Raw genomic sequence first — 57,671 nt, forward strand, 5'->3', positions numbered from 1 at the left:
GTCCACCGCACGCGCCGCCGACCTGACCGCCGTGCTCGGCCGCCACCGCCGCCTGATGGCGGGCGTCGCCGAGGGCGCCGGACTCGGCCCGCTCCTCGACCTGGTCGGCCGCGACCTGGGGATGCGGTGCTGGGTGCTGGCACCGCCCGGCCGGTTGATCGCCGGTCCCGCTGAGCTGCCCGGCGCCCTCTCCCCCGCCGACCTGGTCCGCGGCCTCCTCACCGCGCCTCGCCTGCCGGCCGTGCTGCACGGGCCGGGCCTTTCGCTGTTCGCCGTCCCCCCGGACGCCGCCTCCGCGGCCTCGCCGGGAACCGCCTCGCCCGGCGGAGCCTCCCCGGGGACCGCTTCTTCGGATGCCGCCGCCTTCCCGGAGACCGCCTCGCCGGGCGCCGCCTCACGGGTCGCCGACTGGCTGATCGTCTGCGAGGGCGACTGGACCGAATGGCCCGCCGAGCGCCGCGCCCTGGCCGCCGAGCTGACCACGATCGTGGCCATCGAGCGGGCCCGCTCCGACGAGCGCTCGACCGCCGCGAGCCACCTGGCCCGTGAGCTGGTCCGTCTCGTCCTGGCCGACGCCCCCACCGCCGAGATCAGCCCCCGGCTGCAGCTCACCGGGCTGGACACCGCCGACGCCCTCATCCCGGTCGCCGCCGGCACCGCGGACACGCTGCGACCCGGCGACCTGCACCGCCTGTTCCGCGAGATCCTTCCCGCCGGATCGGCCGTGGGCCTGCTCGGCGACGAGATCGTCGCCCTCGTGCCGGTCGCCGGGCCCGGCCACGACCTCGCCGCGGAGATCCGGCGGGCGCTCTCGGTCCTGGCCCCCGGTCTCTCCGGCGGGGGCGTCTCGGTGGGCGTCGGAGAGCCGGTCGCCGCGGAGGGGCTGCGCGGCGCCGTCGCCGAGGCCCGCCACGCCCGCAGGCTGGCCGACGACGGCACCGGCCCGGTCCGCGTCGTCGGTCCCGACGCGCTGGCCACGCACGCGCTGCTGCTGGCGAACCTCCCCGACGACGCGCGCGTCACCTTCCGTGAGCGCCTGCTCGGACCGCTCCGCGCGTACGACGAGGCCCACCACGCCGGCCTGATCCGCACGCTGGAGACGTTCCTGCAGGTGTCGGGCTCCTGGACCCGGTGCGCCGACCGGCTGCACCTGCACGTCAACTCGGTCCGCTACCGCATCCGGCGCGTCGAGGAGCTCACCGGACGCGACCTCACCCGCCTGGAGGACCGCGTCGACTTCTTCCTCGCCCTCCGCCTGCGCTGACGCGGCCTACCCCGCCGGCTTCGCGACCGTACGGGCGAGGGCGACGGCGGCCTGACCGAGGCTGATGCCGCCGTCGTTCGGCGGCACGCGATGGTGGACCAGCACGGTGAGGCCCTCGGCCTCCAGGCCGGCGACCGCGCGCTCCAACACCAGGAGGTTCTGGAAGACCCCGCCGGACAGCGCGGCGGTGGTCAGGCCGGTCGCCTCGCGCAGCCGTACGGCTCCGGCGACGACCAGGTCGCCGACCGCGTTGTGGAACCGCGCGGCGATCACCGGCGTGGGCGTGCCGGCGAGCAGGTCCTCCACGACGGCCTGGAGGAGCTCGGCTCCGGGCACGACGAACGACGGTCCGCCGTCCTCCGCGTCCTCCAGCCGCACCGGGTAGGCCGAACGCTCACGTGGGTCGGCGCGCTGTTCCAGTTCGACCGCGGCCTGGCCCTCGTAGGTGATCCGGTCGCGGACGCCGAGCACGGCGGCGACCGCGTCGAAGAGCCGGCCCATGCTGGAGGTCGGCGGCGCGCCCAGGCCCGCCCGGCCGACCGCGACGACCCGGTCCCAGGCGGCGGCGTTGCGCCGGGCGACGTCCAGGTGGTCCGGCACGCCGTACGCGGCCGCCATCCGCCACGGCTCCCGGATCGCCGTGGCGCCGCCCGGCAGCGGCACCGGCCGCAGGTGTCCCACCCGCCGGAAGCCCGTCAGGTCGGCGAGGAGGAACTCCCCGCCCCACAGTGTGCCGTCCGTCCCGAGACCGGTGCCGTCGAAGGCGACCCCGATCACCGGTCCCGTGTGCTCGTTGTCGGCCAGGCAGGCGGCGACGTGCGCGTGGTGGTGCTGGACGCCGACCAGGGGCAGCTCCCGCTCCTCGGCCCGTTCCAGGGCGTACTTGGTGGAGAGGTACTCCGGGTGCGGGTCGTGCGCGAGGACGGCGGGCGCGATGCCGAAGAGGCGCTCGAAGTGCTCGACGCCCTCGCGGAACGCGCGGAACGTCTCGTAGTTCTCCAGGTCGCCGATGTGGTGCGAGACGAAGGCGCGCCCGCCCTCGGCGAGGCAGAAGGTGTTCTTCAGCTCCGCCCCGCAGGCCAGCACCGCCGGACCGCCCGCGGGCACCCGCAGCGGCCGCGGCACGTACCCGCGGGACCGGCGCACCGGCAGCCTCCGGCCGCGGAAGACCCGGACGACCGAGTCGTCGGTGCGCACGTGGATCGGCCGGTCATGGGTGAGGAAGGCGTCGGCGATGTCCCGCAGGCGGGCGGAAGCGTCCCCGTCCCGGTGGGCGATCGGCTCGTCGGAGAGGTTCCCGCTGGTCAGCACCAGCGGTTCGGACACGAGGAGGTGGTGCAGCGGCGTGTACGGCAACATGACCCCGATCGACCGGTCGCCGGGGGCGACGGCTTCGGCGAGCGGCGCGCCGGCCTTCCTCCGGAGCAGCACGATCGGCCGGGCGGCGCTCGTCAGCAACGCCTCCTCGGCGGGCTCGAGATCGGCGAGGAGGCGCACCGACGGCAGGTCGGGCGCCATCACCGCGAACGGCTTGTCCTCCCGGTGCTTGCGGGCGCGCAGGGCCGCGACCGCGGCCTCGTCGGCGGCCGTCGCGGCGAGGTGGTAGCCGCCCAGGCCCTTCACCGCGAGGGTCCCGCCGCGCCGGAGCAGCCGCCGGGCCTCCCCGATCGGGTCGCCGGGCCGCTCGCGGCCGTCGCGGTCCCGCAGGACGAGCCGCGGTCCGCAGGCGGGGCAGCACACCGGCTGGGCGTGGAACCGGCGATCGGCGGGGTCGTGGTACTCGGCGGCGCAGTCGGCGCACATGGCGAAGGGGGCCATCGTGGTGTTCGGCCGGTCGTACGGCACGTCGGTCACGATCGTGAACCGCGGGCCACAGGCGGTGCAGTTGACGAACGCGTAGCCGTGCCGCCGGTCCGCGGGGTCCCGCAGCTCGCGCAGGCAGTCGGAACAGGTCGCGGAGTCGGACGACACCAGCGCGGTGCGCCGTCCGCCCGTGCCGCTTCCCACGATGGCGAAACCGCCACCGCCCTCGGCCGGGAGCGGACGGGTCGTGATCCGCTCGATGACGGCCAGCGGCGGCGGGGCGCGCAGCTCGCGCAGGAACCGCTGGACGGCGGCGTCATCGCCCTCGACCTCGATGAACACGCCGCTCGCGTCGTTGCGGACGAGCCCGGCCAGGCCGAGGGTCATCGCCAGGCCGTGCACGAACGGCCGGAACCCGACCCCCTGCACGATCCCCTCGACCCTGATACCGGTCCGAATCCGCACTCCGCGGTTCTCCCCCGGATAGGGCCTGCCGACCCCTCGCGAGTTCTCCCGCGCACCGTTCCGTCGGCGCGGCGGCCGTCGCCGACAAGCATTATCTCCCGGTAATGCACCGACCGTTTCACACATTTGAAACGATCCGTATATTGGCCGACGATCACGGGCGCCGCCCGCGACGGCGGAACGGGCGCGCCTCAGTCCTGACCCGGCGTCGGCTCCTTCACCTTCGTCGCCCAGGCGATGAAACGGGAGATCTGCGGCAGCGACGGCTCGTCCTGCCGCCGGTCCGGCAGGCGGCCGTCGCCGGTGATCGGCGTCAGCCGGGCGACGCGGTTGAACTCGGCCCGCAGCCGCAGCCAGCGGCGGCTGCGCGGCTCGGCGCGCTCGGCGAGCCGTTCCTCCAGCGCGTTCTCCAGCGCGAACTCGACCGCCTGGTTGACGCGGGAGTGGTCGCTGACGCCGTGCCGGAACTGCGCCTCGGGATCGAACGGGCCCGGCATCTTCCGGCGGGCGGCCTCGGGCCGGAGGACGGCCTCCCGCAGCCTGTCGGGGTCGGCCATGTCGGCCCGGTGGTAGAAGAAGTCCGCACGCGCCTCGCGCATGCGGCGGCGCACGGCGTCGTCGAAGAAGTGGCCGGTCACCGCGATGACGGTGAGCCGGCTCGGGCCGTGCCGCCGGATGTGCTCGACGACCGCGACGCCGGGGAACTGGTCGTGTTCCCGGCGGTGGTCGGCCGCGTCGACCAGCACGACGTCGGCGTCGTGCCACAGGTCGGTGACGGTCATCGCCTGGTCGTGGTCGAGGTCGGCGACCAGCCGGACCTGGTCGGACGCGGAGAGCACCGCCGCCATGCCGAGACGGTTCACCACGTCGTCGTCGACGATTATCACGCCCTTGCGCGCCGCGCCTGCCTGCGCCATTCCCGCCCCTCACCCGCCGGGAGAACCCCCGCCATCAATGATGGGGTAAATCGCGGGAAATGACTACTTGATAGCTAATCTGTAATCAGATCCGCACGCCGGTCCGGCCCGCTCTTCCCAGGTGGTCCGGCCCGCTCTTCCCGTGGTGGTTCGAGCCGCCGGACGATCAGTCGGTGCCAAGAGCCGCCAGCAGCGCGCCCACCTCGTCCAGGCGGCGTTCGATCTCCGCGGCGATGTCGGCGGGGAGCGACTCACGGACCCCGCCGTACCGGTCCCGCAGCTGCTGGACGGCCTCGGTGGTCAACCGCACGACGAGGCGCCGTCCCCGGCTGAAGCCCTCCTTCACCGCGCCGTTGTGCACGCGTTCCATCTCCGCGCGCAGGTCGGAGGAGTCCGCGGCCATGAGCCGCCGCAGCCCCATCACCATGAAGATCGGGTTGGCCAGCCAGGGCACGGCCATCAGGACCGCGATGAGGGTGAAGTCCCTCGGCATCGCCAGCATGCCGGCGGCGACCGCCGCGACGGCGCCGACCGGCACCAGCCCGCGCTGCCATCGCGGCAGGTCGGCCACGTGCGCGACGAACAGCGGGCCGAACCACTGCAGGAAGAACAGGAACGGCAGCCGCCCGCTGTCCGGGCGCATGAACGCCGACGTCAGCACCGCGTCCGCCGCGCCGATGGCCAGGCCGGCGACCACGAGCCGCCGCGCCATCCTCATCGGGTCCTGGCCCGGCCGGGCCAGGCACAGCCAGCAGCCCACCGTGAGGACCAGCGCGAGCGGCACCGTCGTCCACAGCGGCGCCGCCTCCCACTGCGGCAGCGACTGGACGAGCGTGAGGATGGCACCCGCGCCGAGGGCGAAGGGCGCGATCTGCAGCGGTCGCGGCCGTGGCGCGCGGTCGGCCGGGATCACCAGCCGTGCCGCGCCCACCATGACGGTCTGCTCCGCGCCCACCGGCCCCTGGCGTGGCACGTCCACCCGCACCGTGCCGCGGGGCGCGAGCCCCTCGAGCATCTCCTGCAGGCGCTGCGCCTGGCCCGGCGACAGCAGCAGCGTGCCGGCGCGCGACGCCACCTCCAGCTCGACGTCGGCCGACAGGTCGGGGCTGCGGCTGTTGTACAGCCGCTGCCACCGGGTGAGCGCGACCCCCAGATACGTGGCCTGCCGCGAGCACGCCTCCGCCAGCTCGGCCTTCCAGCCGGAGAACGGGGACGGCCGGGGCGCCGCCTCGTACGCGGCGATCAGCGGGTTCGTGCGGATCAGCAGGTCGACCACCGAGTCCGCGCCCATCGCGACGCTGTTCTGGCCCGAGAGCTCCGCCTGGCCGACCGCCGCCTCGATGGCGTCACGGGCCGATCGCGCCTCGCCCCGCCAGCGTGCTCGCAGGACGAGCGCCATCAGGACGCCCGCGGCCGCCCAGACGGCCGGCCACAGGTAGACGAGCGGCGCCGGCGGATACCCGGCGAGGCGGAGAGTGATCATCGTCGCCGTGCCGACGACCGCGGGCGCCAGCGCGAACCACCGGCCGTACCAGAGCCCCACCTCGAAGGCGAGCGGCGTGGCGACGACCGCGGCGACGTCGGCCGCGCCGTGCAGCGCGATCGACCACAGCGCCACGTCGACGGTGTCGAGGAGCAGCCGGAACGCCAGCCGCCGCGGGCGGGACCGGCCGGAGTAGGAGCCCAGTCGCAGGTCGAGCGCGGCGCAGCAGACCGCGGCCAGGACCAGCGGCTTCGGATACCCGTTGTGGATCACCGTCAGCGTCTCGATCAGCCGCGTCACCAGCCGGACGCTGCGGAACACCTGACGGGGGAAGTGCGAGGAGGACCGGGGCACCAGCCGGTCCAGATCGAGGTCGCGCGGCAGGTCCCAGTCAGCCACCGGCATACCCGCCGACGCGCCGCGGCCGTACGTCATGGGTGGGACGCGAGCTCATCATCATCCCTTCTCGCAGCCACGACCGTCAGCCCGGATCGTACGGTCCGCCCGTCCGGTCGGCCACAGGTCTACGCCGGCGGGGCGCGCGTTCCGGACCAGCGGAACGCACTCGGCGCGCGCCTAGCCTTCGGATGACGTCTGGTGCCCGGACCGGTGAGGCGGCTTCCCATGAACACCCGGCAGCAATCGCATCCGGACGGCCCGGTGGAGGCGGTCGACCAGTGGGCCTTCGCGGAGGTCGTCGAGGACGGCCCCCGCGGTCGCGGCTCCGCGCCGCGGGTCGGCCCCGCGCTCGCCGCGGCGGCGGTCGCCGTCGTCGTCGTGGTGGGCGCGGCGGTCGTCCCCGCGCTCAAGAAGGGGCCGTTGGGCCCGCCGGCCGTCGGAGGCACGGGCGGGGTCCGGACCGGCGCGAACGTCTCCGCCCCGGCGGCGCCCGGCGGCGGGCAGGCGCAACCCCCGGCAGCCGGGACGCAGGGCGGCGCCACGCCGGGCCGGGTTCCGCTCACCGGCCAGGGCGCGCCGTCCGCCTCGCTCACCTTCGCGAACCATGTCATCGTCGGGCCCGGCGCGTCGTGCTGCTGGACGCCCGGCGGAACGTGGTCGGCCGGCGGGCGCGGCGGCTATCCCGCCTACGGCGGCCCGGTGCGCACGTCGGCCGACCCGTCGGCGTGGTTCGAGTGGAACCTCGGCAACCCGGCCGGCGGCAGCCGCTGGGACCAGGTGAAGATCCGGGTGTGGATCCCGCAGACCCAGGCCGGCGCCTGGGTGCGGATCACGGTCACCTCCACGGCCGGCGGCGCGTCGAACGTCACGAGCTTCGACGTCGCCGAGCAGGAGTACCAGGGCTGGTACGAGCTGCCCGCCACGTTCACGCTCGGCACCCCGGACCGGCGCACCGGCTCGGCGTGGGTGCGGATGACCTACCTGCGCCCGTACACCGACCCGGCGGCGGACTCGGCCTGCGCCGACGGCTCCTGCGACCGGATGGCCGCCGCGCAGGCCGAGTTCCTCTGGAGCTGACCGCTACGCCGACCACTGCTTGGCGAGCGCGCCATCGGTCATCAGGTAGTTGTCGTGGATGTTCCCGAGGGCCACGTACAGGTTGCGCAACACCTCGTAGACGGCGTCGGCGGAGTTGTCCCAGTTGTTCTGCGCGTCGTTGTAGGAGATCGACGCGTTGCTGTTCCAGTCGGCCTTCAGCTTCTGCAGGAACTGCTGCAGGTTGTCGTGCTCGGTGACCAGTGCGTTGTGCACGTTGCGGATGTAGTCCGCCGCGTCGGAGATGAGGGGCAGATTGGCGTCGATGGAACCGATCGCCGGTACGTTCGCCATGAGGGGCCTCCGTTATCCGTTCATCGCCTGGCCGGCCTGCGTGATGCCGAGCAGGTTGTCCTCTTCCATCTCGTTGTAGGCCTTCTGGGAACTGCCGAGGTTGTCGGCGATCGTGTACAGGGCGTCCCGTACCGCCGAGGCGCGGGTGTCCCAGTCGACCATCTGCTGGTCGCAGTAGGCCGAGGCGGCCGGGCTCTTCCAGCCGCCCTTGAGGTTGTCGATGTGAGTGCGCAGGTGCATGAGCTGCTGGTGAATGGAGTCGGCCGCGTCGCGTACGAACTGCGAGGCGCTGACCATCGTGTCGAGGTCGGTCTGCAGCAGGGACGAGCCTCCCGCGTTGCCCTGCGGCGTGGTTCGCAGAGTCATGTCAGTCCTCCGGGTCGAGGTCGGGACGTGTCGGAGCGTATGAGGGCGGTGCGCGCGTTCGGGCGGCCCGGATCGCGCGGTGCCGGGGCGGGCGGTCAGTTCAGGACGCCTCCGACGAGGCCCGAGATCCCGCCGAGCACGCCCATGGCGGCGAGCGCGAGCGGAGCGGTGGCCCCGTCGATGAGCGTCCACCACATGGCGGTCCTGCGCCTGCCGCCGGTGCGCCGGCGGGGTACCGCGCCGAGCGACGCGAGACCGGTTCCGGCGGCGGTCGCCGCGATCACGGCGGCGCCGCCCCAGCCGTACGAGGCCAGGATCCGCGCGAGTCCCGCCATCGCGGCGAGCCCGGCGAGGCCCGAACCCACCGTGACGGGCAGCGCCTCCCGGGCGTACCGGAACGTCGTCGCCCGCACCGCGAGCGACGCCGCGGTCACGGCGGTGAGCGCGACGGCGAACAGGTCTCCGCTCGCGGCCATCACCACGGCGGCCACGGCCACCGCGCCCGTGCAGCCGTACGTGCCGGAGACCAGCAGCGCCCGGGAACGGCGCGCCAGCGCCTCGACGTCGCCCGGTGCGAGCGCGGCCCGGCGGCTCAGCCGCGCGCTGAGCAACGCGGGCCCGACCCGCAGCGCGATGGTGACCGCCACCGCGGCGGCGGCCGCCGCCTGAGAAGGGCGTGCCCCGGTGGAGACGGCGGCGGAGGCGGCCGTGAGCACCCCCGCGAACAGCGCCATGCCGGGTACGGCCTCCGGCGCCAGCGGGCCGGCGGCGAGCACGGAGGCGAGCAGCACCAGTGCTCCACCGACCGGGCCGGCATGCGGGATTCCGCCGGTGAGGCCGTAGCCCGCGACCGGCGCCATCGCCCATGCTCCGCACACCAGCCCGAGCCGGGGAGCCCGGCGCTCCCCATCCCCGCGGAGCAGGTAGGCGACGGTGAGCAGGGCCGCCACGGTGGCGAGCAGCGCCGGCCCGGCCGTCGTGCGGACCTTCGGCAGTACGGCGGCGACGGCCGCGCCGATCCCGAGAAGACCGGCGGTGAACGTCGCCACCACGGGCCCGGCGAGGACCGAGGCGGGTCGTTCGGTCCCGTCGGCCGCCGCGGTCGTCACCGGATCGTCGAACGCCACGACCCGCGGCGAGTCCCACGCGCTGACGTCCACCAGGTGGAGGACCTCGCCGTCGAGCACGGCCTCCTCGGCGAGCGTCGCCGTCAGCGGGAACGGTGTCCGCCCGACCCGGGCGAGGGACCACGCCGCGGGCCGGGCGTCCTCGCTCTCGATCCCGCACAGCTCCGCGACCGCGGGGGTCAGCTCCAGCAGGGGAACGGTGTTCGGCAGCGTCAGGTCGACGCGCTGGCCGCTCACGCGGACGGTGATGGCCGACAGATCTCTGCGCACCGGTGGCGGCTCCCTCGGTCCGGCGCCCGCGTCACCGGGCGTGTCGCCGTCCATTCCCGCACGGCCGGCCGCGCGTTCCCGACCTGCGTTTCGCGCGGGCCGGCCGGACAGAGTCGGCCTGTGCGCGTCCTCTTTCACCGGCCCGCCCGCATGGCGGCCCCCGGCCTGCCGGCCGATCCCCTGACGGTGGTCCCGCCTCCGGTGGACCAGGGGCAGTCGCCCGCCGGCTCGTGGTTCCAGATGCTGCTGCCGATGATGAGCGGCTTCAGCGGCCTGATGTTCATGCTCTACAACCCGCGTCCGCTCTACATCGTCGTCGGCGCGACGATGGCGGTCGGCTCCGTCGGGATGAGCGTCGCCATGTTCGTGCAGCAGCGTTCGATGCTGACCCGAAAGGCGAAGCTCGAACGCGAGCAGTACGGGGTCTACCTTCGCGCGCTCGCCCGCCGGGCGACCGCGCTGGCCGCCGCCCAGGACGCCGCCGCGCGCTTCGTCCACCCCGACCCGGCCGGGTTGTGGGCCGTCTGCGCGGGCCGGGTGAGAGTCTGGGAGCGCCGGCCCGATCACGACGACTTCTGCACCGTGCGCGTCGGCACCGGAACCGTCCCGTTGTGCGCGCCGCTGACGATGCAGACCGAGGACGGCCCGTTCGCCCGGCGCGTGCCCGACCTGCAGAGGGCGGTGGAATCACTCGTCGCCCGGCACGGCCGGGTGCGCCACCAGCCGCTCCTGCTCGATCTGCGGGCCGCCCCCGTCGTCAGCCTCGTCGGCTCCGCGGAGCGCACCCGCGCGATGGCCGCCCTCATGGTGACCGAGCTGGCGACCTTCTGCGCGCCGGACGACCTGGCCGTCGCCGTGTGTCATCCCCCCGACGCCGCAGGCGCCTGGGAGTTCGTCAAGTGGCTCCCGCACGCCCGCCAGGGCGACGCGGTCCTGCTGTTCCCCGATGGCACGAATCTCGCCGAACGGCTGACCGAGGACCTGGAACGGCGCAGGGAACAGTCGCGGCGGCGCACCGGCGTGCTCCTCGACGACCCCGCCAGGGCCGAGCCGCCCCGCAGGCTCGTCGTGGTCGTCGACGGGTACACCGCGTCGGCCCCGGTCGCCCGCCTGAAGACGATCACCGAGCTCGCCGAACGCGCCGGCGAGCTGGCGGTGAGCGTCGTCTTCTGCACCCCGGCCCGGCGTGACGAACCACCCCGGGTGCACGCCCGCGTCGTCGCCGGTGACGACGGGACCATCACCGTCGACGACGCGCTGGAGGGCGTCGCCGACCAGGCGGATCCGGCGATGTGGTCCGCGATCGCACGCCGCCTGTCCCCCCTCCGTCTCGGCGACCCGGGGGGCCGCGCGGTCCTGGCCGAGACCTGCCGGCTGGTGGAGCTGCTCGGTTCCCCCGCCGCACGGGCGCTGGACGTCGCCGCGATGTGGTCGTCGCTTGCTCCACCGTACGACGTGCTGCGCGTGCCGGTCGGCGTCGACGCCGAGGGGCGGCCGGAGGTCCTCGACCTCAAGGAGTCGGCGTTGTCCGGGATGGGACCCCACGGGCTCATCGTCGGTGCGACCGGGTCGGGCAAGAGCGAGCTGTTGCGCACCCTCGTCACCGCGTTGTCCCTCACGCATCCCCCGGACGTGCTCGGCTTCGTGCTGGTCGACTTCAAGGGCGGCGCGGCCTTCGCCGGGCTCGCCGGCCTGCCGCACGTCGCCGGCATGATCACCAACCTCGCCGACGACCTGACCATGGTCGACCGGATGTACCTCGCCCTCTTCGGCGAGCAGCAGCGCCGGCAGAGGCTCCTGCGCGACGCCGGAGACGTCGACAACGTACGGGAGTACCAGCGGCGCCGCGCGGCCGGCCTGCTCGGCCCGGACGCGCCGCCCCTCCCCTACCTGCTGATCGTGGTCGACGAGTTCGGCGAGCTCCTGGCGGGCCGTCCCGACTTCATCAACCTGTTCGTCGCCATCGGACGGCTCGGCCGCAGCCTCGGCATGCATCTCCTGCTGTCCAGCCAGCGGCTGGAGGAGGGACGGCTGCGGGGCCTGGAGAGCCACCTGTCGTACCGGATCTGCCTGCGGACCTTCAGCTCGGTCGAGAGCACGATGGCGATCGGCACGCCCGACGCCTACCACCTGCCGCCGGTGCCCGGCTCGGCGTACCTGAAGGTCGACACGACCATCTACGAGCGGTTCCGCGCGGCACTCGTCTCCGCACCCGACGTGTCGCCCGCCGACCGCGCCGACGACACGCCGCGGCCTGCGCTGTTCACCACGTCGGCGCCGGTTCCGGAACCGGCCGCGCACGAGGACACCGACGCGGTCGACGACGCCTCGCTGCCGACGGAGATGGCGACCGCGGTGAGCCGTATCCGCGCCGTCGGCGCGTCGCCCGTCCACCAGGTATGGCTGCCGCCGCTGGAGCCGAAGATCCCGCTGTCCCGGCTGCTGCCGCCGCTGTGCCAGGACCCGCGCCGCGGACTCCAGGCCGGGGACCGGCCGGGCGCCGGCCGGATGACCGTACCGCTCGGCGTCCTCGACCTCCCCGAGGCACAGGCCCAGCGGCCGTTCGGCGTCGACTTCACCCGCTGGGCCGGTCACCTGGTCGTCGTCGGCGCCCCGCAGACCGGCAAGAGCACGCTGCTGCGCACTCTTCTGCTGTCCGCGCTCGTCACCCACACGCCGGGCGAACTGCACGTCTACGCCATCGACTACGGCGGCGGATCCCTGTTCGCGCTCGCCGGGGCGCCCCACGTCGGAGCGGTCTCCGGACGGCTCGAACCGGAGAAGGTCCGCCGTACGGTGGGCCAGATCTGGAAGCTGGTCGACGAGCGTGAGGAACGCTTCCGCGAACTGGGCGTGGACTCCCCCGAGACGATGCGCGCCCGCCGGGGCGAGCTCCCGGCCGAGGACTGCGCCGACGTCATGCTGGTCATCGACGGCTGGGGCGCGCTGCGGGGCGAGTTCGAGGACCTGGACGAGCAACTGCTCGACATCGCCGCGCGTGGTCTCCGCGTCGGTGTCCACCTCGTCCTGACCGCGAACCGGTGGATGGAGGTCCGCCCGCAGCTCAGGGACAACATCGGCGGCCGCATGGAACTGCGCCTCAACGACCCCGCCGACTCGGAGATCGGCCGCAAGGCCGCCGCGACCCTTCCCCCGGGAGTCCCCGGCCGGGCGCTCAGTCCCGCCGGGGACCACGTGCAGGTGGCCCTGCCGGAGCTGGGCTCCTCGGTGGAGGAGGTCGTCAGCGCGATCTCCGCCGCCTGGCCGGGAGCGCCCGCGCCGCGCATCCGGCTGCTGCCCGCCCAGGTCGGCCCGGGTCAGCTGCCCGCGCCGGGCGAGGACCGGGAGCCCGGGGTGCCCATCGGCGTGGACGAGCTGGAGCTGGCCCCGGTGCACCTCGACCTCGGCGGCGCGGACCCGCACTTCCTCGTGCTCGGCGACGCCGAGTCGGGCAAGACGACGTTCCTGCGGTCCTGGCTGTCCGGTCTCCAGGCGCGCCGGACCGCCGAGCAGGCGATGTTCCTCGTCGTCGACTACCGGCGGACCCTCCTCGGCGCCGTACGACCCGAGCAGACGTGGGCCTACTGCGGTGCCGCGCCCGCCGCCGTGGCCGCCGTGAAGGAACTCGCCGAGGGCATCGTCGAGCGCCTGCCACCCGCCACGCTGACCGCGGCGGAGCTGGCGCGGCGCTCCTGGTGGTCGGGGCCGGAGTTCTACGTCGTCATCGACGACTACGACCTGGTCGCCTCTCCGTCGGGCAACCCGCTGCTGCCGCTGGTCGACCTGCTCGCCCAGGGCCGTGACCTCGGCCTGCACGTCATCCTCGCGCGACGCGTCGGCGGCATGGCGCGCGGCGGCTTCGAACCGCTGCTCGGCCGCCTCCGCGAACTCCGCCAGCCGGGCCTGATCATGTCCGGCGACCCGTCCGAGGGCGCGCTGATCGGCACGTACCGGGCGGCCCAGCAGCCCGCCGGCCGCGGCCTGCTCGTCCGCCGCAAGCGGCGTCCCGTCCTCGTGCAGACGGTGCGCGTCCCGGCCGAGGAGCCGGCCGAGTGAGCCGCCGCGCTCGTTCGCCTCGACCGTCGTGCGGGCCGGCCGTCCCGGTGCGCGTTCGCCCGGTGCGGAACGCGCGGGCCCGCTTCGGAGAATCGACACGTCCTGGTGAGGAGGTGTTGTCGTGACCGACCGAGCGGAGAGTTCGGCTGAGCCGCGGACACCGGACGCGGACGACGAGGGACGGCCGCGCACCGGCGCCGACGACCCTGAGGGCACGGCCGACCGGGCCGGGGCCGGTTCCGCGGCGGGTACGGCCGCCGTCGCGGCGGGCGCGGCGGTAGGCGCCATCGCGGCGCTCTCCGCGGAGGACGGGCGCACCGGCGGTGGGGGACCGCCGGCGCCCGGCCGTTCCGGTGCGGCCTCCGGGGAAGGGGGCGCCGGAGGCCGCACCGGGAGCACCGGCGGCGGGCGGGTGCTCGGCGTCGGGGCCACCACGGGGCTGGGAGCGATCGCGGCGGCGGGCCTGGCGTCGAGCGGCCGCACCGATGCGCGTCACTCCGCCGGCGGTCACGCGGAATCAGGCCATCCCGCCGCGGGCGGCGTCCATCCCGGCAGAGTCGACGGCACGGCGCCCACGCCACCGGGAGACCAGGGGTACACCCCGGCGTCCTCCACGGACGCGCCGACGGGCACGGCGTCGGCGGCGGACGCCCAGGCGGGCACGGCACCGGTGGCCGGCGACCCGACGGCGACGGACACCGCGCCGCACGTGAGCCGTTCCGGGACCACGGCGGGCGCGCAACCCACCGGCTCCCCCGGCACCGCGAGCCCGCACGGCTCACCGGTGGTCCCCACGACCGGCCACCCCGCCCGGAATCTCGGCTCGTCCTCGTCCCGCGAACCGGTGACGAGTGATCCCGGCGGACGCGCATCGGCGGGCTCCCCGGCCGGAGTCCCCGATCCGGCGGACGGGCCCCTGGCCGAAGTGACGCGGCCGGCGGACGGCTCCGGGCCGGCCCCGCTCCAGCGGACGCCCGCGACCGGGACGCAGGGATCGGACGAGGCCGGCCGGTCGCAGACGGTCCTGTACGACTCTTCGGGCACCCCGATCGCGATGCGGAATTCCGCCGGGCAGGTCGTTCCCCTGGGATCGCAGCCCGCAGTCGGTGGGAACACACCGGCGACCACGGGAACCGAGCGCACCGGGACAGGAGACGACGGCGTCCAGCAGACCCAGAGTGATCAGGGCGGCGCACCGCCGTACGTGCCGAAGACCGATCCCGAGATCGCCCAGTACATGCGCGGTCTCACGCCGGATCAACGGGCGGCGGAGATCCAGAGAGTATTGGACGACCAGAAGATCCATCTTTCGGGCGCCAAGCTGCCCGGCCTGCCGGATGGCTTCTGGGACAAGGACAGCTATACCTATACCGACGAGAACGGCACCACGAAGACGCTCGATGTTCTTTCCGCTGCCGCGACGCTCACGATGCTCGAAGACTCCTTCTCCCATTTCAAGACCGACATATCGGCGCTGAGCGATACGGCTGCGAAACTGTCCGCGAAGGGCGACGACATCGACGACCCGGCGATCGCCCTGGCACTGGCGTTCAATGCGGTGGACGGAATGTGGAAGACGCTGTTCGACGATGTGGGCAATGCATCGGACGAAAGTATCACCAAAGTACAGAACAACTTCTACGGCTTGAAGACCCTGCTCTTCGGCGGGAACGTCACGAATCCGGCGAACAAGAAGACCGTCATGACCAATGGCAACATCCCGACCGTCGCGAACGCGATACGCGACCAGGCCTCGTCGCTGAATCTGGCCGCGTCACAGTACGTCGAGACCGAGGAGGAGAACCTCTCCCAGTTCGGGATGCACGCGGACGACCCTCGCCCCGCATGGGAGAAGGCCCGTTATGTCAATGGGCAGGATCTGGCGAAGACCGGGAACTTCCCCCCGGGCTTCTTCGATCCGCACAACCCGTCCAGTCCGTACTATCAGCGGTGACCGGCCGTGATCATCACCGGACCGCCCGACCTGAGCTGGATATTCCGTAACATCGCGAATGACGCGCACAACCACGTGCAACCGCTGCGCACCGCCGCGGCCGCATGCAGAACGTACGCCGCCAAGATCGAGAACGTCCCCGGCGACTGTGACACGATCCTCGCCACCGGGCTCGCGAACTGGGACGGACCGGCCAAGGACGCGTTCCTGCTGAGTTGGGCGGTCAACTTCACGGGCACGGCCAACGACGGGTACTCACCCGGCTCCTTCAGCCAGCTCAGCAATGAGGCGATGGCGCACGGTACGCCATTGCAGCCGATCCTGCCCGCGCTGCACTCGCAGATCCTCGACACGGCCGACCAACTCGAAGACCTCGCGTCGAAGATCGAACAATACGTGATCGCATGTAAGACCGCGGAGGTCATCGACCTGGGTCTCGCCGTTCTGTCCGTCGTCCTCTTCATCTTGACCATTGAGATCGGCGGCGAGGGCGGGCTGGTCGCCGGCCTGTTCTCCTACCTCGGCGTGGACGCGGCGGCCACGTATCTCGCCGGGCAGCTCGTGGCGTGGGGACTCGGCTGGGCGGTGAGCATCGCCGTCCCGATCGTGACCAACATCGTCATGCCCGCCCTGGAGATGGCCTTCATCAGCGGCATGATCGACCTGGTGTCCCAAGAGGTCAAGAACACGCTCGTCTGGGATCCTTATCGGCAGTCGATCGGTGAACCGCCCGCAGAGGTGAACTGGGTCGAGGTCGCCGACGCCGCGCTGATCGGCGCGGTGTCCGGCGCGGTGATGGGGGGCGTCGGAGGCCTCGCCGGCGCGTTCCTGAAACCGGTCATGCAGAACGCGAGCCCGATCCTCCGGCAAGTGATCACCCGCAGCATGGGCGCGCTGCTCGGCGGGATCGGCGATGTTCCGGTCCAGCTGGTACACATCCTCGGCCCGGAGCATCGGGGCTGGGACTGGGGGGAGTTCGGGTCGAGCGTCGGCGTCGGCGCCTTGCTGGGAGGGCGAATCGGTGATCTTTTCACTCAACGCCCGACCCTGATCATCGATAGTCCCGACGGCGGCACGCTGTTCATGGCTCCGGACAAGGGGCTGACGATAGATCCCGACGGTCCCGGCATATCCGTCATCGACCCGGCGGCGGGCGGGCCGGTATCGGCCGACCGGTGGGCGTTCAACGTCATCGACCCTGAGACCGGCCGGATCATCGGCCACGCGTCGCCGGGCGCCACCGGCCTGGACGACCCGTCCCTTCACGTCGTCTACAACGACGGCACCGTGAATGACTACGCGCTCAACGGGTCGACCGTGCATGTCCTCACGTCCGAGAAGGTCGGTGTGGTCGATGGCCCGGCGACGTCGGCGAAGACCCCCGACAGCGTTCCGCTCAAGACCGCGTACGACAAGCACATCGCCTATTCGGTCGAGGACGGGAAGGCGCGTCCTCTGTTCCAGACCGAGGCTCTCGGCGACAGGAAGGTCGCCATCAGCGCCTTCGACGGTCAGGGCGACCCTCATGTCATCGAGGTGCACGAGAAGCTCACCGACGAGATGAAGGTACAGGTCGTCGACGACACCGGCGGCCGTGACGTCGTCACCACCGTCGAACTCCCCAAGGACTCGTGGGTCGTCTACGACCAGGACGGCGGTGTGATCGCGGCGACCCGTCCCATGGGAAAGGTCTCCTTCGACTCGTCGCCGTCCGGCCTTGGCGGCATGCGTTCGTCTCGGGCCGACAGGAGTTCCACCGAGTTGTACATGGCGGGCTCGGACCGGCGGCTCAGACGCCTGGGATTCATCAGGAGGAACCCGGCCGGCGGGCAGTTCGAGTTCTACGGCGACAAGTGGCAGCCCGGCGACTCCGAGGGGCTCTTCACCTTCACCGGCAATGGATTCGAGGGCATGACCCTCCGGCAGTATCCGGACGGCCTCGGGACCACGACGATCGCCGTCGGCGAGACGCAGCGCTTCTCGTACGGCCGCACGGGGAAGGTGGAGCCGACCTTCCCCGCCCCGGCGCGCGGGGAGACGGTGGAGACCCCACCGCAGCCGGGCCGAACCGTCGACGCGGACCAGCCCGTCTCCCCCGCCGGCCGGCGGCCCATGCCGGCGTTGCCGGAGGAGACGGGGAACGGCTCGACCGACCAGGACGTCGTCCCCGCCGAATCGAGGCCTCCCGGGCAGACGGAAGCCGTCACCGAGACGCAACCGGTGACTCCTACGGCCGACGTTCCCCAGGACCCGGTGAAATCCGCCGTACCGGTACCGCAGGAGCCGGGAAAGATCACGGGCACGGTGTCCGAGATACCGAGACGGACCGTCGAGTCGATACCGGGCGAGCCCGTGAAGAAGGTCCAGCCGTCCACGGCGCAGACGAACGCGGCCGATGGCACCGTCTCGGTCGAGACGCCGGACGCCGCGGTGAAGGTGCCCGTTCCGCGGCGACAGGCGGCCTCCGTGTCCTCGGACGACCCGCTGACGGCGCTGCACGAGCAGGCCCGGAGCATGCTGGACGGGCTCGGCGGCCGAACCGTGCCGGAGACGTACGACCTGCGCTCGGCGCTGGAGAAGTTGCGGGATCTGATCACACCGCTGCCCGACGAGCACCCGCGTAAGCAGGGCCTTCTCGACGCCCTCGCTGACATGCTCGACGAGAGGTTGGGGATTCCGGCCGGGAAGAACACCGACCCGCTCATCCGAAACCAGCTCTTCCGACCACTGCTCGAACAGCTGGCCGGACTCGACGCGGGTCCCCACGAAGCGCGGCTGCCCGCCCCGGACGGATTCCGCTTCGACGCGTCGGCCTCCTCCGGTGGCCAGGCGGGTGGCGACGGGCTCGTTCCGAAGCAGGAGGAATCCGCCGCCGCGGCCCTGCCGAGCATGGAGAAGTCGGGCGAGGCGGCGAACGTCCGGGTCGAGACGATGGTGCCGGGCCTCTGGGAGGAGATCGACCCCGGCCGTACGACGGTCGGACCGTGGAAGTTCAAGGACTACGGGCCCTATCACAACGGCGACACGGTCTCGATGGCCACCAAGGTGACCAACGGCGAGGTGCCCGGCACGGGGACGTTGATCCGCATCCTCAACACCACGACGGGCGAACTCTCCTACAAGAGCGAAGTGCTCAAGTTCCCCGACGGTGCGCACTGGGTGCGGCACGAGCGGGAGATGGTGCCCGGCCGGGGCACGCCGCTGGAGACGTACATCACCATGCGGCAGATGAAGCGGCTGGCGGAGGCCGCGGGTGACCCGGAGCTGTTCGCCCGGCCTCATGAGGTGGTCGTGCAGGACATCGCGAACGTCAGGACCATCCTGCGGCTGGCACGGCTCGAGCGCGAGTGGCAGACGGAGCACCCCGGCCTCCCCTTCGACCGGAACCGGGCGATCGAGGCCACGCACTCGGTGCGGTACGCGAAGAACTCGATCACGCAGAGCGGGGGGAAGGTCACCGCCGTCTGGATCACCGGTGGCAACGCGATGACGGCGGAGTCCCTGATCAGAACCCAGGGATACACGACGGTCGCCGAGCAGACGAAACTGCTGCAGGCGTACGGCGTCGCACCGGGCGACCAGGTCCTGGCGGATTTCGCGATCCACCTTCAGGTCGAACCGGCCGCCGAAGATGCGCCGCCCACGGAATCCGGCCCGGCCGGCGGCCCCGTCTTCGGCGAAGCGGGATCGGACCCGCTGATCCCGGTGCCCGCCGCGCACCAGGCGACCCCACCGGGTTCGACGGCCACCCCGGAGATCGTACGGCCGCGTCATCCGGACAAGAGCCGATTCGTCTACCCGTACGACGGCCTGGTCCACCCGGCCGTCACGAACGAGGACGTGCCGGCCAGATCGAGTGTCAAGGCACCCGCGGGCGACCACGTGCCAACGCTGCTCGCCGAGATCTTCGTCGCAGGGGACGACCTGGGGATCGTCGAGGACGAGGTGCGCAACCTGCTTTCCTGGATCCGGGCCTACACCGTCGCGTTCGGCAAAGAGGTGCTCACCTCGCTGAGGGCCGAGCCCGGCGGGACGCGGATCCTGGTGTCCCACAGCACCGTCGGTGAGAACCCCGCCAACCTCGACGTCGCCGGGCTGGTCAAGGGATACGAGGAGCCCATCCCGATCCTGCACACGCACACACGGCGGAGCCATGCGGCGCCCAGCACGACCGACCACCACTCCGTGACCGGCCTCCTGCCGTACGGGTTCGTCGCCGGGCCGGTCACACCGGGTTCGGAGGAATGGGCCTTCGTCCAGTTCGGCCCGGCCCCTACGAAGGCCGCGTATCGGCAGAGGCCCCTCACCGAATTCTCCTTCGGTAAGCGGTTGAGAAGCGTCCTGGCCGAGCAGCTACGGCGGGCCGCCGCACAGGCCGACCAGCGGATGACCGCGTTGCCCGGCGGTCCCGTGGCCACCGGCGCGGCGCGCGCTCACGCCATCGTCGATGCCGTCGATTACCTCAGTGAGGTGACGACCGGCGGCGCGGCCTTCGCGATGACGAGCCCGCAAGGTTCGGCGTTCGCGGATCTGCTCTTCCAGCTCCTGGACACCCCTGGTGGACCGACCGCGGAACAGGCGGCGCGGCTGGAGAGAGCGGCCTTCCGCTACGCGCGCGGCGAGGCGTTCGCGCCCGACATCGACGCCCTGTCGGCCTTCCGCGCCACGCTGCTCAGCGAGTACGAGGACCTGTGGCCGACGCTGTCCGACCACGAACGGTCCGGCCTGCCCACACCCGCCGACCTCCCCGGCCACGCCGACGAACCGCCGGCCGGCCGCCGGCCATCCGGCCGGAACGGCCCCGCGTTCGGTGAGCCGCACCTGGCACCGCGGCGGCAGCCGATCCCCCAGCGCCTCATCGAATACGACGGGACGCCGGACGGAGCGGGCCGCGAAGCCGAGCTGGACCGGATCGCGGCGGCGCTGACGGTGTGGCAGGAGCAGGGTCCGGGCCGCCTGTCCGCGCAGGACCGCGACGCGATCCTGGGCTACATCGACGGTCTGCTCGCCGACGCGGAGGGGATCGCCGAGGTCGACGGCGCGCTGCGGCCGTTGGCGCAGCGGTTCGAGCATCTCGCGAACTCCCTCCTGGACCTGTTGCACGACACCGGCGCCCTCGGTTCCGTCGAGGTGTCGAAGCCCGGCGTGGATACGAAGGCGTACGACTGGATCCTGACCGCGCGCGATTGGGTGCGTGCCGAGGCCGGCAACTACCGCACGCGCGTGGTGGCGAGGGTTCCGCTCCGGTCTCGCGGTCTTCCCGTGCTGAACGAGAGTGAAAGGGCCCGGCTGGACCGGTTCCTGCGGCGGGCGACGCTCCACTACAAGATGGAGTTCGGTTATCAGCTCGCGATCGACATGGACGCCGGACCAGGCGAGCCGATCTGGTACGTCGTGGTCGTCCGCGGGGGGAGCCACCGTGTCCGGGCGAGTTCGGTGTTCGTCCACGGCCATCCTCAGTTCGACGGCTCGGAGTCGCCATGGATCCGGCGTCCCTCGGGCGAGGACGGCGACATCGGGGCCCTGCGGGATTCGCCGTACCAGGCCGCGCAGATCGTGCCGGGTGACGCGACCCACGACCGGATCGTCTACTTCCGCTCGGGCAGGTACCAGATCCTGCGCGGCGAATCCATTCAAGTCCCGAAGCTCGTCGATTCCGTGCGAAGTGCGGTCAAGACGCTGACGCTGTCGAAGGACGTCGGTGTCTGGCTGGAACTCATCGACGAACTGCGCGATCCCCAGCGCCCCGCGTCCTGGTCACCGGACCCCTTCACCGTCCGCCGCCTGATGAGACATCTGGACCAGGTCGAGGAAGACCTGCCGAGCGAGGAGGCGAAGGCCGCGCTGGACCGGCTGGTGAGAGGAGAAGGAACCCCGGGCGACCGCCCCCGGATCAACGAACTGGTCCGCCACCTCCAGCGACTCGCCCGCCAGACTCAGGGCGAGGCCCGGAGGGCGCGCCTGGAACTCAGCACCCACTTCCCCTCCTACGACCCGAGGAATCCGGCCGCTCGGCGCAGCACCGAGCCGTACTGGGCCGGCGACGAAGTGTCCGCCCCCCACCGGACGGCGCCGGAGCAGGAGTCCGTCCAGACGGAGCCGGACCCGCCGGTCAAGCGGGCGCCCGAACGGTCCTCGGCCGAGGTCGTGCCGGCCGAGGTCGCCGAGGTCATCCGCAAGGAGGCCGCCAAGCTCGTCGGGCAGGCCCGGCAGCGGATCGCCGAGGCCTCGGCGAACGGAGCGATCACTCAGGACCGGGCCGCGGAAGTGGCGGACCTGATCGGCCAGGTCGAGCGCCTCGTCCTGAGCAGCCCGGGAGCGGTCCGGGCGGAGGCGGTCAGGTCACACGCCGACGCCGTCGGCATGCTGCGCGAGCACTTGGCCGCGCTGCCCTCTCCGGGCGCACGGCTGCGTACCGCCTCCATCGGGTCGGTCCGTACCCGGGCATGGTCCGCCGAGGAGGGCGCACAGGCCGGCGGGCGGCTCCGCACGCGGGCCTACAGGACCAGCGCACCTGAGGACCGCCCTCTCGGGAACGACGTGTGGTCCGCCCCGCAGGAGGAGGGCGTTGATCTGCGGCCACAGCGTCCGGTCGACGCGCTGGCCGTCGACTTCACGGATCCGCGCAACGAACGGCCCGCCACGATCCGCGACGTGCGGGTGCTGGGCGGACGTGACTTCGTCACCGGCGCGTCCTTCCGCCGAGGAGCCGAGGTGAGTGCCCTGCCGCTCACTCCCGCGGAGTGGAAATGGGTGCTCACCGTCATGCGAGACCGCCTCTACGACAACCAGGGGCTGGAGCACGGCGTCCTGTACCACCCGGCGACTGACACGGAACCGGCGCGGATCGCCATCGCTTCGGGCGGCCCGGCGGGCATCACTCCGCCACCGGGCTGGCTGGTCCTCATGCACAGCCACCCCTATGGCCAGGCGGCCGGAAACGGCCCCTCCATCTCCGACTTCCTCGCCCTGCAGCACACGCCGTACTCCCATACCTACCTGCTGGAGCATGCTTCGCGAGATCTCGGCCGGCCCGCTCGGATCCACGTCATCCGCCGCGACGGAACCTCCGAAGTGATCGACCAGCGGCAGATCGCGATTCCGGAGACGGACCCGGAGTACGCGGAGGCGCTGTTCGACGCCGAGCATCTCGGCGACGCTCACACCGCCGTCGACACCGCGCTCGACGGCCTGGAGACACGGCCGCCCGGCACGCCCCTGTCCGGCGAGCTGTCGAAGCTCCTCCGCAATGCCCTCGCCTACAGCACCGACGTCGGACCACACGGCCTCGACTCCGGCATCCTCCGGCGAGTCCGCCTCGGCGGCGGTCCCGACGAGGCGGACCTCCCGGCGATACACGAACACCTCGACGCCGCCCTGGAGGCCATCCTCCGCGCCGTCGGCGGGAACAGGGTCCGGCTCCGCCTCCTCGACCCCGCGCGCCGCTCCGACACCCTCAACGCCCGCGCCTACCTGCGCTGGCTCTCCCGCCGAGAACGACCGCCCCGGCTCCTCAACGACGCGGTGAGCATCGACGGACGCACCGGCAGGACCACCTATCACGATCAGTTCAAAGCGATCATCCGGCGTGCCGTCAAGGCCGCCGTCGATGACCTGCCCGCAGACGCGACCACCGCGAAACTGCGGGACGACCTTCTCAACTGGCGCGAGCACGACCTCCTGCTCGACGCCATGCGGCGTGCCGTCCCGGCCGCCGAAGAAGATCTCATCCAGAGGCTCCTGGACGCGCTCGACGCTCACGACCGCATGCGCGACGCCGCCAGGACGGCTGCCGGACGGCCGGAGGCCGGGAAAGGCGATCGATGACCGATCTGTACGGCCGTGAGGCCGCCGATAACGTCGGAAAGCGCACGCTTCGCGTCGAGCGCGGCGCGTGGGACGGGTTCGCATCGATCGGTGAGGCCCTGGACGCGGCCGTGGACGACGACCTGCTGACGATCGCCCAGGGCACGTACGTGGAGAACCTCACCGTCACCAAGAACGTGACGATCGAGGGTGAGGGCCCGGTCGTCGTGCAGTCGCACCGTGGTGTCACGCTGGTGATGTCGGCCGCGGCCGCCACGGTGCGGGGGCTGACCGTCCGGGGCGGCGACGCCGCCGAGCCGGCGCTGCGCGTCGACGCCGGTGACAGCCTGATCGACTCGTGCGAGGTCCATGCCGAGCACGCGGGCGGGATCGCCGTCGTCGGCGGGGATCCGCTGATCCGCGACTGCCGGGTGACATCGGCGGGCTTCGGCGTCAGCGTGCGTGACGGCGCGCGCGGGCGGGTCGAGCGGTGTGAGATCAGCGGGCGGCGCGGCGGGATCCTCGTCACGAGCGCGGCCGATCCGATCGTGACAGGATGCGCGATCGTCCGCCCCGACGGCAACGGGATCTACGTGACGAGCGGCGGGCACGGCGGCTTCGACGACTGCACGGTGAGCGCGGCCGGGCAGCCGGCGGTGGCCGTCGACCGCGGCGCCGACCCGGTCATGCGGCGCATCAAGATCTCCGGCGGCGACAGCTACGGCTTCTGGATCGATGAGGACGCGACCGGGCTGCTGGAGAACTGCGAGGTACGCGGCACCCGAGGGCACGGCGTCCACGTCACGGGCCGCGCGGATCCGATGGTCCGCTCCCTCACGGTCGAGGGCGTTCAGGGCGCCGGCATCCAGGTGAGCGCCGGCAAGGGCACGTTCGAGGACTGCCTCGTACGGACCGGTGGCGCCGACGGCGTGGCCGTCGACGGAGGCGGCAGCCCGGCGCTGCGCCGCGTCATCGTCAGCGACGTCGCCGGTCACGGCATCGCGGTCGAGGAGGCGAGCGGTTCGTTCGACGAGTGCGTGGTGTCCCGGAACGGGATCGGCCACGCCGGGATCCGCGTCGGCCGGGGCGCCGCGCCGTACTTCCGGCGCTGCACGGTCTCCCACGTTCCCGGCGAGGGCGTCCGCGCGGACCCGGAGGCCGCGGCGGCCCTGGAGGACTGCCTGATCAACGAGACGAAGGGCACGCCGATCGGCGTCCTCGGCGGCACCGACGGTGACGGCCGCTACACCCTGACGCTCGGGGTCGCGGAGCGCACCGCCGCGGCCGGCACCGTCGCGCCGGCCGGCCTCGACGCGACCTCGGCCACCGTTCCGGCCACCGAGGGTGACAGGCGGCGGGACCGGTCCGGGCCGGTCACCGCCGACGATCTCGACGACCTGCTCGCGGAACTCGACGAGCTCATCGGTCTCGCCCGGGCGAAGCAGGAGGTCGGAGACCTCGTCACGTTGACGCTCGTCGCCAAGCAGCGGGAGCGGGCCGGCCTGCCGCCGCCGCCGCTCAGCCGGCACCTGGTGTTCGCCGGCAGTCCCGGCACCGGCAAGACCACCGTGGCACGCATGTACGGGAGGATCCTCGCCGCGCTCGGCGTGCTGGCCAAGGGACATCTCGTCGAGGTCAGCCGTGTCGACCTGGTCGGGGAGTACGTCGGGCACACCGCGCCCAAAACGCAGGCGGCGTTCGACAAGGCGCGCGGGGGTGTGCTGTTCATCGATGAGGCGTACCTGCTCTCCTCCGGCTCCGACGACTTCGGGCGAGAGGCGATCGGAACACTGGTCAAGCTGATGGAGGACCACCGCGACGAGGTCATCGTCATCGTCGCCGGCTACCCGGACGAGATGGACCGGTTCCTGGCCGTCAACCCCGGTCTGGCGTCGCGGTTCACCCGCACCATCACCTTCGAGGACTACTCCTCCGAAGAACTCGTCACGATCGTCGGCGAACAGGCCGGGAAGCTGCACTACGAGCTGTCCGAGGACACCGAACAGGTCCTGCTCGACCACTTCGCGGCCATGCCGCGCGACCGCCACTTCGGCAACGGCCGTACGGCACGGGTCGTGCTGGAGGAGATGATCCAGCGGCAGGCGCGGCGACTGTCGGCGGTGGCCGAACCGACGCGGGACCAGCTCGTCCGCCTCATACCGGAGGACCTCGGCTCCTGACGACGGCCGTCCGCGGGGGTGTGCGAAACGGGTGATCGGAACGCGCACCCGCCGAGACGAGAATTCGGCGCAGACGTTACCGCTCCGCATCATCGATCCTTGCGAGGAGACGGATGGCTGCGCTCGGCCATGACAAGATGCCGATCCCGCTCCGGCGCCTGTTCGGCGCGGTGACCGGAGGCCCGGCGCCGGGCCGCGCGGTCGCCGGCGGCCTGGTGATCACGCTGCTGCTGGCGGCGCTCGCGTTCGCCGCCGGCAAGGGCGTCGTCGCGGCCTCGTACCGTACGCGGGCCGGCAACGCGTGGCTGGGGACGACGCCACGCGGGTCGGTGACGCTGGTCGACGGCACGAGCGGGCGCCCGTCCGCGGAGATCGTGCTGCCCGGCACGGCGGGGCACCGGCTGCAGATAAGCCAGGACGGCGACCACATCCTCGTGTACGACCCGGGCACCGGCGTCCTGACCAAGATCGACTCCGGCCGGCTCACCGCGGGCCCGGCCCGCGCCACCGTGCCCGGTGTCCGGCTCGTGGCCGGGCCGAAGGCGGCCTACCTCGTCGACTACGACGCGGGCACGGCGCAGCGCATCGACCTGTCGACGCTGCAGAACGTCGGCCCGTCGATCCGCGTCCCGGGGCGCCTCGGCACCGCGGGGGTGGACGCCCAGGGGACGCTGTGGCTGCCGCGCTCCGACGACGGCACGGTCGTTCCCGTCACCCAGGCGGGCCCGGGCACCCCCGTCGACGTGGGCGGCCGCGGTTCCACCCTCGCGGTGTCGATCGTCAGCGGCCGGCCGGTCGTGGTCGACGCGACGAAGGGCCGGGTCAGCGTGGTCACCGGCACGGGCGTCGCCTGGGCGGCGACGCTGCCCGGAGCGGGCGGCGACGCGTCGCTGCTCGCCCCGGCGACACAGGCCAAGAGCCGGCTTCCGCTGGTCGACGCCGCCGCCGGCAGGCTCTTCGTCGTCGACGTCGACGCGCACGGCGTCCGGTCCGTGCCGCTGGACACCGGCGGGAACCCGCACCTCGACGCGCCGGTCGTGCACGGCGACGCCGTCTACGTCCCGGACGAGCACAGCGGCTCGGTCCTGGTCTACTCGATGCGGCACGACCGGTGGGAGCCGTCCTTCCCCATCGGCGGCACTCCCGGGCAGATCGACACGGTCACGCAGGACGACGCGATCTACTTCAACGACACCCAGGGGTCGCACGCGGTCGTCGTCGGCGGGGACGGCACTCCCCGGCCGGTCGACAAGTACTCCCCCGGCCGGCCCGGAGCGTCCAGGGCCCCGTCGGCGCCGACGCTGCCCGGCGACGTCCCGAAGAGCGGTGTCCCGACACGGCCGGCGACCGCGCCCGGCGCGCCGCCGTCCGCACCGCCGACCGGCCCGAGCAGGATCCCCGGCTCGGGCGGGACTCCCGGCCCCGGCAGGCCTCACCACGGTCGTCCGGGCGTCCCCCCGGCACCCGGCTCGCCGGACGCGACGCCGTCCGAATCGGCGACGCCCCCGCCGGTGACCCCGCCGGTGACGCCGCCCACCGGGCCGGTGACGCCGACCGCGCCCCAGGAGACACCCACCAGCCCCCAGGAGACACCGACCACCCCGGAAGAGACACCGACCACCCCGCAGGAGACACCGACCACCCCACCGGCGGTGCCCAGGCCGGGCACGCCGCGCGACGTGGCCGCCGCCGCGCAGCCGGGCGGCTCGATCCGGGTGTCGTGGAGCCCGCCGGCCGACGCGCCGAAGGACGTCTCCTACACGGTCGCCTACGACGGTGGCGGCGGCTCGTCCGGCAGCGTCCAGACCACGAGCACGACGCTCACGATCGACGCGGCCCGGCTCGTCTTCCTGCGGTCGTACAGGTTCACGGTGACGGCGCAGGACTCCGGCGGCGCGTCGGATCCGGCCACGGCGCAGGCCCGATCGGGCGGCGACGGCAGGTCCTTCAGCGTGGACGTCTCCAAGACGCGGACCGACCCGGTCAATCCCTGCGTCGACCTGCCGAACTGCCGGGCGACGATGCGTCAGGACCCCACCCACACGAGCGCCGCGACCGGGGAGGCGCCCCAGGGTTCGACCGTCACCGGCTTCTGTCACAAGAGCGGGCAGTCGATCGGCGACGACGACGGCGTCCGCTCGACGGAGTGGGTCCTCATCGAGCACGGCGGCGAGCGCGGCTACGTCAGCACGCTGTGGCTCGGTGGCGCGAACGCCTACCAGAGCGTCTGGCCCTGCCCATGACGCCCGCGAACGGACACCGGACCGCCGCGGCCCTCCAGAGGCCGTGGGCGGCGCACCAGCGGAGGAGAGGGATCACCCCATGACGATGACGGCGCCGGCGCGCCCCGTTCCCGCCGAGCACTTCGCGCAGGCCTTCACCGCGGTCGTGGACAGCGTCGGACGCGCGATCAAGGGCAAGCGTGAGGTCGTCGAGGCGGCGCTCGTCTGCCTGCTCGCCGAGGGCCATCTGCTCGTCGAGGACGTGCCCGGAGTCGGCAAGACGTCCATCGCGCGGGCGCTCGCGGCCTCGCTCGGCGTGCCCTCCGGGCGGATCCAGTTCACCCCGGACCTGCTCCCGTCGGACGTGACCGGCGTGTCCATCTACGACCAGGCCACGGGGGTGTTCGAGTTCCGGCCCGGCCCGGTCTTCTCCTCGATCGTCGTCGCGGACGAGATCAACCGCGCGTCGCCGAAGACCCAGGCGGCCCTGCTGGAGGTCATGGAGGAACGCCACGTCACGGTCGACGGCGTCGCCCACGACGTGCCCCGCCCGTTCATGGTGCTCGCCACCCAGAACCCGGTGGAGATGGACGGCACCTACCCGCTGCCCGAGGCGCAGCTCGACCGGTTCACCATGCGGATCTCCGTGGGCTATCCCGGCCACGCCGCCGAGATGGAGGTGCTCAGGGCGCACCGTGAAGGCCGCACGGCCGTCGGCGCGTCGGCGCTGACCAGCCCGTCCGCGGTCGGTGAGATGATCGAGGCGGCGCGCCGGGTCCATGTCGGCGACCCGCTCTACGACTACATCGTCCGGCTGATCGCCGGGACGCGTGCGCTGCCCGGCGTGCGCCTCGGGGCCAGCCCGCGGGCCGGCATCGCGCTGCTGCGGGTCGCGCAGGCGCGCGCGGCCGCCGCCGGGCGTGACTACGCGACCCCGCAGGACGTCAAGGCACTGGCCGAATCCGTTCTGGCGCACCGCGTGCTGCTGACCGCCGAGGCGCAGGTCGGCGGCCGTACGTCGCGGGAGGCCGTACGCGCGGTGCTCGCCTCGACGCCGGTCCCGGATGGGAGCTGAACCGTGCCGACGCGTCTGGGCGCCGCGATGCTGACGGCAGGACTGTGCTGCCTCATCGGGGGTCATCTGCTCGGCTACCCCCGGCTGGACGTGCTCGGCTGCGCCGCGCTGATCGCGGTCGCCGCCGCCTGGGCCGCGGTGACCTGGCGTCCCTCGCTGGCGCTGTCCCGTGACCTGCACCCCGCCCACGTCACCCGCGGTGAGACCGCCGTCTGTGTGCTGACGGTGCGCAACACCGGCCGCCTGCCCGCCCCGCGCACGATCGTCCACGACCGGCTCGGGGACCACCGCCTGCCGCTCGAACTCCCGTTCCTGCGGCCCGGTGCCACGACCACGATCACCTACCGGCTGGACACGACCCGGCGAGGCGTCTTCGACGCCGGCCCGCTGCGCTGGGAACGGCGCGACACACTGGGACTGGCCGCCGCGGCCCGCACGACCGGCGACGTACGGCGCGTTCACGTCCACCCGGCCACGCACCCGATGGCGATCGTCCCGTCCGGCCGGGTGCGCAACCCGGAAGGGCCCGTCGCCGACACGGTCCTGGCCGGCGGCGCGACCTTCCACCGGCTCCGCGAGTACGTTCCCGGCGACGACCTCCGGCAGGTGCACTGGAGGTCGAGCGCGCGGGCCGGCACCCTCATGGTGCGGGAGAACGTCGACACCAGCCTTCCCGCGACGACCCTCCTGCTGGACGTCCACCCGGACGCCTACGATGACGCCGCCTTCTTCGAGGAGGCCGTCGAGGTCGCCGCGTCCGCGCTGGTCGCCGCCGTACGGCTACGATTCCCGGCCCGGTGCGTCGCGGGTGACACGACGATCGACGCGCGCGGCGGTGTCCGGGACGTCCTCGACCGGCTGGCCGCGCTGACCGCCGCGGCGGGCCCACGGCTCCCGCACCTCGCCGACACGCTGCCGCACCGCCGGACCGGCACCGCACTGATCGCGGTCACCGGGCGGATCGACGCCGCCGACCTGGCCGCGCTGCGCCGCGTCGCGCCCTCCCACGACCGGACGGCGCTGGTGGTCCTGCGCGGCGATCCGGCCGCCGCCGGGACACCCGACGGCGGCGCGGCGATCATGCCGGGAGACGGCGGTACGGGGCCGTCCGTGATCGCCGCCTCGAGCGCCGCCGAGGCGTGCGCCCGCTGGAACGCGCTGATCGGAGCCGGACGGTGACCGCCTCGGACGTGAGGCTCGCGCCCACCGCGCCCGACCCGGAAGCCGCATCCACCCTGCGGGAACCGAAGAACGCCGGCACCACGTCCGGACCGCACGCCGCGCACGGCCCTAACGCCGCGTTCAACGGACCCGGCCCGGAGGCCGCGTCCCCGGCTCGGTCCCGGGTGGGCGGCCTGATCCCGGTCGCGGCCGCAGCCGTCCTCGCGGCCGTCGGCGGGCTGGCCTTCACGCCGCTCGCCGAAGTACGGGCGCTGGCCGTCGTCCCCTTCGCGGCGGTGATCCCCGCTCTGCTCACACTCGCGGTCCGGCGCTGGACGCTGCCGGTCGCCGTCGCCGGCTGGTTCGCCGCCGGAGTGCCCCTGGCGCTGGTGTTCGGGACCGGCTCGGCGTCCGTGCCGGACACGATCCGCGGCGGCCTCGTCGACGGATTCCGTACGGCGCTGACGTCCGCCCTGCCGATGCCGGCCACGCCTGCCGTGCTGTTCTGGATCTTCACGCTGGTCTGGTGGGCCGCCTACTGGGCGACCCGCGCGGCCTGTGTCGGCGGCACACCGGGCCTCGTGCTGCTGCCGCCGGGACTGGTGCTCCTGACCGGCACCGCGTTCGGGATCGCCGCGCCGGGCCATGGGCTGCCGGCCGCGCCGCTGTTCGCGGGCACCTCCGTCGTCGTCCTCGCGGCCCGGGGCGGCACCGCACCCCGCAGCGCCCCGGTCCGGGACGGCACGGTACCGCCGCGCGGGGCGGTCGGGAGCGGCGCGGCGGCGCGCCGGGGGGCGGCCACCGCCGTCACCTCCGTGCTCGTCGTGTGCGGTGCCGTCGTCGCGGCCGGGCGCCTGCCGTACGCAGGGCACCGGCCGGCCTTCGACCCGCGCGCGCTGGTGCACCAGCCCGTGCGCACCGAACGCCAGATCAGCCCGCTCGCGCTCGCGACCCTGTGGGCCGCCGAACCGCCCCGTCCCCTCTTCCGGGTCGACACCGGAAACCCCGTCAACCAGCGGCTGGCGGTCTTCGACGGCTATGACGGGCGGGACTGGTCCTCCTCGGCGTCCTTCACCCGCGCGGGCACCCGGTTGCCGGGTGGCGCCCCGGTCCCCGGGCGGACCGTGCGGGAGACCGTGACGGTGGGCGGCCTGGAACTCGCGTGGCTGCCCGCACCCGACCGTCCGGTCGGCGTCACCGGCGCGCTGGTGGGCGTCGACCGGGCGACGGGCGTGCTGGTGACGGCCGACGGGCGTTCCGCCGACGGCCTGCGTTACACCGTGACCTCCCGGACCCCCTCCCTGTCCGTCGCCCGGGCGGCCGGCGCCGCCCCCGCGTCCGGACCCGAGGTCGCCGCCGACCTCCGCGTGCCTCCGGACGTGCCGCTGTCGATCGTCCGGGACGCCGACCGTCTGAGCCCGCCCGGCGCCGCGCCGTACCAGCGCCTGCTGGCCCTCCAGGAGCATCTGCGCTCGCGGTACCGCTACGACGTGCGGGCGGCGCCGGGCCGTACCGCCGGTCATCTGCACTTCTTCTACGACAAGAGCCACCGCGGCACGGCCGACCAGTTCGCGACGGTGTTCGCGCTGATGGCGCGCCATCTGGGGATCCCGGCGCGGGTCGCCGTGGGCTTCGCGCCGGGACACGCGACCGGACCGGGCCGGTACGAGGTGACGACCGGCGACGTGGTCGTCTGGCCCGAGGTCGCGCTGCGCGGGCTCGGATGGGTGCCGTTCTACCCGCTGCCACGGCCCAGTGCCGGGGCCGCGACGGTCGGCCGATCGGTCGGAGAATCCCCCGAACGCGCCGCCCTCGATCGCGCCGTCGCCGCCGCGCCCGCCCGGCGCCTCGCCGCGCCGGGAACCGCCCGCCCGTCCCCGGCCGGAAAGACCAGGTCCCCCGGCCGGGCCGCCCGCTACGCCTGGGCCGTGACCGCCGTTCTGGTCGTCATCGGCATCGGATATCTCGCCGCCGGGCGGATCGTACGCGTGTCGGTGCGGCGGCGACGTCGTTCCGGCGGCCCGTACGAGCAGGTGGTCGGGGCGTGGCAGGAGGCGACCGAACAGCTGGCCAGGCTGCCGGGAATGGCCGGCCTGACGGCTCTGACCACCGATGAGGTCACCGAGCGCGCCATCCGGTCGCTCGGCCGGGAGGCCACCGCCGAACTGGCCGGTCTCGCCGCGCGGCTGTCGGCGGCGGTGTTCTCCCCGCGCCCGCCCGACGCGGCGGACGCCGCGGCGGCGTGGCTGGCGGCCACCCGCCTGCGGGCGATGGCGGAAGGCCGGATCGGCCACCGGCAGCGGCTCCGCGAGTTCGCCCGGCCGCCCTGGACGGTGTGGCGGTCCGCGCGGCGACGCGGCCCGCTTCCCGCGGCCCGAATCCCCGTCGATGAGGAGGCGTGATGTTGCGACGATCAAAGCGGGCGGCGGACCCGGGGGTCCCGCCCGGCTACTCCCGTCTCGAACCGGTGACGACCGGCGGACCGGTCGTGGCCTGGCGCGCCGTTCAGGACGCCACGGGTCTGCCGGTCATGGTCTTCGTCGCCGGGACACCGGAGGACACCGCCCGCCTCCACCGCGTCCTGGCCGCGGTACCTCCGCATCCCGGCCTCGCGCCGGTGTCCGAGACGGGACGCACCACGGCCGGGCACCCGTACGTCGCCGTCGCCGCTCCCGGTCCGTCGATGCACGACCGCGTCACGGCCTTCGGTCCGCTGCCGGCCGACGAGGCGCGCGGGATCGTGCTGCGCATCGCGGCCGGACTCGGGGCCGCGCACCGCGCGGGCGTGGTGCACGGCGACGTCCGTCCCGAGTACGTCCTCCATGACGGGCGGGCTCCGGTCCTCACCGGCTTCTGGCCGTCGCCGCCGACCCGGCGCGGCGTTCCGCCCGCGGGCGACGCGCTGGGGCGGGCGTTCGCGCATCTCGCCCCCGAGGTCATCGAAGGCGCCGAGCCGACCGTGGCCGCCGACGTGTACGCGCTCGCGTCCACCCTGTTCACGATGCTCGCCGGGCAGCCGGCCCACTACGCGGCGGCGGGCGGCGGCCTCGCCGTGCTCCTGCAGCGCAAGCTCACGAACACGCTGCCGGACCTGCGGCGCCCGGACGTCACCGCCGACCTGATCTCCGTGCTCCACCGGGGGATGGCGGCCGACCCCGCCATCCGGTTCGCCTCGGTCGCGGAGTTCGCCGATGCGCTCGGCCGCGAGGGCGCCAGGGAGATGGCCGTGGCGGGCGCCGCCACCGTCACCGGATCGGGCACGGCGGCCGCGGGCACCGCGCGGCCCGCGGCGGAATCCGCGGACGAGGCGAAGCCGTCCACGTTCGACGCCTTCTTCGGCACGGCGGGCGACACGGCGCCCGCGCCGGCCGTGATCGACGGGACGACGGTGAACCCGATCCCGGCCCCGCCCGGAGCAGCGGAAGCGGCGGGGACCGCGCCGGCGAGCGCGGAACCGCCGGCGACCGCCGCGCCCCCGGGCGCAACGGCACCCATAGGCACGATCGCACCATTGAGGGCGGCACCGGCAGGCGGAACGGCGCCCCTGGGCACGACGCCGCCTCCAGGGGAAACCGCACCCGCAGGTACAACGGCACCCCCGGGCGCGACCGCGTCCCCGGGCACGGCGGTGCCCCCGGCGACGGCCGGGCTCGACCTGGAGCGGCGCGACGAGCGGCCGTCCGCGCAGCGCGTGCTGCCCATCGCCGCGGTGGCGCTGACCGTCATGGCCGTCGCCGGCGCGATCGGCGTCGTCGGCCATGGCCGTGCCCACACCTCGACGCCCGAGCGGACGGCTCCGCATGGGAGCGCTTCCGTGGTTCCGCCGGTGTCCCGGCCCACGGCCACCCAGGAGGCCCGGCCGCCCACGAAGGTGGAGCTGACCCGGTACCAGCCGACCGGGCTGAAGGCCGTGCCGGCACCACGGCAGGTCGTCCTGACCTGGTCGCTGCCGGCGGACGCGGAGCGGGACGGCGCCGGGATCGTCGTCCGCAGGGACCCGGCGGACGGCGGGGACGGCATCACCGCGCTGTCCAGGACGGGCGGGCGGCTGCCCCACACCAGCGTGGCCGTACCGCTCAACCCCGGTCAGCAGTACTGCTTCCTGGTGGGTGTGCTCCTGCAGCGTGCCGGCGGCGCACCGATGCTCGCCCAGGCGGGTCCCGTCTGCGCCACTCCTCGCTGACGGCCCGGCCGGCGCCCGAACACCGGTCGTCCTCCTCCCGTACGGATCTCCCGGGCGGCCGATCGGCCGTTCCGGCATGGTCGCGCGCCGCGGCGTTAGAGTCCCCACAGATCACCGGAGGTGAACGTGGGAGACCTTCTGGACGCCGCGACCGTACGGCGCTGGTGCCGGCTGGCCGTGGACGCGCTGGGCGAGGCGCGTGCCGAGATCGACGCGCTCAACGTCTTCCCGGTGCCCGACTTCGACACCGGGACCAACCTGCACTCGACCCTGCGAGCGGCGGCCGAGGCGGTCGACCGGTTGCCGGCGGACGCCGGTGCCGCCGCGACGTGGCGAGCGCTCACCTCCGGTTCGCTGATCGGGGCACGGGGCAACTCGGGCGTGATCTTCAGTGCGCTCCTGCGGGGCATGGCGGAGGTGCTCGCCGCCGGCGGCGGCCTGCACGAAGCGCTGAGCCGTGCCTCGCGGCTCGCGGACGAGGCCGTCGCCCGTCCGGTGGACGGCACGGTGCTCAGTGTTCTGCGCACGGTCGCCGGGGCCTGCCCGCGCAGCGGCGAACCCGGTGGCGTCCTCCGCGCGGTGGCCGACCACGCGCGCGTGGCCTTGAGCGAGACGACGGACCGCCTCGACGTGCTGGCGCGTGCCGAAGTCGTCGACGCGGGGGCCCTGGGCCTGTGCGTGGTGCTCGACGCCCTGGCCGCCGCCGTCGAGCCGCCCGCCGAGACGCGCGGCGCTCGGGGGCGTGACCTCTCGTCGCCGGAGGCCACAACCGAGATGGCCGGCTCCGGCCGGCGGGAGGCGCTCTGTCCGGCCGGTCCCGGCGAGGAGGGCCTCGCCGGCCACCGTTACGAGGTCATGTACCTGATCGACGCGGATGACGGAGCGGTGCCGGGGTTGCGCGCCGAGCTCCGGCGCATCGGCGACTGCGTCGTGGTGGCCGGCGGCGACGGCGTGTGGACCGTCCACGTGCACGCCGACGACGCCGGTCCCGTCGTGGCCGCGGGAATGCGGGCCGGCCGTCCCCGTGACGTCACGGTCACGCCGCTGGACGTCCGCCCGGATCCGGCGCCGTGACCTCGGCCCCGGCGACCCGGACCGAGCGTGATCATCGCCGGAGGTCTCGTCTCGTGGGCGGTCGGCGGGCGGCGTAGCGTTCGAGTATGAGCGTCGACGAGGTCCTCATCGAGACGGACGGTCCTTTCGGGATCATCACCATGAACCGCCCGGAGCGGCGCAACGCGCTCTCCCTGTCCCACATGCGGGCGCTGACGGCGGCGTTCCGGCGGGTCGCGGAGACCGACGCGCGCGGGATCGTGCTGGCCGGCAACGGCCCGGTGTTCTCCGCCGGGCACGACTTCGCCGATCTGGCCGGCGCGGACCTCGCCGGCACCCGGGAGCTCCTGCTGGCCTGCCGGGAGTTGATGGACACGATTCACGCGGTGCCGCAGGTGGTGATCGCCCAGGTGCACGGCATGGCGACGGCGGCGGGCTGTCAGCTCGTGGCCGCCTCCGACCTGGCGGTGGCCGCGCGGACCGCGCGATTCGCCGCCCCCGGCGGGAAGGGTGGCTGGTTCTGCCACACGCCGATGGTGCCCATCGCGCGCACGATCGGGCGCAAGCGGGCCATGGAGATGGCCCTCACCGGAGACGCCATTGACGCCGCCACCGCCCTCGACTGGGGCCTGATCAACCGTGCCGTGCCCGACGAGGAGCTGGAGAAGGCCACCCGGGAGCTGCTGGAGCGCGCCACCCAGGGCAGCCCGCGCAGCAAGGCACTCGGCAAGCAGGCGATGTACGCCCAGCTCGACCGGCCGGAGGCGGACGCGTACACGTACGCGATCGAGGTGATGGCCGCCGCGAGCCAGACCCCCGAGGCGCAGGAGGGCATGCGCGCGTTCCTGGACAAGCGCACGCCCGACTGGCCGGCGTGAACGCGCTCACCGGCCGGTCCGTCGGCCGACACGGACCGCGGGCGTCACCGGGGTGAAGCCCGGAGGGCGCGTCGCCGGGCACGCGGCCGGGCACGCGGCCGCGCGCTTCCCCCGGGGGCCGGTCCGTCGGCCCGGCCCCCGGGGCGGTGCGTCAGCCGACGCGGACCGGCAGCGTACGGGGGCCGCGGACCTGTCCCGCCGCCCAGGTCACCGCGTCCGGATCGGCCAGGGTGAACACCGGGATCCGCTCCAGCCAGACCTCGAGGGCGACCCGTAGCTCCATGCGCGCCAGGTGCGAGCCCACGCAACGGTGGACGCCCAGGCCGAACGCGGCGTGCCGGTTGACCTCCCGGTCGATGACCACCTCGTCCGCCCGGTCGAACTGGTCGGGGTCGCGGTTGGCCGCGGGGAAGGACAGCAGCACCCAGTCATCGGCCTTCATGTCGACGCCCTGCCAGTGCATGTCCTCCTTGACCAGCCGGGCCATGGTGACGGGGGCGTACGCGCGCAGGAACTCCTCCATCGCGGTCGGCATCAGCCCGCGCTCGGCGACGAGACGCTCGCGGTCGGCGGGCGTCCCGGCCAGGTGCCACAGCGACGCGCCGATCGCGCTCCAGGTCGTGTCGATCCCGGCGATCAGCAGCAGCGCCATCGTCCCCGCCACGTGCGCCGGGTCCAGCCTCCGCCCGCCGAGCTCGGCGTTCAGGAGGTACGTCGTCAGGTCATCGCGGGGGGACTCGACGTGGTCACGGATCTGGGCGAGGAGGTAGTCGAACAGCCGGTCCATCCGCGCGAGCCGCTCGTCCGGCGGGAGGTTGACGCCTTCGAGCGTGCTCTCGACGAACTCGCGGAAGCGCGGCCCCTCCTCCTTCGGGAAGCCGAGCAGGTCGGCGATGACGCGCACGGGGATGTGCTGGGCGTAGTCGCGGGCGGCGTCGACCACGTCCTGGCCGTCGAGCGCGTCGATGAGCGCGTGGCAGTACGCGCGGGTCGCCGGCTCGAGCCGGGAGACGGCGGTCTTGGTGAACGCCGGGAGCAGCAGTTTGCGGGCGTGCTGGTGGAACGGCGGATCGGAGGAGATCGGGGGCGCGGTGCCGATCGGGGCGATCTCGCGGGGCGGCCGGAAATTGCTCATGATGATCGACCGGTACGAGAAGCGCTCGGTGTCATAGGCGATGGCCGCGACGTCCTCGTAGCGGGTCGGCAGCCAGCCGCCGCCGAAGCGCTCCGTACGGGCGATCGGGCAGCGCCGCCGCAGATCGTCCTGGATCGGGTACGGGTCGGCGGCCCACTCCGGTTCCAGGTGCGAGAAGTCGGTCGCCCAGTCCGAGACCGGGCCGGTGACGATCTCGTTCCGCGTGCCGGAAGGCCGTCCGTCCTTGCGCGCGGCCCGGAAGTCCTCGATGAACCGGTCGTCCACCGTCATCTCACGCCCCTTCGGCCAGGCGGATCGCGCGTTCGGGACAGTTGGCGGCCGCGCGCCGCGCCTCCTGCTCCTCCTCCGGCGGCACGGCGCCGTCGCCGAGGACCTTCCCGAAGCCCTCGTCGTCGTCCCCGAACAGGCCGGGGGCGAGGTCGTAACAGCGGCCGTGCCCCTGGCAGCGTCCGGCGTCGATCTGTACCTTCACTGTGCTTCTCCCTCCGGCCGTGGGCGCTCCGTGCGGGTGACGGCCTCCGACGATCCCAGCATGCCGTGACGGCGATCGTGCTCGGTCACGGCCGTGCTCCGGCGGTCCCGGCCGTGGAGGGCGGCGCCGCCTCCGGGCTCCGGCGGCGCACGACCGCCAGACCGCCCTTGGCCGGAGCGTTGGCGACGCCGCGCGAGTGCCGGCGCTCATCCGGCTCGGTGGTCGGCATCAGGGTGAAGTGGCGCAGCACGGTGCGCAGGACGACGTTCATCTCCATGGTCGCGAACGCCGCGCCGGGGCAGCGCCGCCGTCCGCCCCCGAACGGGATCCACTGGTAGAGGTCCGGCTTGACACCGAGGAAGCGGGACGGATCGAAGGTCAGCGGATCCGGGAACAGGGCCTCGTCCTCATGCATGAGGGCGACGGCGACCAGCACCGTGCACCCCTCGGGCAGGGTCCACCGTCCGAGCCGGTAGCCGTCGGCCGTCACGTGGCGTCCCACGACGTCGATGACGGGGCGTGTGCGCTGGACCTCGGTGATCGTCGCCTCGCGCAGCGCGCCACCGCCCGCGTCGGCCTCCTCGGTGAGATCCCGCAGGAGGGCGGGGTGGCGCCGGAGCCGTTCGATCGCCCAGGCGAGGGTCGTCGCGGTCGTCTCGTGCCCGGCGACGAGCAGGCTGAGCAGGTGGTCGGCGATCTGGGCGCGGCTCATCGGCGAGCCGTCGTCGTAGCGGCTCTGCAGGAGCAGGGCGAGGACGTCGTCGCGCCGGTCGAGGTCCTCTGCCGCCGCCTTGTCGATCAACCGGTCGACGATCGCGTCGTACCGGCGGCGCGCGATCCACAACCGGCCCCACGGGCTCCACCGCCCGAGGTCGGTCTTCGGGATCGGGAGGACGAGCAGCCGGGAGCCGTACGCGACCCATGCCGGGAGCATCTCCCGCAGTTCGGCGAGCTCGTCGCCGTCGGCGCCGAACACCGCGCGCAGGATGGCGTTCAGCGTGATCCGCAGCATCGACGGCAGCGTCGGGAACGCCCGGTCCTCCGGCCAGGTGGCCGTCTCCCGTACGGTCTCGTCCTCGATGGTCCTCTCGTACGCGGCGAGCCGGCGGCCGTGGAACGGCGGGACGAGGAGCCTGCGCTGCTCGCGGTGCTCCTCCCCCGTCAGGGCGAACAGCGAGCCGGGGCCCAGGACCCGCCCGAGGTTGGGTCGTACGTTCTCGACGAGGTCGGTGCTCGCGGTGAAGAGCTGCTTGGCCTCCTCGGGATCGCTGATGACCACGGCCCGGCCGAAGATCGGCACGTTGACGGTGAAGGCGTCACCGTAGCGGGCGCGCATCCGGCGCATTCCGCGCAACCGGGCGGTCAGCACGACCGCGCCCTGCGCGAAACGCGGGAGCGACGGGCCCGGCGGGAGGGTCATGGTCGTCATGGAGGAGCGCCCCTCTCGGCGTGGTGAACGGCCGTACCACGCACGGTACGCCGACGCCGAGACGATCCGGCGGAGCCGACCGGCCGGGAGCCGCCCCGGGAGGGAACCGGCGGCCGCCCCCGGCCGGAGGGGTCACCAGGGCGACGGGGCCGGCGGCGCGACGACCGGCGGGTTGTCGTCGCAGGTGATGGTGTTGGGCAGCTCCCAGGGGGCGAGCCAGGGCCCGGTCGTGCCGCCGCCGGAGTTGCCACCGAGATCCGTCAGCGTGAACTCCGAGCCGGTGGCCGGGAAGTTGAACGACCCGCAGTTGTTGACGCCGACCGCGCCGACGTTGCGCGCGGCGACGTTCTGGAAGGACGCGGACCCGGCCGCGCGGGCGCTGACCACCGAGGTGCCCGTGCCGTCGATCCGCAGGTCCTTGAAGTGGACGTTCGTGATGGAGTACAGGTCCTTGACCGGCCAGTCGCTGACGAACATGATCGCGTTGTAGGTGTTGTCGAGGAAGTGGTCCCCGGCCACCTGGATGTCCGCGTCGATGTTCTTCTCGAGCGCGTAGAACCAGATGGCACCGAGCCCGATCTTCCAGTTCAGGTCGTACGGGCCGGAGCGGGCCGTGGTGTTGTCCGTGATCGACAGGCGGCCGGTGAATGCCTCCGCGCCGAAGCGGGATCCGGCGTGGATGGCGCTGCCCTCGCGGATCGGGTCGGCGATGAGGTTGTCCGAGACGGTGTTGTCGGCGCCGCCGTAGACGGCGACGCCGTTCGCGAGGACCGGCGTCTGCACCGTGTTGTGGTCGAACGTGTCACGGGCGTCGGCGGTCTTCTCCGACCACATGGCGAGGCCGTCGTCGCCGGTGTTGCGCACGAAGGTGCCGGACACCACCGAGTCCGTGACGCCGGTGTGGAAGTTGATGCCGTCGGCGATCTGGTCGGCGATGACGTCGTCGGTGATCCGCAGGTTCGTCATGGGCCCGTCGAACCACATGCCGACCTTGGTGTGGTGGATGTACAGGCCGTCGATGGTCGAGTCGCTGAGGGCACCGCCGACGCCGTTCACCTGGTCGGCGTCGATGCGTTCACGGACGTCGCCCTCGATCGTGAAGCCGGAGAGGTGGACGTGGTGGCTGCCGCCGGCAGAGGCGTCCTTGCCGTAGAAGCCGACGCCGGTGTGGACCGAGCCGTCGGGGGCCGGGGTGCTCAGGGACACCTGGTGTCCCTTGATGATGGTGTACCAGCTGCCGGCGCCCTCGATCGTCACGTCGTCGACGATGATGTGGCGGTTCACCTGGTAGGTGCCCGGTGGGACGTAGACCGTGAGCCGCGCGTGCCGGGCGAAGGCGATCGCCTCGTCGAACGCGCCGGCCGAGTCGCGCCGGCCGGAGGGGTCGGCGCCGAACGCCAGAACGTTCGCCGCGGCGGGCACGACGTGCGGCGCGCCGACGAGCTGGGAGTCCAGCAGGTCGACGACCGTCCACGCCGCGTCGCTCCCGGCGGGCACCGTCAGCCGTACTTTGTCGCCCGCGCGGTAGGTGCGGCCCAGCAGGAGCCGCTGCTCGTCGTAGAAGTGGCTCGGCCGGAACGGCTTGGTGATCGTGGGGGCCGGTGTCGTGGCGTTGGGCACGCAGGAGCACTCGGTGATCCACCAGTCGGGGTGGAGCAGGTCGGCGTTCGGGTCGTTGGAGAACGGATACTGGTTGTACAGCCACGCGTACTGGGAGGTCAGCGTCATGACCTTCCGGTGCGCGCCGTTCACCGTGACGTCGAGCGGCGCGGTGATGCCTCCGCCCGTCGGTGCGTCCGGGATGCTGTAGCGGACGGTGATGGCGTTCGCCCGGCTCGGCAGCGTGAACTCCACGTACCGCCCCGGCGTCAGCTTGACCGCCTTACGGCCGGACGCCTCCGAGGGCAGCGTGTACGGCGTGCGGTCCGGGCCGATGACCGTGCCGTTCGTACGGGCGTTCTCCGCCTCCTGCTCGGTGAAGTCGACGGGGGCGCCCCGGCCCGCGACGAGGGACGGATCGAGGGCGGCGCGCGTCACCACGGGGGCGGAGGCGTCGCCCGCGCCGGCGACGGCCGTGCCGCCGAGCGCGCCGGTGAACCCGACCGTGGCGGCGATCACCACCGCGACCACCACCGCGACGGACCGCGGCGGCCGGTCGTACCGCCGGACGACAGGGCCTGAGATGCTCCGTGACATCGGATGGCTCGCTTCTCTCGGGGACTGAAGCAATGGTCGAGGTGGGCGGACGGACACCGTTTCGGGTGAGGTGACACTAGACCGCCATGGCCCGCACCACAAGATTCTCAGAGCGATCTTTCTCGTTGCCGTCGATTAGATCCAGTTTTTTGCTCGTTTCTTGCAACTGATTGCGGCACGGCCCTGACCGCCGGCTCGGCCGGCGGTCAGGGCCGTGCCCGCGTCAGCTCAGTTGTCGATCCAGCCGTATCCGGCGGCGAGCGCGATGACCCCGTCCCGGAGCCGCACGATCTGCGCGGCCGTCAGGTCGGGAGCCGCCTGGATGAAGGCTTCGGTGAGTTCGTTGCGCAGCTCCGCGACGGACAGCACCTCGCAGGTGCCGTCGACGTCGCGGGACGCTTCACTCTGCCGTTCCATCGATCCGGTCCGCGACGACGCCCCGGCGGTCTCCGGTGCGGCCAGGATCCGCACGTCGTAGCCCTTCCGGCCGCGCTCACCGTCCTTGATCTCGAACTCGACGCTCGTGCCCGGAGTGAAGGCACGCTTGTCGACGAGAAGGTCGTTCGCGTGGACGAAGACGTCCTCACCGCCGTCGTCCGGCGCCACGAAACCGTACCCGCGTACTTCATCGAACTTGACCACACGTCCTCTGACCACCGCACTCACCCTCATGCCATCCACGACTGTCCGAAATCCCGCTCGAACGCGTAGGGTGGCGTGCCGCCACGCTGTCCGCGTCCGCCGCTCAAACTAGCGGGCGAGCGTGGTGGCGAGCAGCCGCGGGGCGTCCGCGAGCACCAGGCCGGCGGCGCCGAGGACCTCGGCCTGGTCGCCGAGGCTCCCCTGGACCACCCGGACGGACTCGGCGGACGGGGCCAGCGCGTAGCGCCGGATGACCCGGCCGATCGCCTCGAAGAGGATCTCCCCGGCGGGTGCGAGGTCGCCGCCGACCACGATGAGTTCCGGGTTGAGCAGCGTGACGAGGTTCGCGAGCACCCGGCCGATCTCCTCGGCCGCGTCCTCCAGGGCCCGGATGGCGCCCCGGTCGCCCTCCTGGACGAGGGAGAGCAGGTCGGGGACGGTGACCGGGTGGCCCCAGCTGTCCGTGAGAAGCCGGGTGATGGCGTCCGGGCCGGCGACGGTCTCCAGGCAGCCGCGGTTCCCGCAGCGGCACACGCGGCCGTCCGACAGTGACCGGATATGGCCGATCTCGCCGGCGAGGCCACCGGTTCCGTGCAGGTGCCGGCCACCCGCGATGATCCCGGCGCCGATCCCGGCGGAGAGGCGCACATAGATCATGTCGTCGACGTTGCGCCCCGCGCCGTACTTGCGCTCGGCAAGGGCGCCGGCGTCCGCGTCGTTGGCCAGCCACGTGGTCAGACCGGTGCGCCGCTCGAGTTCGGCTCCGGGCTGGACGCCGATCCAGCCGGGCATGATCCCGTGTGCCTCCAGGACGCCGCCGGGATCGCGTACCGGGGCGGCGATGTCGATGCCGAGGCCGAGGACGCGGGACCGGTCGATCCCCCTCTCCCGCAGCGCCCGGTGGATCATTTCGGCGGCCAGGTCGAGCGTCTCCCCCGGCGCGTGGTCGACGTCCTTGGCCACGCCGTCGTTCCATACGGGGGTGCCGCTCAGGTCGCACAGTGCCACCCGCACATGCTGATGGCCGATGTCGGCTCCGAGGGCGTACGCCGCGGACGCGCACAGGGTCAGGGACTGGGCCGGCCGGCCGGTCGACCGCGCCTGGGCGTCCGGCTCGCTCTCCTCGACCAGGCCGGCCGCCAGCAGGTCGGCGACGACCGAGGAGACGGTGGCCCGGGACAGGCCGCTGACCTGCACGATCTCGGAACGGCTGGTGCTGTCGGCGTCGAAGAGGGCCTGCAGGACCCGGAGCCGGCCCACCTCGCGCAGGTTCAACGGAGTTTCGATCACCGGCTCCTCCAGTTTCTTCAAACACAGCCGAATATGGCTGACCTTAGCCGGACATGGCGTTGACTTGCGCTTAATACCGACGTAACCATGGCCTCGCCCTGGTAACTCTCCCGCAACATATGACTGAAGATGGCGTATCGCCGTGCCTGAAGACAGGCCGGCCGTTGCGGGGGCCCGGACTCGAAGGGAGGACGACAGGCGACGCCGGCCTGACGGCCCGCGATCCCCCCGCCGACATCCAGCAGAGAGGCTCCCGTTGAAACGACACCGCTCCCACCGGCGGCGATCCCTCGTCGCCGCGCTCTGTTCACTCGCCTGCGCCACCACCGTCACCGCGCTCGGTGCGCCGGCCGCCTCCGCCGACGACGCTCTCCCCGTCTACCGCGACACTCACTACTCGTTCGAGGAGCGCGCCGCGGACCTGGTCTCGCGGATGACGCTCGACGAGAAGGCGGCGCAGCTGCGGACCAACAGCGCACCGGCCATCCCGCGGCTGGGCGTGCAGCAGTACACCTACTGGAGTGAAGGCCAGCACGGCGTCAACACGCTCGGCGCGAACACCAACCATGGCTCCGCGGGCGGGATGCCGGCCACCAGTTTCCCGACCAACTTCGCCTCGTCGATGTCGTGGGACCCGACCCTGATCTATCAGGAGACCACGGCGATCTCCGACGAGGCGCGGGGCTTCCTCGACAAGTCTCTCTGGGGTGTCGCGCCGAACAACATCGGCCCGGACAAGAACGAGTACGGCTCGCTGACGTACTGGGCGCCGACCGTCAACCTGGACCGCGACCCGCGGTGGGGCCGGAATGACGAGGCGTTCGGTGAGGACCCGTACTTCGTCGGGCGGATGGCCGGCGCCTTCGTCAACGGCTACCAGGGCCAGACACAGGACGGCAAGGCCCAGACCCCGTACCTGAAGGTCGCGGCCACGGCCAAGCACTACGCCCTGAACGACGTGGAGAACGGCCGTACCGGGATCAGCTCCGACACCGACGACCGGACGCTACGGGAGTACTACACCGCGCAGTTCCGCGACCTGATCGAGAACGCGCACGTCTCGGGCCTGATGACGTCCTACAACGCCATCAACGGCACGCCGTCGGTGGCCGACACCTACACGACGAACCAGCTCGCCCAGCGGACGTACGGCTTCGGCGGCTACATCACCTCCGACTGCGGCGCGGTCGGCACCACGTGGCAGCTCCCGCTGTCCGGTCACGACTGGGCGCCGCCCGGCTGGACCACCGACCACAAGTCCACTCCGACCTGGACGAACACCACCACGGGCGCGAAGCTGTCCGGCCCGGCGGGCGGGCAGGCGTACTCGCTGCGCGCGGGCACGGACGTCAACTGCACCGGCTCCGAGGCCACCTCGCAGAACCTCCGTGAGGCGATCCAGGCCGGCGTGCTCAGCGAGGGCGTGGTGGACACCGCGCTGGTCCACCTGTTCACCATCCGCATGGAGACCGGTGAGTTCGACCCACCGGACAAGAACGCGTACACCAAGATCACCAAAGACGTGATCCAGAGCCCGGAGCACCAGGCGCTGGCGGAGAAGGTCGCCGACAACGCGCTCGTGCTGCTCAAGAACGACGGGAACCTGCTCCCCGCCGACGGATCGAAGCTGAAGAAGGTCGTCATCCTCGGCGACCTGGCGAACAAGGTCACGCTCGGCGGCTACTCCGGCGGACCGTCGAAGCAGGTCAGCGCCGTGAAGGGCATCACCGACGCGGTCAAGGCCGCCGACCCGTCCGCGTCCGTGGTGTTCGACGCCGCCGGGACGTCCACGACCGCCAAGAACGACGCCCAGCTGAGCGACGCCACGAAGGCCGACATCAAGGACGCCGACCTCGTCGTCGTCTTCGTCGGCACGGACGCCACCACCGCCGGTGAGGGACATGACCGGTCGAGCCTGGCGATGCCCGGCAACTACCAGTCGCTCATCGACCAGACCGCGGCGCTGGGCAACCGGAAGCTGGCGCTCGTGATCCAGTCCGACGGCCCGGTGAACATCGAGAACGCCAAGGACAAGGTCTCCTCGATCGTGTTCAGCGGCTACAACGGCGAGAGCCAGGGCACCGCGCTGGCCGACGTGCTGCTCGGCAGGCAGAACCCGAGCGGGCACCTCAACTTCACCTGGTACAAGGACGACTCGCAGCTCCCGGCCATGTCCGACTACGACATCACCCCGGGAGGCACCGGCGGCCTCGGCCGCACGTACCGGTACTTCACCGGCACCCCCACCTACCCGTTCGGCTACGGGCAGAGCTACACCACCTTCGCCTACTCCCGCGTCCGGGCGAACACCGCGTCGGCGACCGCGGACGGCAAGGTCACCGTACGGTTCGACGTCACCAACACCGGCAAGGTCGCCGGCGCCACGGTCGCCCAGCTGTACGCCACCACCCCGTTCGCCGTCCCCGGCGTCGAGATGCCCAAGAAGCGGCTCGTCGGCTTCAAGAAGACGGCGGTCCTGCGGCCCGGTGAGACCGAGCGCGTCTCCCTCACCGTGAACGTCGCCGACCTGGCGGTCTGGGACGCCCAGGCGATGCGGTCGTACGTACCGGACGGGACCTACAGGTTCGAGGTCGGTCCCGACTCCGCCGACATCGTCGCCGCGCCGTCGGTGGAGATCACCGGGCGGATCACCCCGGAGGTCCGGTACGTCACGGTGCAGCCCGAGGCCGTCCAGTACAAGGTCGGTGACACCATCGACCTGACCGGCAAGAACCGGTGGATCAAGGACGACACCGACCACAGCAAGGAGCAGCGGAACCTCGACGTGACCGCCGACAACGTCGTCGAGGCCGTCAACAACGACCAGTCCTTCGTCGACCTCGCCCACGCGAAGGTCCACTACGGCAGCAGCGACCCGCACGTCGCCACCGTCGACGACACCGGGCACGTGAAGGTGGTCGGCTCCGGCGTCGCGACCATCAACGTCAAGGTGGGCGGTGTCACCGGCTCCGCCGTCATCACCGCCAGGTACCCCTTCACGGCGACCGCGCCCTCGATCACCGAGCCGGGCGGCACCCTCACGGCGACGACCACGTACACGAACTCCGGTTCGAGCACCGTCGACGACGTGAAGATGTCGCTCACCGTCCCGGACGGCTGGACGGCACAGCCGACCTCCCCGGCCTCGTTCGACCAGGTCGCCGGCGGGCAGACGGTGCACACGACCTGGGCGGTCAAGGTACCGGCCGATGCCAAGCGCACCGCCTACACCCTCCAGGCCGGGGTCGCCTACACCGAACACGGCCGCAAGGGCGGCGACGAGGCCGCGACGAGCGTGGGGATCCCCTTCGCGTCCGTGCCCGGCGCGTACGACAACGTCGCGATCACCGATGACGCCGACACCACGAAGGGGAACCTGGACGGCGGAGGCGCCAGCCTGTCCGCCCAGGCGCTCGCCGCCGCGGGCATCACCCCCGGCGGCGCCGTCACCCACGGCGGACTCACCTTCACCTGGCCGGACGTGCCCGCCGGCACACCGGACAACGTGGTCGCGGGCGGGCAGACGATCAAGTACTCCGGCAAGGGCACCAAGCTCGGCTTCCTCGGGCTCGGCGACTACGGCACCGCCTCGGGCAGCGGGCTGATCACCTACACGGACGGCACCACGCAGCCGTACGCGATCAGCTTCCCCGACTGGTGGTCCGGCGGCGGGGACACCGTCGCGGACCTCCCCTACATCAACAACCAATCCGGCAAGCAGCAGCAGACCGTCCACCTGTACATGGCGAGCGTCGACCTCCAGGCGGGCAAGACCGTGCAGTACGTCACCCTGCCCGACGTCAGCCAGGGGGCGACGAGCGGCAACGTCGCGATGCACGTCTTCGCCATCGCGAGCGACGGATAGCCCACGACCGGCGGACGCCAGGGGGCCGGTGACGATCGTCACCGGCCCCCCGGCCCGTCTCGTCCCGGAGTCAGGCGGCGCGGCCGGTCACCGGGCGCAGCCGGAGGTCCGGGCCACCTCGACCGGTTCGACGTCGTAGAAGCCCAGGCCGTCCAGGTAACGGATGGTGTTGATGTCGCGCATCACGGCCTCCTCCGAGGGGCTCATGAGCGTGACGACGACCGGGTACGTCAGGTCGTCGACGGTACGCCGCAGGCGCCCGCGCGGCTTCACGAGGAGATCCATGTCGTGGAAGGTCTCCAGCCGCCGGATCGCCTCCGCGTCGCGGTACCCCCGGAGCGTGCCCTCGTACGGCGACACCATGGCGACCATGGCGCAGAACCGGCGCACCTGGTACGGATCCCCGCAACGGGCGTGGAAGCGGTCCGGCCGGACGTACGCGTCCGCGGTCCATTCGATCTGCGACTCGCCGATCCCCAGCGAGGCGTAGTAGGGGATGTCGCCGCCCGCCATGCGCGCGCCCACCTCGACCAGGCACGGACCGTCCGGAGTCATCCTGACCTCCACGTGCGCCGGGCCGTGGCGCACGCCGAGCGCGTCGAGGACCTTGCCGGCGTACTCGGTGAGGGAGGGCACGACCTTCTCGTCGGAGGCGATGAGGCAGAGCGCGTCGCAGAGGTCGGTGATCCCGTTCGCGTTGATCCGCGTGGTCTTCCACACGTCGCAGAGGTGGTGCCGGCCGTCCCTGCTGACCGTGTTCACCATGTACTCCGTGCCGGAGAGGTACTCCTGCGCGACCACGCTCTCGTTGCGCCCGGCGAAGACGTCGCGGGAACCGACGAGGGACCGGTAGGCCCGCACCGACTCCTCCGGAGTGTCGCAGAACGAGACCCCGTCGCCGCCCGCGCTGCGCAGCGGCTTGATGACGATCCGGCCGCCGAGGTCGCGGTGCCAGTCCGCCAGCTCGGCCGGGTCTGTGACGAGGAGCTGGCGCGCGCCGCGCAGCCCGGCCTTCTTGATCGTCTCCACCATCAGGAACTTGTCCCGCCGCGCCGCGCTGAGCGCGGTGCCGTTGGTCGGCGTGCCGAGACGCTCGCTCAGCAGGTCGCCGAACTCCACCCCGACCTCGCCGCCCGGGACGACGGCGACCGGGTCGAAGGCGGCGACGGCCTCCAGCGTCTTGGCGACGTCGCCGTCATGCACGATGGAGGCGACGTAGTCGTCGAGGTCGACCGGCTCATTGGCGTACACGGGTGGAGGCTCCGGCGTGCTCTGCACCCGCACGCACCGGTAGCCCAGCTCGCGGAAGCGCGGAGCCAGCAGCCGGGTCGGCGCGTAGGTGTCGACGAGAACGACATGGGGCTGACCACTCATTCATTTCTCCTTGTGCAGTCGCTTCTCGAGCCGCCGCGCCAGATAGCCGAGTGGCAGGGTGATGATCAGATAGCAGAGTCCGGCGACCACGATCGGTGTGGTGTTCGCCGAGGTGGCTGCCAGGTCGCGGCCGAACTTGGCCAGCTCTCGTTCGCTGAGGACGACGCCGAGGAACAGCACGAGGGACGAGTCCTTGAACAAGAGCACGAACTCGTTGGTCAGAGGGGGGATCATCATCCGGATCGCCTCCGGGAGGATGATCCATCGCATCGCGGCGGCGTCGGTCATGCCGATGGACTTGGCGGCGTCCACCTGGCCGCGGGGCACCGCCTGGATCCCGGCGCGCACCGTCTCGGCGACGTAGGCGGCGGAGATCAGGCCGAGCGCCAGCGCCACCTTGCCGTAGGTCCCGCCGGGGATCTGCACGCCGGGGAAGGCCAGCGGAACGCCGACCCCGACGAAGATGAAGATGAGCAGTGCGGGCAGGCCGCGGAGGATCTCGATGTAGATCAGCGCGACCGCGCGGTACACGCGGATCCGCGAGAGCCGCATGACGGCCAGCACCAGGCCGAGGGACAGGCCGCAGGCGAACCCGCTCAGCGTGTAGATGAGCGTGTTGACGAGCGCGACCGTGAGGATCTGCGGGAAGAGCGAACGCGCGAGGTCGGGCTGGGCGAACTGCCGGCCCAGCTGCGCCCAGTCCGCCTGCGACAGCAGCGCCAGCAGCCCGGCGAGGATCACGCCGTGCACGGTGTACCGCACGAGCCTCCGCCCCGGCCGGAGGCTCACCGGGTCCCTGGGGGGCAGCGCCGGGTCGGTCACCGCCGGGTCGGTCACCGCGGGGTCGGTCACCGCGCGCCCCGGTAGGGCCCGATCCAGCGCTCGTAGGTGCGGGCGTAGGAGCCGTCGGCCCGCGCCTGGCCGATGGCGGCGTTCACGGCCCGGATGAGCGTGCCGCTGTGCCCCTTGCGGAAGGCGAACCCGTAGCGTTCGCCGGTCCGCAGGTCGGCCACGACGTGGAAGCCGGAGTTCTTCGGGTCCTTGAGCCAGCCGGCCACGACGGGGCTGTCCATGATGATCACGTCGACGTCGCCGGTGCGCAGGCCGTTGAGCAGGGCGTCGGCCAGGTCGTAGGACTTCGGGTCGAAGCCGTGCGCGGTCAGGTACTCCTCGCCGGTCGTGGAGGCCAGCGAACCGATGCGGAGCTTCGCCGCCTTGATCTGGTCGAGGGTCGTGGCCTTGACCTTCGGCCCGGCGAGGAGCGTCTGCGTGGCCTCGAAGTACGGGTCGGAGAAGTCGATGTACTTCTTCCGCTCGTCGGTGATGGTCATGCCGCCGGCGCCGACGTCGCAGCGGCCGGCGTTGAGCTCCGCGCCGGTCTTGATGGTCTCGAACGGCGTGTCGATCACCTGGACCGTCACACCGAGCCGCTTGGCGGCGAGGTCGAGCATCGCGATGTCGAAGCCGACCACCTTGCCGTTCTCCGTGTACTCAAAGGGCTTGTAGGGAAGCTGTGCGCAAACGGTCAATCGCCCTCGGTGCACGATACGGACACCCCCATCCGCCGTTTTCGCACTACCCGAATTCGCGCTGCAGGCGGCCAGTGATCCGACGATTACGAGCAGACCCAAACGATACGCTGCTGCCACACCCTCGCCCTCCTGTGATAACTAGACGCGGCGCCCTAGAAGCAGGTAGACATTAACAAAGTCATGGTCTTCACACATCTGGCCAAAGTGCGGCGCCATCTCTCGAACGGGGCGGGAAGCCGTTCGCCGGCGCGTGACCGAATGTCCGTATGGGTGGTATATACCGTACCTGCGGTGCTTTTCGTCAATACACTGGGAAGCTTTTTCGTCCTGCTGAGGCTTTCCACCGCGGTGAGCGACGCCACCGGCTCGGGTCTGCTCGCGGGCGGGGTGCTGAGCGCCCCCTGGCTGCCCGCCCTGGTCCTGGCGCCGTTCCTCAACCGCGTCCTGGGCGAGCGCGAGCCGGGGCGCCTCGTGCGGATCGCCGAGGCCACCAGCCTCCTTCTCACCGCGTCGCTCGCCGTGCTGCCGGCCTCGGGAACCACGCTGGTCGTCGTCGCGGTGTCCGTCGTGCTCGTCCGCGGTTTCTTCGAGGCGATGACCCGCTCGGCGACCTCCGTCCTGCTGCGCCGGATCGTCGACGCGCAGCGGCTGAACCGCGCGAACACGTTCGCCGAGATCGGCAAGCTCGCCGGCACGAGCGCCGGGGCGGCCGTCGCGGGCCCGCTGAGCGGGCCGCTGGGCCTGCACGCCTTCTTCGCCCTGGGTGCGCTCACACTGTGCGGCTCCCTGCTGCTCGCCGCCACGCTGCCGAAGGCCGGGCCCGGCGCGGGCGAGGAGGGCGCGGCGCAGGAACGGCCGCGCCGCCTGCGGCTGGAGGATCCGGCTCTGCGGCGCCTGTTCTCGCTGTTCATGCTGGTGGCGTTCTGGCAGGGCTTCCACACGGTCGCCGTGAACGTCGTCCCGCGCGACGTGCTCGGCGGCGGGACCTCCCTCGTCGGCGTGTTCGTCGCGCTGTCGGCCGTCGCCATCTTCGCCGGATCGTTCGCGGCGCTGTCGGCGCAGCGGCGCCTCACCCGGATACCGGCGGAGGTCTGGGCGATCGCGCCGATGGCGCCCCTGGTCGCCGCGATCGCGATCGCCCGTGTGGGCCCCACGCTGGCCGGATACCTGATCTTCCTGGTCCTCTTCGAGGTCGCCTACGTGGCCTACAACAACCGGCTGCTGGCCCAGGCCCGGCCGGAGGAGGTCCCGGTCGTGGTGACGCTCCGCGCCACGCTGCTGCCCGCCGGCGTCATCGTGTCGATCCTGGCCGTCGGCCTGCTGTCGGACCTGGCGGGCCCGCTCATCGCCGTGCTGGCGGTCGTCGCGGTCACGGTGCTGGTCACGGCCGCGCCGTGGCTCGGCCGTCGCGCCCGCTGACGGCCGCACCCGGGCGGCCGGAGCGGAACGTCCGGAATCGGCCATGGCGCGCCTTGCACGCACTTGCGGTCATGTTCCTCGCGACAGCGCTGAATCCCGGCATACCTGCACTCTCTCCCCTTCCCGGGTTAGGGACGGCCGTTATCCCGAAATAGGAATGATTTCGGTCCATTGACAGCGGACATCTCACCTCTTACCGTGTCGAAACGTTGGGTGCTGACGTTGCTCGATTCCCGCGCCGGAGGCTCACTCGAAGCGATCGATTCCTCTCTCGCCGTACGAGACCGATAGATCCGTCAATCGAGCAGCGTTCATCTGCAATTCCCCAGCCATTCACCGCGCGACCGAATAATCCACGGGCCGATCAGTCCCAGTGTGCCCAGGACGCCCATTCTCCGGCGGAGCCGGCTTGCCGATTCACCGGAAGGTCGTCCTATGTCACGACGAGACGGAAAGGAGGTGGAAGACATGACGGACGCTCAGTTCCTGGAGACGCGTGAGGACGAGGAGGTCACCAAGTGGTGAGCCTTCACTGACTCCACGGTGTCATCCGCGGCCATCGCGCCGCGGGTGACACCGCCCACCCGAGCGGGCCCACCCTACGGAAGGAAAGACGGCGCATGGAGCCAGCGGAGGACCTCTCCGGCGGTGACGTCGGCTCTCTGACGGTCGACGGCAGCAGCGACGAGGCGTACTGGCGCGGCATCGAACGGATCACGGCGGAGCTGGACCGTTCCGCCGACCTCGACCGCCTTTGCGACCTGTCCCGGCGGCACCCGGAGTGGCCGGTGCGCGCCGCGTGCGTGCGGATCCTCGGCGATCGGTTCGCCGACCGGCCCGCGGCGCAGGAGGCCATCGCGGCCGCCACCCACGACGAGGTGGACTGGGTCGCCTTCACCTCCATCCGGGTGTGCGGTGAGCAGCGCATCGCGCTCGCGGCGCGCGACCTCATCCGGATCTCCGGTTGGCCGAGCAACTTCACCAAGCCGGGGTACGCCCGCAAGCCGGTCGGCTGCGGCGCCGCCTTCACCAAGCGCGCCCTGATCTCCATCTTCGGCAGCGAGGACCCCGACGAGCTGCGCGCGCTGGAGAACGAGCACTTCGGCGAGGTGCTCCGCAAGGCGGCCGAGGTCCGCCCGCGCACCGTCGACGACGTCGTCCTCGTGCCGGCCGGTCCGTTCGTCGCGGGAGCGACCGCCGGCGAGATCGGCCCGTTCCAGATGAACGACACCGACAACCCGCTGCGCGCGGCCGACCTGCCCGCGTTCCTCATCGACCGGACCGCGGTCACGAACGAGCGTTACGCGCGCTTCCTCGAGGACATCGGCGGCAGCACCGACTTCGACCATCCCGACCAGCCGGAGCGCCCCGACCACCGGCCCGTCCACTGGCACGACCCGCGCTTCAACGCGCCCGGGATGCCGGTCGTCGGCATCGACTGGTACGACGCGTGGGCGTTCGCCAAGTGGGCGGGCGGCCGCCTGCCCAGCGAGGACCAGTGGGAGAAGGCCGCGCGCGGCACCGACGGGCGGGTCTTCCCCTGGGGGAACGACTGGGACCCCGCGCGCGCCAATTACGTCGAGCGCGCCTTCGAGGCCGAGGTCCACGACCTGGCGGACCTCGAGAGCCTCCTCGTGAAGGTCACGGCGACGGACGTGCCGAAGCGGCCGGTGCTGCCGGCGGACAGCCTGCCGGAGGGCGCCAGCCCGTACGGCCTCCTCCACATGGCGGGCAACGTCTGGGAGATGACCCGCACCAACTTCTTCACCCGTAAGGACATGGACCCGTTCTTCCGGCACCTCCGCCCGGTCGAGTTCATGAACCGCCGGGAGGCGTTCTACGTCCTGCGCGGCGGCACGTGGACCTCCCCGCCGGTCTGCCTGACGACCTACTACCGCGGCAAGGACCTGCTGACCGACAAGCACAACGAGATCGGGTTCCGCTGCGTGTACCCGGTGGAGAGCTGACAGGATGCGACTGACCACGTTCGGCCACGCCGCGGTGCTGGTCGAGACGGGATCCGAGCGGATCCTGGTCGATCCCTGGCTGACGCCGAGACTCGACCGCTTCTGGGAGCGCTGGCCCGCCATGCCGGACGGGCTGCTCGACGTCCTGGACGGCGGGGTCGACCACATCGTGTTCAGCCACCATCACTTCGACCACCACCACTTCCCGAGCCTCCGTCTGCTGTCGGAGGACCCGGAGGTGGACTTCGACGAGGTGCCCGCGCGCGCCGCCGAGACGCACTGCGTCTGGCCCCGGCGTCCCGGCCGGCCGCGGCCGACCGCCTCCGGCCTCGGCCATCAGGCGATCGGCTGGACGCTGCGCCGGCTCGGCTTCACCCGCTCGACGGCCGTCCAGCCGGGCGACACCGTGCAGCTCGGCGACACGCGGCTGCGCACGTCGGTCTCCCGCGTGCCCTTCCCCGAGATGCCCCTTCTCCTGGAGGGCCCCGACGCCACGGTGATGCTCTGCGGCGACGCCATGCTGCACCCCGACACTCAGACGTGGTTCGCCGGTCCGGACGCCCCTCGCGTCGACGTCGCCCTCATCCCGGCGCACAGCATCGCGCCGCCGGGGGTGCTCACCGAGCGCCGCCCGCTGAGCGGGGTCGAGGACGTGCAGGCGCGGGCGCGCGCCAACTTCGACCGCTGGGTCGCGACCGTCGACGCGGGGCTGACCATCCCGTCCTCGTTCGGATGGCGCGTCGGCGGGGAGAACGGCGAGTTCTCCTGGTGCAACAAGGCGATCTTCCCGTTCACCCCCTGGCAGGCGCTCGAACGGCTGAAGGAGACCGGGCGGCCCGGCGCTCTGTGGGGGCCCGGGCAGACGCTGGAGGTCGCCGGCGGGCGGGCCGCCCTCTCCGAGAGCCGGTACGACTTCGCCTCCGTCTTCGAGGAGGTGACGCTCGACCCCGACGCGAAGATCCCGGCCTTCTCCCCCGAGCACGACCGTGTCGGCACGCAGCGGGAGCCCACCGGTGAGCTGGTGGGCCGGCTCATGGACCACCTCGTCGGCACCGAGCTGTGGTACCGCGCGGTGGACGACGGCGACGGCCACGTCCTCAGCGTCACCGAGGACACCGGCACCACCCGGCACTTCGTGCTCGACTTCGCCGGCGGCCGCGTCCTGCCGTTCGGCGGGGAGACCGACGGCGGCGAGGGGTACACCCGGATCGCCGGCTCCACGCTGCAGGCGCTCTTCGACGCCGAACTGCTGTTCGGCAGCTCGTACGCCCTGTGGGCGAGCAACGACGCGGTGCTGTCCGCCGTCTTCCACGATCCCCGGTGGTACGTCCGGCACGTGAACGCCGCGCTGGCGGGGAGCGGCCGATGACGGCGGACGTGCGCCGCCGGAGCGGCTACACCGTCGTCACGATCGAGCACAAAAGCGCCCTGCTCGCCGGCAACCCCCTCGGCGACCCGCACCGCCGCGAGATCCTGGTGCTCGCCCCGCGGGAGCCGTCGGAGCGCCCGTTGCCCGTCGTGTACCTCCTCAGCGGGTACGGCTCGCGCGGGCGCGGGCTCCTCGCCGACCACGTGCTCGGCGACGGGCTCACCGGCATCATCGGCGCCCTGGTCGACGCGGGACGGCTGCCGCCGTCGTACGTCGTACTCCCCGACTGCACGACCCGGTACGGCGGCTCGCAGTACCTCGACTCGCCGATGTGCGGCCCCTACCAGCGGTACCTGCTCGACGAGATCGTCCCGGCGGTCGACGAGAGGTTCCCGACCGTGCGGGCGGCCCGGGGCCGCGCGGTGATGGGCAAGTCGAGCGGCGGTTACGGAGCCATCATGGCCGCGGCCCTCCGGCCGGGGGTGTTCGGGCACGTGGTCGCGCACACGCCCGACGCGGGCTTCGAGCACTGCTACCTGTCGCTGCTGCCCCGCGTGCTGGACACGCTGCGCGAGCGCGGCGGGATCGGCGCGCTGACGGAGCCCGGCTACGAGGGGCCCTTCGACGCCGCGTTCATGGTCGCGATGAGCCTGGTCGCCATGGGCGTCTGCTACGCCCCCGAGGGGGTGTCCGACCCCGCCGTCGCGTTCGTCTGCGATCCGGACACCGGGCGGTTCCGCGACGAGGTCTGGCGCGCCTGGCTGTCCCACGATCCGGTGCGTCTCGCCGCCCGGCGGGCGCCGGCGCTCCGGGAACTCGGCTCTTTCTTCCTCGACGTCGGGAGCCGCGACGAGTACGGGATGCGCTGGGGCGTGCGGGCCCTGGACGCGGCGCTGACGGACGCCGGCGTGCCGCACACGTTCGAGGAGCACGGCGGCGGCCATCACGGGATCGAGCACCGGTTCGCGCGGTCCCTGTCCCTGCTCGGCCGGCACTGGAGCGCGTCATGTGCGGAATAGCGGGCTTCGTCAGCCTCGACGGGCCACGCGACCGGGACCGGCTCGCCGCGCTCGGCGCGCGGATGACCGCGGCGCTGCGGCACCGCGGCCCGGACGGCGACGGCGTCCACGTCTCGGCCGACGGCCGGGTCGTGCTCGGCGCCACCCGGCTGGCCGTACGGGACCTCAGCGACGCCGGCGACCAGCCCATGCACAGCCCCGACGGCCAGGTCACACTCGTCTACAACGGGGAGCTGTACCGCGACCGGAACCCCGCGGGCGCCCCGCCGTGGCCGCTGCGCGGCGGCTGCGACACCGAGGAGTTCCTGCGGATCGTCCACGAGCGGTCCGAGGCCGCGCTCCCCGGCCTCGACGGCATGTTCGCGGCGGCGTGGCACGACCGGCGCACCGACCGGCTGGTGCTGGCCCGTGACCACTTCGGCGTGAAGCCGCTGGTGTGGGCGCGGGTCGACGGCGGGCTCCTGTTCGCCTCGGAGATCGGCGCGCTGCTGGCCTCCGGCCTGCTGGACGCCAGGGTCGAGCCGCTCACGTTCCTGCATCGCGCGTACGTCCGGATGGACGCGGTGGACGACGGAACCTGGATCGCCGGCGTCCACTCGCTGGAGCCCGCGCACACCCTCGTGGTGGATCTGCGCGACGGCTCGGTGCGGCGGCGGCGGTACTGGGCGCCCGTGGCGGCGGAGGAGCCGATCGCGCCGGAGGTCCTGCGGGCGGCGTTCCACGACGCGGTGGCGATGCGCCGGCCGTCCGACGTCCCGATGGCGGCCGTGGTCAGCGGCGGCGTCGACTCCTCGGCGGTCTTCGGCGCCCTGCGCCGCCTCGACTGCGACGTCGCGCCGTACGTCGTCCGTTACGAGGGCGCCGACGAGGGCCAGAACGAGGACGTGCCCTACGCGGTGGAGGTGGCGCGCCTCGGCGGTCGCGAACCCGTCCTGTGCGACATCCGGGTCGACGACGTCGCCGCGCTCGCCACGCGGCTCGCGCCGCATCTGCAGCGCCCGTTCCTGCACGGCGCCGAGCTCGCGCTGTTCCGCACGTACGAGCGCATCGCCGCGGACCGGCGGACCGTGGTGTTCTCCGGGCACGGCTCCGACGAGCTGTGGGGATACCAGGAGGGCCGCTACTTCCCGATCGCCGATCCGGCGCGCCCGCTCGACACCCACGGCGAGCACTACCTGCGAACCCGCCTCTACCGGGACGAGCGGCCCGGCTGGCACCGCATGCTCGACGCCCTGGCCGCGCAGCTCGGCGTGGCGGAACGGGACATCACCGACCTGGTGTGGGAGCGCACCCTCGCCCCGTACCGCGAGCTGGAGACGCTCGATCCGCACAAGCGCGGCCGTCACCACCTCATGCGCCGGTTCCTCGTCTACGTCAACGAGATGGTCGACGCGTGCTCGTCGGCGTTCTCCCTGGAGGACCGGCCGTCCTTCCAGGACGTCACGCTCGCCGAGATCGCCTTCGGCATGCCCGAGCACGTCAAGAACCGGGAGGGGCCGGGCACGGTCAAGCCCTTCCTCAAGCAGGCGGTGCGGCACCTGCTGCCGGACGGCGTCCTGAACCGGCCGAAGAAGGGGTTCCCGTCACCGGGCGACCCGGCCTTCCGCGACCGGCTCGTCGCGCTGGTCCGCGACACCGGGCTGCCCTACGATCTGCGGCTGGACGGAGCCCTTTTCGACGAGCTGGGCATCGGAGAGCTGATGTTCCTGTTCTCGGCCCGCGTCTGGCTCGACGGGCTCCGCGCGCGGCCGGCCGACCCGGCCCCGATTCGAGTCTCTTCCGAACGACAAGGAGGTCAAGGGCGTGTGGAAGCATCGGGCCCTCGCTGACGCCGCGGAGCTCCCGGCAACGCCGCCGGCGGTGCCGCCGGAGCAGGCGCAGGAGTGGTGC

The 57,671-nt window shown here is 72.6% G+C and carries 36 protein-coding genes (2 of these 36 only partly in view); 20 read left to right on the forward strand and 16 right to left on the reverse strand.

The window, feature by feature from the left end; translation table 11 throughout:
• Positions 1-1,264, forward strand: partial view of a PucR family transcriptional regulator gene (locus NE234_RS18360; protein ID WP_252781550.1) — the 3' portion only. It extends 362 nt beyond the left edge of the window; only the last 1,264 of its 1,626 coding nucleotides appear in the window; its start codon lies beyond the left edge, outside the window; the stop codon is at positions 1,262-1,264.
• 6 nt (positions 1,265-1,270) lie between these two features.
• On the opposite strand, the gene hypF is transcribed toward NE234_RS18360, so the two are convergent.
• The 3 genes from hypF to NE234_RS18375 all read right to left on the reverse strand — a co-directional run bounded on the left by hypF (position 1,271) and on the right by NE234_RS18375 (position 6,331).
• Positions 1,271-3,532: a carbamoyltransferase HypF gene (gene hypF, locus NE234_RS18365; protein WP_252781552.1), complete on the reverse strand. Its 2,262-nt coding sequence runs from the start codon at positions 3,530-3,532 to the stop codon at positions 1,271-1,273.
• 191 nt (positions 3,533-3,723) lie between these two features.
• Positions 3,724-4,449: a response regulator gene (locus tag NE234_RS18370; protein WP_252781553.1), complete on the reverse strand. Its 726-nt coding sequence runs from the start codon at positions 4,447-4,449 to the stop codon at positions 3,724-3,726.
• A gap of 166 nt (positions 4,450-4,615) precedes the next feature.
• Positions 4,616-6,331 (reverse strand): hypothetical protein, encoded by a 1,716-nt coding sequence (locus NE234_RS18375; RefSeq protein WP_252781554.1) that lies wholly within the window; start codon positions 6,329-6,331, stop codon positions 4,616-4,618.
• Between the two features lie 225 nt (positions 6,332-6,556).
• Here NE234_RS18375 and NE234_RS18380 point away from each other — a divergent pair, with 225 nt between their 5' ends.
• Positions 6,557-7,408: a hypothetical protein gene (locus NE234_RS18380; RefSeq protein ID WP_252781555.1), complete on the forward strand. Its 852-nt coding sequence runs from the start codon at positions 6,557-6,559 to the stop codon at positions 7,406-7,408.
• 3 nt (positions 7,409-7,411) lie between these two features.
• Here the strand turns inward: NE234_RS18380 and NE234_RS18385 are convergent, their stop codons facing one another.
• The 3 genes from NE234_RS18385 to NE234_RS18395 form a co-directional block, all read right to left on the reverse strand.
• Positions 7,412-7,720, reverse strand: coding sequence for a WXG100 family type VII secretion target (locus NE234_RS18385; protein ID WP_252781557.1), 309 nt, complete (start codon positions 7,718-7,720; stop codon positions 7,412-7,414).
• 12 nt (positions 7,721-7,732) lie between these two features.
• Positions 7,733-8,086, reverse strand: a complete 354-nt coding sequence (locus NE234_RS18390; protein ID WP_252781559.1) for a WXG100 family type VII secretion target — start codon at positions 8,084-8,086, stop codon at positions 7,733-7,735.
• Positions 8,087-8,181: 95 nt separating this feature from the next.
• Positions 8,182-9,483: an EsaB/YukD family protein gene (locus NE234_RS18395; RefSeq protein WP_252781561.1), complete on the reverse strand. Its 1,302-nt coding sequence runs from the start codon at positions 9,481-9,483 to the stop codon at positions 8,182-8,184.
• A 120-nt stretch (positions 9,484-9,603) separates the two neighbouring features.
• On the opposite strand from NE234_RS18395, the gene eccCb reads away from it, so the two are divergent.
• A complete protein-coding gene (eccCb, locus tag NE234_RS18400) occupies positions 9,604-13,539 on the forward strand; it encodes a type VII secretion protein EccCb (RefSeq protein ID WP_252781563.1) in 3,936 nt (1,311 codons plus the stop codon).
• Between the two features lie 507 nt (positions 13,540-14,046).
• On the opposite strand, the gene NE234_RS18405 is transcribed toward eccCb, so the two are convergent.
• On the reverse strand, positions 14,047-14,334 hold the full coding sequence (locus NE234_RS18405) for a hypothetical protein (protein ID WP_252781564.1): 288 nt from the start codon (positions 14,332-14,334) through the stop codon (positions 14,047-14,049).
• A 49-nt stretch (positions 14,335-14,383) separates the two neighbouring features.
• On the opposite strand from NE234_RS18405, the gene NE234_RS18410 reads away from it, so the two are divergent.
• The 10 genes from NE234_RS18410 to NE234_RS18455 all read left to right on the forward strand — a co-directional run bounded on the left by NE234_RS18410 (position 14,384) and on the right by NE234_RS18455 (position 36,051).
• On the forward strand, positions 14,384-15,493 hold the full coding sequence (locus NE234_RS18410) for a hypothetical protein (RefSeq protein WP_252781565.1): 1,110 nt from the start codon (positions 14,384-14,386) through the stop codon (positions 15,491-15,493).
• 6 nt (positions 15,494-15,499) lie between these two features.
• Positions 15,500-23,320: a hypothetical protein gene (locus NE234_RS18415; RefSeq protein ID WP_252781566.1), complete on the forward strand. Its 7,821-nt coding sequence runs from the start codon at positions 15,500-15,502 to the stop codon at positions 23,318-23,320.
• A complete protein-coding gene (locus tag NE234_RS18420; protein ID WP_252781567.1) occupies positions 23,317-25,479 on the forward strand; it encodes a right-handed parallel beta-helix repeat-containing protein in 2,163 nt (720 codons plus the stop codon). Before NE234_RS18415 ends, NE234_RS18420 begins: the two co-directional genes overlap by 4 nt.
• 113 nt (positions 25,480-25,592) lie before the next feature.
• Positions 25,593-27,722, forward strand: coding sequence for a fibronectin type III domain-containing protein (locus NE234_RS18425; RefSeq protein ID WP_252781727.1), 2,130 nt, complete (start codon positions 25,593-25,595; stop codon positions 27,720-27,722).
• Between the two features lie 79 nt (positions 27,723-27,801).
• Entirely contained in the window at positions 27,802-28,776 is a 975-nt protein-coding gene (locus NE234_RS18430) for an AAA family ATPase (protein WP_252781569.1), read from the forward strand.
• A gap of 3 nt (positions 28,777-28,779) precedes the next feature.
• Positions 28,780-29,955 (forward strand): DUF58 domain-containing protein, encoded by a 1,176-nt coding sequence (locus tag NE234_RS45370; RefSeq protein WP_252781570.1) that lies wholly within the window; start codon positions 28,780-28,782, stop codon positions 29,953-29,955.
• Positions 29,952-32,339, forward strand: a complete 2,388-nt coding sequence (locus NE234_RS18440; RefSeq protein WP_252781572.1) for a DUF3488 and transglutaminase-like domain-containing protein — start codon at positions 29,952-29,954, stop codon at positions 32,337-32,339. Before NE234_RS45370 ends, NE234_RS18440 begins: the two co-directional genes overlap by 4 nt.
• Complete coding sequence (locus tag NE234_RS18445) at positions 32,339-34,120, forward strand: protein kinase domain-containing protein (RefSeq protein WP_252781573.1); 1,782 nt, start codon at positions 32,339-32,341, stop codon at positions 34,118-34,120. Before NE234_RS18440 ends, NE234_RS18445 begins: the two co-directional genes overlap by 1 nt.
• A gap of 126 nt (positions 34,121-34,246) precedes the next feature.
• Positions 34,247-35,194 carry a DAK2 domain-containing protein gene (locus tag NE234_RS18450; RefSeq protein ID WP_252781574.1) on the forward strand — a complete coding sequence of 316 codons (948 nt, stop codon included), beginning with the start codon at positions 34,247-34,249 and terminating at the stop codon, positions 35,192-35,194.
• Positions 35,195-35,280: 86 nt separating this feature from the next.
• The gene (locus NE234_RS18455; RefSeq protein WP_252781576.1) at positions 35,281-36,051 is read left to right on the forward strand and encodes an enoyl-CoA hydratase-related protein; all 771 of its coding nucleotides are present in this window, start codon (positions 35,281-35,283) and stop codon (positions 36,049-36,051) included.
• 151 nt (positions 36,052-36,202) lie between these two features.
• Here the strand turns inward: NE234_RS18455 and NE234_RS18460 are convergent, their stop codons facing one another.
• The 6 genes from NE234_RS18460 to NE234_RS18485 form a co-directional block, all read right to left on the reverse strand.
• Positions 36,203-37,477: a cytochrome P450 gene (locus NE234_RS18460; RefSeq protein WP_252781577.1), complete on the reverse strand. Its 1,275-nt coding sequence runs from the start codon at positions 37,475-37,477 to the stop codon at positions 36,203-36,205.
• Between the two features lies 1 nt (position 37,478).
• On the reverse strand, positions 37,479-37,679 hold the full coding sequence (locus NE234_RS18465) for a ferredoxin (RefSeq protein ID WP_252781579.1): 201 nt from the start codon (positions 37,677-37,679) through the stop codon (positions 37,479-37,481).
• An 85-nt stretch (positions 37,680-37,764) separates the two neighbouring features.
• Positions 37,765-39,108 (reverse strand): cytochrome P450, encoded by a 1,344-nt coding sequence (locus tag NE234_RS18470; protein WP_252781580.1) that lies wholly within the window; start codon positions 39,106-39,108, stop codon positions 37,765-37,767.
• Positions 39,109-39,240: 132 nt separating this feature from the next.
• Positions 39,241-41,304, reverse strand: a complete 2,064-nt coding sequence (locus tag NE234_RS18475; RefSeq protein ID WP_252781581.1) for a glycosyl hydrolase family 28-related protein — start codon at positions 41,302-41,304, stop codon at positions 39,241-39,243.
• 228 nt (positions 41,305-41,532) lie between these two features.
• Entirely contained in the window at positions 41,533-41,961 is a 429-nt protein-coding gene (locus NE234_RS18480; protein WP_252781583.1) for a cold-shock protein, read from the reverse strand.
• A gap of 93 nt (positions 41,962-42,054) precedes the next feature.
• Complete coding sequence (locus tag NE234_RS18485; RefSeq protein WP_252781584.1) at positions 42,055-43,236, reverse strand: ROK family transcriptional regulator; 1,182 nt, start codon at positions 43,234-43,236, stop codon at positions 42,055-42,057.
• A gap of 256 nt (positions 43,237-43,492) precedes the next feature.
• On the opposite strand from NE234_RS18485, the gene NE234_RS18490 reads away from it, so the two are divergent.
• The gene (locus tag NE234_RS18490) at positions 43,493-47,101 is read left to right on the forward strand and encodes a glycoside hydrolase family 3 C-terminal domain-containing protein (protein WP_252781586.1); all 3,609 of its coding nucleotides are present in this window, start codon (positions 43,493-43,495) and stop codon (positions 47,099-47,101) included.
• 87 nt (positions 47,102-47,188) lie between these two features.
• Here NE234_RS18490 and NE234_RS18495 read toward each other — a convergent pair whose 3' ends face one another.
• From NE234_RS18495 to NE234_RS18505, 3 genes are read right to left on the reverse strand one after another with little or no spacing between them, the layout of a single operon-like run.
• The gene (locus NE234_RS18495; protein WP_252781587.1) at positions 47,189-48,475 is read right to left on the reverse strand and encodes an ATP-grasp domain-containing protein; all 1,287 of its coding nucleotides are present in this window, start codon (positions 48,473-48,475) and stop codon (positions 47,189-47,191) included.
• Positions 48,476-49,327 carry an amino acid ABC transporter permease gene (locus tag NE234_RS18500; protein WP_252781589.1) on the reverse strand — a complete coding sequence of 284 codons (852 nt, stop codon included), beginning with the start codon at positions 49,325-49,327 and terminating at the stop codon, positions 48,476-48,478.
• Positions 49,324-50,004, reverse strand: coding sequence for an ABC transporter substrate-binding protein (locus NE234_RS18505; RefSeq protein WP_252781590.1), 681 nt, complete (start codon positions 50,002-50,004; stop codon positions 49,324-49,326). Before NE234_RS18505 ends, NE234_RS18500 begins: the two co-directional genes overlap by 4 nt.
• A gap of 294 nt (positions 50,005-50,298) precedes the next feature.
• Here NE234_RS18505 and NE234_RS18510 point away from each other — a divergent pair, with 294 nt between their 5' ends.
• The 6 genes from NE234_RS18510 to NE234_RS18535 all read left to right on the forward strand — a co-directional run.
• Entirely contained in the window at positions 50,299-51,426 is a 1,128-nt protein-coding gene (locus tag NE234_RS18510; protein WP_252781592.1) for an MFS transporter, read from the forward strand.
• A gap of 620 nt (positions 51,427-52,046) precedes the next feature.
• Complete coding sequence (locus NE234_RS18515; protein WP_252781593.1) at positions 52,047-53,393, forward strand: formylglycine-generating enzyme family protein; 1,347 nt, start codon at positions 52,047-52,049, stop codon at positions 53,391-53,393.
• 4 nt (positions 53,394-53,397) lie between these two features.
• Entirely contained in the window at positions 53,398-54,762 is a 1,365-nt protein-coding gene (locus tag NE234_RS18520) for an MBL fold metallo-hydrolase (protein ID WP_252781594.1), read from the forward strand.
• Positions 54,759-55,781, forward strand: a complete 1,023-nt coding sequence (locus tag NE234_RS18525; protein ID WP_252781596.1) for an alpha/beta hydrolase — start codon at positions 54,759-54,761, stop codon at positions 55,779-55,781. The genes NE234_RS18520 and NE234_RS18525 overlap by 4 nt, the downstream gene beginning before the upstream one ends.
• Positions 55,769-57,610 carry an asparagine synthase (glutamine-hydrolyzing) gene (gene asnB / locus NE234_RS18530; RefSeq protein WP_252781598.1) on the forward strand — a complete coding sequence of 614 codons (1,842 nt, stop codon included), beginning with the start codon at positions 55,769-55,771 and terminating at the stop codon, positions 57,608-57,610. Before NE234_RS18525 ends, asnB begins: the two co-directional genes overlap by 13 nt.
• Positions 57,585-57,671, forward strand: the start of a protein-coding gene (locus NE234_RS18535) for a hypothetical protein (protein ID WP_252781599.1). 966 nt of this gene lie beyond the right edge of the window; only the first 87 of its 1,053 coding nucleotides appear in the window; its start codon is at positions 57,585-57,587; the stop codon falls past the right edge of the window. The genes asnB and NE234_RS18535 overlap by 26 nt, the downstream gene beginning before the upstream one ends.

It is taken from the genome of Actinoallomurus rhizosphaericola (genome assembly GCF_024055675.1).
GTDB lineage: Bacteria > Actinomycetota > Actinomycetes > Streptosporangiales > Streptosporangiaceae > Actinoallomurus > Actinoallomurus soli.

Bases quoted from the DNA above. Each gene is read 5' to 3' on its own strand.
- NE234_RS18370 (WP_252781553.1), bottom strand. From the start codon at position 4,449: ATGGCGCAGGCAGGCGCGGCGCGCAAGGGCGTGATAATCGTCGACGAC.
- NE234_RS18380 (WP_252781555.1), top strand. From the start codon at position 6,557: ATGAACACCCGGCAGCAATCGCATCCGGACGGCCCGGTGGAGGCGGTC.
- NE234_RS18385 (WP_252781557.1), bottom strand. From the start codon at position 7,720: ATGGCGAACGTACCGGCGATCGGTTCCATCGACGCCAATCTGCCCCTC.
- NE234_RS18390 (WP_252781559.1), bottom strand. From the start codon at position 8,086: ATGACTCTGCGAACCACGCCGCAGGGCAACGCGGGAGGCTCGTCCCTG.
- NE234_RS18420 (WP_252781567.1), top strand. From the start codon at position 23,317: ATGACCGATCTGTACGGCCGTGAGGCCGCCGATAACGTCGGAAAGCGC.
- NE234_RS18425 (WP_252781727.1), top strand. From the start codon at position 25,593: ATGGCTGCGCTCGGCCATGACAAGATGCCGATCCCGCTCCGGCGCCTG.
- NE234_RS18430 (WP_252781569.1), top strand. From the start codon at position 27,802: ATGACGATGACGGCGCCGGCGCGCCCCGTTCCCGCCGAGCACTTCGCG.
- NE234_RS18445 (WP_252781573.1), top strand. From the start codon at position 32,339: ATGTTGCGACGATCAAAGCGGGCGGCGGACCCGGGGGTCCCGCCCGGC.
- NE234_RS18455 (WP_252781576.1), top strand. From the start codon at position 35,281: ATGAGCGTCGACGAGGTCCTCATCGAGACGGACGGTCCTTTCGGGATC.
- NE234_RS18460 (WP_252781577.1), bottom strand. From the start codon at position 37,477: ATGACGGTGGACGACCGGTTCATCGAGGACTTCCGGGCCGCGCGCAAG.
- NE234_RS18470 (WP_252781580.1), bottom strand. From the start codon at position 39,108: ATGACGACCATGACCCTCCCGCCGGGCCCGTCGCTCCCGCGTTTCGCG.
- NE234_RS18475 (WP_252781581.1), bottom strand. From the start codon at position 41,304: ATGTCACGGAGCATCTCAGGCCCTGTCGTCCGGCGGTACGACCGGCCG.
- NE234_RS18495 (WP_252781587.1), bottom strand. From the start codon at position 48,475: ATGAGTGGTCAGCCCCATGTCGTTCTCGTCGACACCTACGCGCCGACC.
- NE234_RS18515 (WP_252781593.1), top strand. From the start codon at position 52,047: ATGGAGCCAGCGGAGGACCTCTCCGGCGGTGACGTCGGCTCTCTGACG.
- NE234_RS18520 (WP_252781594.1), top strand. From the start codon at position 53,398: ATGCGACTGACCACGTTCGGCCACGCCGCGGTGCTGGTCGAGACGGGA.
- NE234_RS18525 (WP_252781596.1), top strand. From the start codon at position 54,759: ATGACGGCGGACGTGCGCCGCCGGAGCGGCTACACCGTCGTCACGATC.
- asnB (WP_252781598.1), top strand. From the start codon at position 55,769: ATGTGCGGAATAGCGGGCTTCGTCAGCCTCGACGGGCCACGCGACCGG.